Source organism: Bacteroides sp. 3_1_23, from assembly GCF_000162555.1.
GTDB classification, from domain to species: domain Bacteria; phylum Bacteroidota; class Bacteroidia; order Bacteroidales; family Bacteroidaceae; genus Bacteroides; species Bacteroides ovatus.
In genome coordinates, this window is the sequence record NZ_GG774955.1 from 918,833 (window position 1) to 963,566 (window position 44,734).

A 44,734-nucleotide genomic window follows, 5' to 3' on the forward strand; every position below is an offset into this window, starting at 1 on the left:
AAGCCCCTTTGCCAGCCGTATGTAGAAAGACCGTCAATGAGCCAACAGCTTCAGAGATACCATCTTGTTGCAGATTATCGTAGCCAAGACTGAATCTGAAATCATGGAATAATCCCCTATTTGTAGGAGCATTTTCTTTTTTTGATGTATATTTGTACGTTGTAGATATGACTTGTTGCATTGTAACTCTTAATGATGTGGTGTCTTTAAAGTTACTAAAAAGCAAACATATCTACAACTTTTAATAGGATTAAGAAAGAAGAAGACAGTTGAAATAAAAAAGAGATTACCACCAAATTTGACGAAGAACCAAAAAAAGTATATTAAGCCTGTTATTGGCATGTTTCCTGCAAATCAATCTGGCTTTTGCACAGAATGTAATGAAGGGTGTCGTTAGCGATGCCAATGGTCCTCTTGTCGGAGTGGTGATCCACGATAAAGACAATGCAAAAGGTACTACCTCCGATATGTCGGGAAAGTATGCGCTCAATGGCGCTGAATCAGGCCATACAATAGAATTCCGTTATCTTGGTTATGTGACCGAGACTGTGGTGTGGGATGGTAAGAGTGTAGTAAATATAAAACTTAAAGAGGATGCTGTACAACTTGAAGAGACAGTTGTTATCGGCTATGGATCTGTAAAAAAGAAAGATCTTACAGGTGCGGTCGGTGTAATCAACAGTTCGCTTATCGAGAAACAGAGCACGTCTCAACTTTCACAATCTTTGCAAGGACTGATTCCGGGACTGACGGTTACCCGTTCGAGCAGTATGCCGGGAGCGAGTGCTACGGTTCAGGTGCGTGGTGTGACAACAATGTCTGATTCGAGTCCGCTTATCCTTGTCGATGGTATGATGGTCAGTAGCCTCGACAATATAGCAAGCGAAGACGTACAGCAGATTACTGTACTTAAAGATGCAGCTTCTGCATCCATCTATGGTGCCCGTGCTGCTGCCGGTGTTATCTTGATAACGACTAAGGAGGCAACCGAGGGACAGCTTTCGATCGGTTATAACGGAGAGATTTCGTTGTCTTCTCCTACCGAATTTCCGAAATTCCTGACAGACCCTTATCACTACATGACAATGTACAATGAATGGTCGTGGAACGATGCCGGTAATCCTGCGGGAGGCGAATTTGCCAACTATTCACAGGACTACATCGACAACTATGCTACCAACAACAGATATGATCCCATTCAATATCCTATCTATGATTGGAAAGACGCTATTCTTTCGAATACCGCTATGCGCCATAAGCACAACTTGACCATGACGTATGGCAACAAGGTAATCAAGAGCCACACTTCCGCTACCTACGAAAATGCCGACGCTATCTATAAAGGTTCAAACCACGAAAGAATCTCTATCCGTTCGCGTAATAATCTCAAGATTAGTGATAAGCTCTCCGGTTCTATCGATTTCTCGGTACGTTATGCCACGAAAAATGACCCGACTTCCGGTAGTCCGATTCGTGCAGCTTATATGTATCCTTCCATTTATTTGGGACTTTATCCGGATGGCCGTGTTGGTCCCGGTAAAGACGGCAGTCTTAGCAATACGCTTGCCGCCTTATTGGAAGGCGGAGAGAAGAAGACCGTATCCAACACAATGACCGGTAAATTCTCGTTGAGCTATAAGCCCATAAAAGATTTGACCCTTACTGCCAATCTGACTCCTACCGTCGGAACTGTTTCGATCAAGGAGATGAAGAAAGCCATACCTGTTTACGATGCATACGAAACCGATGTTATGCTGGGATATGTTTCTGGATATACTTCCAATTCGCTAAGTGAAGAACGCCGTAACATCAAATCATTGGAGAAACAATTCATCGCTACATACGACAAGACCTTCAGCAAGGTACATAACTTCAATGCCATGGTCGGTTATGAAGATTATAGTTATACGTATGAAACGATGTCGGGATCGACCAACGATATGTCTTTGTCTTCTTTCCCTTATCTTGATTTGGCGAACAAGAATGCCCTTGCCGTAGCCGGTAATTCTTATCAGAATGCATACCGTTCATTTTTTGGCCGTGTCATGTATAATTACGACAGCCGTTACTACCTCCAGCTCAATGCTCGTGAAGACGGATCTTCACGTTTTCACAAGGATCACCGTTGGGGATTCTTCCCGTCCGCATCGGTGGGTTGGGTCATCTCTAACGAGAAGTTCATGCAAAACATAACCCCGATAAACTATCTGAAGTTCCGTGCCTCTATCGGTACGCTCGGTAACGAGCGGATTGGAAATTATCCTTATCAGACATACATTTCGTTCAATAATGCCATTATGTATGACAGTGCAGGTTCTACGCCCCAATCTTCGATGTCTGCCGCTCAACAGGATTATGCGTATGAGAATATCCATTGGGAGAAAACACAGAGCTGGGATATAGGTGTGGATGCCGCTTTCTTTAACAATCGTCTTGACTTTAGCGCAGACTATTATTATAAGAAGACAACAGATATGCTCTTGTCAGTGGCAATCCCGTCGTTTACAGGTTATTCGGCACCTGACAGGAATGTAGGTAAAATGCATACCCGCGGTTGGGAAGTGAAACTCGGCTGGTCTGACCGTATCGGAGATGTAAATTATGCGGTAAGTTTTAATATCTCTGATTACAAGTCTATAATAGATAATCTTAATGGCAAGCAGCAGTTTAACAGCGATGGTACCATTATTACTGAAGGTGCAGAATATAACTCCTGGTACGGATATAAGACTGCAGGTTTGTTCCAGACCGCAGAGGAAGTCAGTGAAAGCGCTCTGCTTTCGGCTTCTACCAAACCGGGTGATGTGAAATATGTAGATGTCAGCGGTCCGGACGGCACTCCTGACGGAATTATCAATGAGACATACGACCGCGTAGTGCTTGGCAGCTCATTGCCACACTATCTATATGGAGGTTCTATTAGTTTGGGCTGGAAAGGTCTCTCTTTCTCCCTACTCTTCAATGGTGTCGGGAAACAACTTTCACGCCTCACCGAGAGTATGATTCGCCCCATGCAGGGACAATGGCTTCCGGCTCCGTCAGTCCTTCTGAACGACAATGGCAGCCGTAATTATTGGAGTGTATATAACACTGCAGAGCAGAACGCGGCAGCCAGCTATCCCCGTTTGAGCCATCAGGGCGGTGAATACAACAACTACAAAATGTCGGATTACTGGCTCAAGAGTAGTGCCTATATGCGTATAAAGAATATCAACGTTGGCTATACAGTTCCTAAAAAAATCGTCTCTAAAGTCGGAATCAAGGGACTTCGGGTGTACGTCAATATCGATGATCCATACTGCTTTGATAGTTATCTTTCGGGATGGGACCCTGAAGCAGGCGCTTCTACCTATATCACACGCACTTATACGTTTGGAGTGGATATCAAATTCTAATGGAGTATGAAAAAATTACATAATATGAAAAAAATACATGTATTGATTTGCATGATAGCTCTTCTATCTGTAACTTCTTGTGTGAACCTCGATCTGAATCCTCCTTCAGCCGCATCCAGTGAAAACTGGTTCTCGTCACCGGAGGAAGTTCGAATCTCGTTGAACGATTTTTATCGCAGTACTTTCTTTGTTATAGAAGAAGGTTGGACGCTGGACCGTAATACGGATGACTGGGCGCAACGAACCAACATTTATACCATTGCGGCAGGTTCACTGAATGCGTCTTCTACAAGTAATCCTAACATCAAGACTGTTTGGAGTTACACGTATAAGAACATTAGTCGTGCCAACCGGATTTTGGAGGCACTCGACAAACTTGAAGGCAAATATTCCACCACTGAACTGAATACGCTTCGTGCCGAAGCCCGTTTTTTCAGAGCGTTTGCTTATTCACGTTTGATTACTCTTTGGGGAGATGTTCCTTTCTACGTGACTTCGATTACTCCGGAGGAAGCATTTGAGATGGGGCGTACCGACAAAGCTGTCGTTCTGAAACAGATTTATGAAGATTATGACTATGCCGCAGAAAATTTGCCGGCCGCAAATAATAATAGCGGCGCCACCCGTGTGGACAAAGGAACGGCTTATGCTTACAAGGCTCGTACCGCTCTCTATCAGCACGACTATGGGACTGCCGCAAAGGCTGCGCAAGACTGTATGGATCTGGAAGTATATGACTTGGCCCCTGATTATGGAGAACTTTTCCGCGACAAGACAAGAGGAAGCAAAGAAGTTATCTTCTCTGTTGCTCACTCAAGCGATCTTGAGTTGGATGAAAACGGTAAACCTACCACACAGGCTATCGGTTCCTTTATTGCCCGTTCGGCAGGCGGTACACATAATGCACAACCTTCGTGGGAACTTCTTGCTGTCTACGAAATGACGAATGGCAAGACGATTGATGAACCGGGCAGCGGTTTTGATCCTCACGATCCATTTGCCAACCGTGATCCCCGTTGCCTGGAAACATTTGCTGCTCCCGGCAGCCGTATCTATGGTATTGAGTGGAACCCTGCGCCAAACGCACTCGAAGTAATGGACTATACGCAAAATCGTATGATTACAAACAAAGATTCCAAAGGCGGTTCGGATGCTTCCAACTGTGCTTACAATGGTTGTTGCCTGCGCAAAGGCGCGCAAGAATCATGGCGTACTACTTTGTATAACGACAACCCCGTTATTCTCATGCGTTATGCCGATGTTTTGTTGATGTATGCCGAAGCTAAGATTGAACTGGGGGAGATTGACGCTACTGTCCTTGCTTGCATCAACGATGTCCGTGCCCGTGCTTATGGCACCACCCGTACACAAACCAACGACTATCCGTCCATCACGACAACCGATCAGACGGCATTGCGCAAAGTGCTCCGCCGTGAGCGTCGTGTGGAGTTTGCATGGGAAAATCTGCGCTATTTCGACTTGCTTCGTTGGCATCAGTTTGAGAATGCTTTCGGACACAATATGTACGGATTTACCCGTACAGCCAACAGGGCAAAGGAATACTTTGCGGCAGGCAACTGGTTTTGGCCGGAGACTCCGACATTTGACAAAGACGGATTTCCTTCTTTTGAAGCGATGGCCGACGGAACCTATATCGTCCAGCATGGTGAACGTAAGTATGATGAGAAGATTTATTTATGGCCATTGCCAAGTGATGATGTATTGATAATGAATGGCAAACTTGTTCAAAATCCAGGGTACTAACTTTATTAAATAAATGATATTATGAGCATTGGAGAAATTTTATTGCGCAGTCGCTATCAACCATTGAAAAGGGTGTTGAGCTATGATGTATTCAACACCGGCTTTAACGGCTGGATGACATTGATGCCTAACTTTACGGAATATCCCGATTTTGATGTTCCCAAGACATTGGTCAATAAAGACCAGTGGCCACCGGTCATGCTTAGTTCCGCTACTTTCAGGTATCCGGGCACTCACGGAGCTATGTCCGGCACTTACTCTCTTAAACTTTCGACAAGACCTGTTGCCGCTCCTTATACGGAGATTCCGGCGGAAGGTTGTCTGGGACATGCCATTAAGCGGCTTTCGTTCTCTCGTCCGGGCTGCAAATATTTGCAGATAGAATGTTGGTTTACATACACGGCGGAACAGGATGTGGTGGATGGCGGTGACCGTCCGCAACCGGGTTTACATGAGAGTTCCATCCGCGATTTTGGTATGGGATTCGATGTACAGGAGGGTGGAAAACGTTACCATGTAGGAATTCGTTATCTCAATGCAGTAGATGGCAAATTAATGCAGAAGTGGCAGTATGAACATTCCAATGAAGACATAACCGACCGCGATTGGGCTTATGGACTTGACGGAGACTGGTGTAAGAGGGGAGTCGATCCCTGGTGGTTCGGCCGCCGTTATCCTAATGGCGACCACGATGGATTCAAGGATTTGAAAGATGGTCATCAGAAACTCATTTACAATGAGACCGACTGTAAACTCAATTGGCAATACATGCGTCTGAAACTTGACACAGAGCTTCGTGAATATGTAGAGTTCCAATGTCAGGACAGAATTTGGGATATGCGTGGCATTGCAGCTGATACCGTTGACGGATATGGACGCATCGACAATCTTATCAATCCTCTTTTCTGGGTGGGTACTGATACCAATCGTCGTGTATTCTTTTATATAGATTCTGTTGTTGTTTCACAAGAATAAAAGGAGGAATGTAATATATGAAAATGTTTAATGATTCCCATCTTGAGGTAAAGAAGTTCTTTAAAGGTACTTTCTTCACTCATCCTTACGAGGCTGGTTGGGCAGATGAGGCTATATTCTTTGTTATGGTTGAGAAAATAGAAGGAGATCCCGTATTCGAAGGTCGTGTACAACTATCGCAAGACGGTATACATTGGGCTGACGACGGTAGTGAGCCTGTAATCTTCAAAGGACTTGGCCAACATATTATAAAGGTAAATTCAAATTTTGGTAATTATATTCGTCTTGCCGTCAGCATTGAAGGCGGAGAGATGTTTTTAAATCTTCATATAGCATGCAAAGGTTAATATTTATATTTAGTCTGTTCATCCTTGCGATTGTAGGATGCAGCTCCAATGAGTCTCACTCATTTTTGATTCGTCCGGATGGAGGTGGGGAAGATGCTGCCACTGAAATAGAGGTAGGTAAAACGATTCCTGCCTGGCAGGAGGGTGTGATGGATATTCATTTCATCAATACGACTACCGGTGAAAGCATGTTTGTAATATTCCCGGATGGTACGCAAATGCTTATTGATGCCGCAAGTTCGAGTGTTACAACCAACTCTAATAGTAATACGACCAATACCGGTATCCGTAGTCGTTGGGATCCGACTCTGACTTCTACCCGTGGTTCGCAGATTATAACTGATTACATTCGTAAGTGTATGGTATGGACAGGTAACAGTACGATTGATTATGCCGTACTTACCCACTTCCATAATGACCACTTCGGCGGTTATACTTCTTCCTTGCCAAAATCAGCTAATTCCAATACTTATTCGTTGATAGGTTTTGCCGAGATTTTCGACAATTTCAAGATTGGTACGCTTCTTGATCGTGGCTATCCCGATTATAACTATCCGTTCGACATGGCGACAATGGCAGACAATGCTCCAAGTTGTAATAACTATATCAATGCAGTGAAATGGCATGTCGCCAATCAAAAGTTCGATGCTGCGATATTCAAAGCAGGGGCGAATAATCAGATCGTTCAGAAGTATAATCCTGCAAAGTATCCTACTGCAAAGGTGCAAAACGTGGCAGTGAATGGAGAGATCTGGACAGGTTCGGGCACTACCACAAAGAAGACATTCCCTGAACTCTCGGAGATTACATACGAAAACAGTAAGAACATTACCTCCAGTGACAATTGTCCGCCGGAGAATATAACCAGTTGTGTGATGAAAGTTTCGTATGGCAACTTTGATTTCTTTGCCGGTGGTGACCTTCAGTATAACGGACGTTCGAGTCATGCGTGGAAAGATGCCGAACTGCCCTGTGCAAAAGCAGTAGGTCAGGTGGAACTCTTGAAAGCTAACCATCACGGTGTAACCAACACCAATCAAGTAGATGCTCTGAAAGCACTCAATCCACAAACGATTGTTGTCAATTCGTGGGTAGATTGTCATCCCCGTACCGATATACTGAATTCGATGGAGACAACACTCCCTGCGTGTGACATGTTTATCACTAACTTCTGGCAAGGCGATCGCCCCAGCGGAGTAGACGACCGGGTTACGGCGGAAGAGGCTGCGAGAGTAAAGGGATATGATGGACATATTGTAGTTCGTGTGACCGATGGGGGAAACAAATATAGAGTTGTGACAATCACAGATTCTGACGGGGCAATGACTGTTAAGACTATTTCCGGTCCATATACAAGCAGATAATGAATACAAAATATTATGATGTAATAGTAGCAGGTGCAGGTCCTGCCGGGATATGTGCGGCTGTAGCCGCCGCCCGGCAAGGAGCACGTGTTGCTCTTATCGAAAGATACGGAGTCATCGGAGGTAACCTGACCGCCGGGTATGTCGGCCCTATTCTCGGTAGTGTAAGCAAGAACACGATTGACTGTACCGGTGATGCCATAGTATCTTTTCTTGCCGGTGCAAAAATAGAAAAAGGACGTGCTGACGGACTCATGCAGCCTGTAACCCTTGAATACACTATTGACGGCGTAGATGAATCGAAAGGAATTATCTGTATTGGAGATGTAGACAATGTCCAATTGAATGGCGAGTGTTTTCTTGATTGGTGTAAAAAGAAAGCCGATGAGGGCAAACTTCCCCGGATGCTTGCTGCCGTGCGTTTGCATCCATCGGTCAGACCGGGTTGCCGTCAGGTAAATACGACACAAGTCAATAGGGTGGATATAACTTCGGTAAGCTCTATTTTCACCGCCGATCTTGAACTTAGGCAACAGATACGCCTCCTGACTCAATTCTTGAAAGAAAATTTGCCGGGTTACGAAAATTGTAGAGTGATCGGAAGCGGTACAACAACCGGAGTGCGCGAAAGCCGCAGGGTGATGGGCGACTATGTGATCGATGCCGATGAAATGGCAGAAGGCTGCCGTTTTGCCGATGTGGTGGTACATAAAGCATTGTTCATTGTCGATATACATAATCCTGACGGAGCCGGACAGGCGGAACCGACCATACAATATTGCAAACCATACGATTTGCCGTATCGTTGTTTTCTCCCGTTGGGCTTGGAAGGGCTTTTGGTGGCGGGACGGTGCATATCGGGTACTCACAGAGCTCACGCTTCCTATCGTGTCATGAGTATTTGCATGGCGATGGGAGAGGCTGTTGGCATTGCCGCTGCCATGAGTGCGTCGCAGCATTGTACTCCGCGGGCTCTCGATGTAGGAGAGTTGCAGAAACGGCTTGAGTCGTTAGGCATAGAGCTGTTCGATTAACGTAGAACATAATCATACTTTAAATTTATAGAGCATACTTATGAAAAAGATCTATTTGTCTGTCGTGTGCTTACTGATCTCTATTCCCCTTATCGCCCAGTTGTATGTAGAGCCGGAGAAAGAGGTAGAGTGCTCTGTCTTCCTGGCAAAGGAAGGACGGGGGCGGGCACAGCAAGGACTTGAAATATGGGATGATTACATATTCTCGTGCGAGGATGGAGGACACGTGAATATCTATGATTTCAAAAGTGCCGATCCGAAACCTGTGGCAGGCTTTGAGTTGGCGTCCTCCCATCCGGACAACCATGTAAATAATGTATGCTTTGGCGTCGAGACAAAACGCGGAGCATCGTTTCCTCTCTTGTATATCACAAACGGGAAGGTAGGAAGCGAGTTGGAATGGTTGTGTTTTGTGGAGAGCATCACCCGTCGTGGAAAACGTTTTAGCAGCGAAATCGCACAGACAATTGAACTCGATGGCTCGAAGTGGGCGGAGAAAGGGTATGTCTCCATCTTTGGAGCGCCAAGCTGGCTGGTCGATCGGGAACGGGGCTTTATATGGATATTCTCGGCGCGTAAACGTACTGTGGCGAAGGTGACAAAGCATGCATGGGAAAACCAGTATGTCGCCACCAAATTCCGCATACCATCGTTGAGTGAGGGTGCAAAGGTGCGCCTCGACGAAAATGACATTCTCGATCAGGTGGTGTTCCCCTATGAGGTATGGTTCACACAAGCGGGCTGTATGCATGATGGTAAAATCTATTTTTGCTTCGGAGTTGGGAAACAGGATGACAGCCGTCCTTCCTGCATCCGGGTGTACGATACGGATAGGCGGACAATTACTGCCCGGTACAATGTGCAGGAACAGGTTATTTACGAACCGGAAGATATTGTGGTTAAAGACGGGGTTATGTATGTCAATACCAATACGAATGCGAAAAAGACGTCTGATCTTCCTTGCATATTCAAACTCTCTCTTCCGAAAGAAAAGCCGGTGCCCGAAAATCCTCTCGACGAGATACGCAGGGATCCGGAACGTGCGGGCGGCGTGTATTATGTGACCGATCTTTCACATCCGGTTACGCCGGCGCCCAAAGGATATACGCCTTTCTATATAAACGGCTATTTCCGGCACGGAGCGCGTCAGATAGACGATGAGGTGACTTATCCTACCATATACGGCGTATTGGAGAAAGCTCATGCCACAAACAATCTTACCGATTTTGGGAAAGCCCTGTACGAACGTCTTGAACCGTTCAAGAAAAATGTGTTTTACAAAGAAGGCGATCTGACACAAATCGGTTATCGTCAGACAAGGGAGATAGGCGGGAGGATGGTACAAAACTATCCGGAAGTATTTGAAGGCCATCCCTATTTGAAGACTAACGCAACGAATGTGCTTCGGGTGGCGGCCACCATGCAATCTGTAAATTCGGGTATTTTGTCGCTACGTCCCGGGCTTGAGTGGGCGGAGATAGACAATTCCCGTTCGTTCCTTACCACACTGAATCCATACGGTAACGTATGTCCCGACAGAAGTCCGCTTGATAAATATATACTTGGTAAGGAAAACAGTTGGTATAAAAAATATCGTTCATATATAGATGAAAAGTTGGATGTGGATGCTTTTTTTACAAGGCTGTTTATAGATGTTACACAAGTAGAAAGTGAGTATGACAAGTACGACCTGATCCATCGTTTCTGGTTAATGGCATCGCTGATGCAATGCCTCGACCGCCAAGTGCCTATATGGGATATTTTTACAGAAGAGGAAATATTGGCTTGGGCAGAAATCGAGAACTATAAGTATTTTGCGCAGAAAGGTCCTGAACCGGTATCTCACGGGCGTAGTTGGGGACTTGCATCCCGCACGTTACGCCATTTGTTAGACGAATCTGCTGAAGATCTGGTTCGTAAGCGTCATGGTATCAATCTCAACTTCGGACACGATGGCGTTCTGATGGCTATCTTGACAAATCTGCAAGCCGGAACGTGGGCGCGGGAGGCTAGTAATTCCAAAGAAGCGTTGCAGAGTTGGAAGTATTGGGATATTCCGATGGGGGCGAACCTTCAGATGATCTTTTACCAATCAAAAGACAATCCGGACGTTTTAGTTAAGTTTATGCTGAATGAAAAAGACCTCCGGTTGCCGTTGGAAGTGGTTGAAGCATCTTATTACAAATGGAATGAGGTTTATAAATTCTATATAGAACATTGCGACAAGGTGGAAAAATCACTTGCCGAAACATTGAAATTATCGTATGAAGACTTTTAATTATAATCGTGCTGAAATAAAGGCCGGAATAGTACATTTCGGTGTTGGAAACTTCCATCGTGCACATCTCGAAGCTTACACAAATTTATTACTTGAAGATCCGTCACAAAGATGCTGGGGGGTATTCGGAGCCATGATTATGCCTACGGACGGGGTCTTGTTCAACGCCCTCAAGAAAGACGACGGCATATATCAGTTGACGACATGCAGCCCTTCCGGCGAACAGGATAGTATGCTGATTGGTTCGCTTGTAGAACTGGCATGGGGGGAAATAGACAGTGAGCCTATCATCGCTAAAATAGCATCGGAGGAGATAAAAATCATCTCTCTCACCATTACCGAAGGGGGATATAAGGTTGATTTTAACCAATCGCGCAGTGTGTTCTGGTATGTAGCCGAAGGACTTAAACGCCGGATGGAGAAAGATTTGCCGATTACGATTCTTTCGTGTGACAACATGCAGATGAACGGCAATGTCGCCAAATGTGCGTTTATGTCATACTTCGAAGCGAAATATCCCGAGGTGGCAGCGTGGGCGAAAAAGAAAGTGACGTTCCCGAATTCGATGGTGGATCGAATCACTCCCGTAACAAAACCGGGTAAGGTTACAGATGTGTGTTGTGAAGACTTTATACAATGGGTGATTGAAGATAATTTCATTGCAGGCCGTCCTGTATGGGAGAAGGTGGGAGTTACATTCACCCATGATGTGACCCCGTATGAAATCATGAAATTAAGTCTTCTCAATGCGTCACATACTCTTCTTTCTTATCCTGCCTATATGGAAGGATTCAGGAAGGTCGATGCTGTAATGGCAGACGAGAGGTATCGTGCGATGATAAAGCTGTTTATGAACAGGGACGTTACTCCTTATGTTCCGGTTCCCGAGGGCGTTGACCTTGAAGCGTATAAAGACCAGCTTATCGAACGATTTTCAAACAAGGCGATCAGCGATCAGGTATCACGGCTTTGCGGCGATGGTATTGCTAAGTTTGCGGTTTATGTGGTACCCATACTCAAACAGATGTTGCAGGATGGAAAGGATATTTCGATAGAGGCTTTCCTGATAGCTGTTTATTGCAAATACCTGATAGGTGCGCGCACCGAGTCCGGTGAAAATATAGCTATCTCCGAACCTCACATCACCCCGGCGGACAGGAAGTTGATTTCGGGAGGATCGCCGGCCGAGTTCTTGAAAATATCACCTTTTGTGTCATTGGGACTGGACAAATATCCTGTGTTTATGGAAAAGTATGAGCAGTTTTATGCTATGCAGGTAGCGGAAGGGTTGAAGGTCTTATTACAGTAAACAACTAAAAAATACAAGGCAATGAAGAAGTTTTTCATAACGGTTGTTCTGTCGCTTTCGTGCGTATTGTCGGTTTCGGCACAAAAACAGACGGAGGCGTCAACGCTTAACCTGATAGGTAAGCCGTTTGAATCGACTCCCAATCCGTATCATAGAGTCGATACATTGGTTTATAAAGGTTTTAACAGGACGGAGAACCGACAACTCCGTTGCTCTGCCGGTATGGCTGTGTTGTTTAAAACGAACACGCGTAATATACAGATTACGACAAAGTGGGGATATGTATATTCGAGCCATTCAACCATGCCGATCTCTTATAAAGGATATGATCTTTATATCAAAAATGCAAACGGTCAATGGCAGTATGCGGCAAGCGGTTCATTGAAAGCGTATAAGGGCGAGAAAACCGAGACATTCACGCTCATTGAGAATATGGATGGTACGATGCACGAATGTATGATGTATATGCCGATGTATTCGGAGGTCATTTCTTGTAAGATAGGGATAGATGACGATGCTGTTATCGAACCGTTGAAGTCCGATTTTCGTCACAGGATAGCGGTATATGGCTCTTCGTTTACGCAGGGAGTGAGCACGGATCGATCCGGTATGAGTTATCCCATGCAATTTATGCGTAATACGGGTCTTCAAGTCGTGTCGCTCGCAACAAGCGGACGTTGTCTGATGCAGCCTTACATGCTCGACGTTCTTGCGGAAGTCAAGGCTGATGCCTTTATATTCGATACTTTTTCAAATCCTGACGCAGAACTGATAAGAGAGCGCCTGATGCCGTTTATCGATCGGCTTATAGCGGCACATCCGGCTACTCCGTTGATATTTCAGCGTACTATCTATCGTGAACGACGTTCATTCGATACAGTTCTTGATGCGAAAGAACGGGCTAAGGCGGCAACCGTAGAGGAGTTGTTTGCGAAAATCCTCACGACCCCGAAATATAAAGACGTTTATCTGATTACGCCTGATGCTTCCGATGCCCATGAGACATCGGTCGACGGAACTCATCCAAGTAGTTATGGATATGCACTTTGGGCGAAGTCAATAGAGACTCCGGTAATAGAAATTTTAAGTAAATATGGTATAAAATGAGACAAGCGGTATTAGTAGAACCAAAACATATTGAATTTCGTGAAGTTGAGGCGCCTAAGGCGTCGGACCTGAAAGAACATCAGGTGCTTCTGAATATTAAGAGAATTGGTATTTGTGGAAGTGAGATACATTCTTATCACGGATGTCATCCGGCAACTTTCTATCCGGTAGTTCAGGGGCATGAATATTCGGCAGTGGTGGTTGCTACGGGGGCGGCGGTTACGATCTGTAAGGCGGGTGACGTTGTCACCGCACGTCCGCAACTCGCGTGTGGGAAGTGCAAGCCTTGTCAGCGGGGAGAGTATAATATTTGTGAAGAGCTAAGAGTGCAAGCTTTTCAGGCAAATGGAGCTGCGCAAGACTTTTTTGTGGTTGATGATGACAGGGTTGCGTTGTTGCCTGAAGGTATGTCACTTGATTATGGGGCTATGATAGAACCGGTGGCAGTAGCTGCGCATGCAACCATGCGTGGCGGGGACTTGAAAGGTAAGAATGTGGTTGTATCGGGTGCCGGAACAATCGGTAACCTCGTGGCGCAGTTCGCTAAGGCAAGAGGAGCCAAACGGGTTCTTATTACCGATGTGAGTGATTTCAGACTTGAAATCGCTCGTAAATGTGGTATAGTAGATACGCTCAATGTAGCTAAGACGCCGCTCAAAGAAGGAGCGAAGAGGCTTTTCGGGGATGAAGATTTTCAAGCTGCGTTTGAGGTTGCCGGAGTTGAGTCGAGTATTCGTTCGCTTATGGAGTGTATCGAAAAAGGGAGTACCATCGTTGTAGTGGCGGTATTTGGCAAGGATCCGTCGCTTGATATGTTCTATTTGGGAGAGCACGAACTGAAGGTGAACGGAACGATGATGTATCGCCATGAAGATTATCTTACGGCTATCGATCAGGTATGTTCGGGAGCCATCCGTCTCGAACCGCTTATTTCGAATCATTTTCCGTTCGAACAGTATGACAAGGCATATAAATTTATAGACGAGAATAGTGCAACATCCATGAAAATAATTATTAAACTATAAAACCATGAAAATAATAGGTATAGGAGAAGTTGTTTGGGATTGCTTCCCGGAAGGTAAGAGACTTGGCGGAGCGCCTATCAATTTCTGTTTTTTTGCGAAGGAATTGGGAGCAGAATCATATCCCGTTACGGCAATAGGTGGCGACGAACTCGGTGATGAAACATTTACGGTGCTTAAAGAGACCGGACTTGATTTAGGATATATTTCCCGTAATATTTTGCCGACAGGTAAAGTGCTTGTGTCGTTGAATGAGGCCGGTGTACCGCAATATGAGATTGTTGAGAATGTTGCTTGGGATGCTATCGAGTGTAGTCCTGCGACCATGAAACTTGTCAGCGATGCAGATGCTGTTTGTTGGGGCTCTTTGGCACAACGAAGTGAAAAGTCACGTGCTGCAATCTTGAGACTCATAGATGCCGTGCCGGATACCTCTTTGAAGGTGTTTGATATTAATATCAGGCAACATTTTTATTCGACAGACTTGATTGTGGAATCCTTGCAAAAAGCAAATGTGCTCAAATTGAATGAAGACGAATTGCCGTTATTGATTTCTCTTCTTTCCCTTTCTACTGATTTTGTGGAAGCTATCGCAGAACTCATTGCTCGTTTCTCGCTCAAATATGTTATATTCACACAGGGGGCAGTACGTAGTGGCATATATGATGCAAGTGGGGAAATTTCATCCATAGATACACCTAAAGTCGAGGTGGCTGATACTGTAGGTGCAGGCGACTCGTTTACTGCTACCTTTGTTGTGAACATACTTAGAGGGGTGTCGGTTGCTGAATCACACCGCAAAGCGGTAGATGTATCGGCATATACTTGTACACAAAGGGGGGCTATTAATCCGTTGCCGGATAGTAAAAAGTAATATTGGGTACTCCACATAAGGAAGTTTCGTACTTGGTTTGAATGATTCTTCAAACCAAGCGTGATGAATATGTCTTGTTTTTATTAAATGCGGTTTAATCTCATTAATTAACCGCAAAATTTGCGGCTTATCATACCTCTTTTAACCGCATTTTTATAGATAACTCCAATTTAATAGTTATTTTTGCAGAAATAACTGATGGTATGTTTATCCATGAAATAGAAAATTGGAGTTCATTCAGATGGAACGCTGAAAGATTGTCAGATGCGATAGCCCTGACAAACAGGGCTATCGGATATCTTGTTGGAAGGTTAAGTACAATTGGATTTGATAGTCAGATGATCGCTACGGTGGAAGCTGTGACGCATGATGTTGTTGCATCTTCAGAAATTGAAGGAGTAACTTTGAATACAGCAGAGGTACGTTCTTCCGTTGCCCGAAAATTAGGTGTGACTGTACCCGATGTGAAAGAACCGACGCATTATATTGATGGAATGGTCGAGATGATGCTTGATGCTATAATGAATTACGAAACTCCGTTAACACATGATAGATTATTCGGATGGCATTCCGCACTTTTCCCAACAGGTAAAAGTGGCTTTTCTGATATTTTAGTGGGAAGTTATCGTACTGAAGCTATGGAGGTTGTTTCCGGTACATTTGGGCGGGAAAGAATACATTATCGTGCTCCCGGGCCGGAACGTGTATATGACGAAATGGATAAATTTCTTTTATGGTTGAATGCCCCCAATATAGCTCCGTCATTATTAAAGTCTGCAATTGCTCATTTCTGGTTTGTATGTATCCATCCGTTTGACGATGGGAATGGTCGTATTGCGAGAGCTATATCAGATATGGTATTATCCCAGACAGATCGCAGTAAATTGCGATTCTTTAGTATGTCTATGCAGATTAATAAGGAAAAGAAGGCTTATTATCGTATGCTGGAACAGGCTCAACGTGGAAATGGTGATATTACAGAATGGTTAGAATGGTATCTGGCTTGTCTTAAACGGGCTATTGATGAATCCAATGGCTTGTTAAGCGGCATATTGAATAAAGCGATTTTTTGGAAAACTCATTCGGGGGGCATTATAACTGAAAGACAACGAATGATCCTCAATATATATCTGAATGGCTATGAAGGAAAACTTACTGCAAAAAATTGGAGCAAGTTGGCCGAAGTTTCATTAGATACAGCTACCAGGGATGTGAAGGATTTAGTGGCAAAGGGAATTCTTTCGCCTATACAGGGGCGTGTCAGGGATGTATCATACACATTAAATTATGTAGAATCAGATACCCGAGTAGCTGACTTTACTGATTCTGTACTGATAAATCGTGATGGAAATGATTATATATCTTCTATGTATAAGAAGCAAAAAACTGTAGAGGAAAGAATTTCTCCATTGGATAAAATGCGTTTTGAACAAAAGGAGATGTCAATCGACGATTTGGTATATAAGTATTTTGCATATCTCATTGGATAATAATTTGTGAAATAAAGAAACCCATGTTGAAAATATTAGTAACCTACGCCGTACAAGGCGAATTTGTAGAACTTAAATGGCCGGATATAGAACCTTACTACGTTCGTACAGGTATTGGTAAAGTTAAATCAGCCTTTCATTTGGCAGAGGCAATCCGTCAGGTACAACCGGACTTGGTGCTCAATATCGGAAGTGCTGGAACAGTCAATCATCAGGTAGGAGATATTTTTGTATGTCGCAAGTTCATAGACCGTGATATGCAGAAAATGAAAGAGTTCGGATTGGAGTGTGAGATCGATTCATCAGCTCTGCTCGAAGAAAAAGGTTATTGCACGCATTGGACGGAACATGGAATCTGCAATACAGGAGATGGCTTCCTTACCGAGTTGACTCACGTTAGCGGAGATGTTGTAGATATGGAAGCATACGCACAAGCATTTGTCTGCCGTTCAAAAGAAATACTGTTTATTTCTGTGAAATACGTGACTGACATAATTGGCCAAAACTCCGTGAAACATTGGGAAGATAAACTTGCCGATGCACGGCAGGGACTATCGTATTACCTTAATGTCTTGAAAGAAAGAATATGATAAGTGACTCCTGCGGCTATCAATCCCAGGAGAATCTTTACCCATATAAAAGGAATCAGGAAGAAAATGCAATAAAGCATCGTTCCCCACATTAATACGAGAGAAATTATTTTGGCACGGAGAGGAATCGCCTTGTTTTCGCGGAAATTGCGGATATAAGGACCGAAGTGCCGATGGTTGAGCAGCCAGTTATATAATCGGGGCGACCCTTTGAAATAAAGGGCAGCGGTGAGCAATAGAAAAGGGGTAGTGGGCAGTAGCGGCAGAAAGATGCCGAGAATGCCGAGCGCAAGGGAAATACTACCTAAAACAATATATAGAGTTTTCATGCGGCAAAGATAGTGCAAAAAAAGGGAAAAATAACACTCTTTGCTGGATGAAAACTCTATTTTATATTACCTTTGCCGTTGCATCGAGGTGACATTAGATGCGTGTAACTATTAAAATACATACACTCATGTTTACAGTAATCAAACGCATGGAGATCTCGGCTTCTCATAAGCTGGTACTCCCGTATCGCAGTAAATGCGCCAGTTTACACGGTCACAACTGGATTATCACCGTCTATTGCCGTTCCGCGCGGCTCAACTCCGAAGGAATGGTGGTAGATTTCACCCGCATCAAAGAAGTGGTCACGGAGAAACTCGACCATCAAAATCTGAACGAAGTACTCCCATTTAATCCCACAGCGGAGAATATCGCCCGGTGGGTATGCAAACAGATTCCTCAATGCTATAAAGTAGAAGTGCAGGAATCGGAAGGAAACATAGTCATCTACGAGAAAGATTCCGGCAGCACAGAAGGACAAGAATAGCAAACCAAACAAATTTTGATGATGAGAAAGATTAATGAAATCTTTTACAGCTTGCAGGGCGAAGGCTACCATACCGGAACTCCGGCCATCTTCGTCCGTTTTTCCGGCTGCAACCTGAAATGTGACTTTTGCGACACACAACACGAAGAAGGAAAAATGATGACCGACGATGAAATAATCGCCGAAGTGAAAAAATATCCTGCCGTCACCGTTGTCCTTACGGGCGGCGAACCTTCCTTATGGGTAGACGATGAATTGATCGACCGTTTGCACCAAGCAGGCAAATATGTGACCATCGAAACCAACGGTACACGCCCCCTGCCGGTAGCTATCGACTGGGTGACCTGCTCCCCCAAACAAGGGGTGAAACTTGCCATCGACCGGATGGATGAAGTGAAAGTGGTCTATGAAGGACAAGATATAAGTATTTTTGAACTCCTTCCGGCCGAACATTTTTTCCTCCAGCCTTGTTCTTGTAATAACACTGCTTCAACAGTGGACTGTGTAATGCGACATCCCAAATGGAGACTCAGCCTGCAAACACACAAATTAATCGACATCCGTTGAACAAAATAGACGGGTGATGCGGAAGAAGCTTAAATTATTACAAAATATAGTATGAAAGTAGGTTTGTTTATTCCTTGTTATATCAATGCTATTTACCCCAATGTGGGAGTGGCATCGTATAAACTATTGAAAAGTTTGGGAGTAGACGTCGATTATCCGTTGGATCAGACTTGTTGCGGACAACCGATGGCAAATGCCGGTTTTGAAGATGAATCTATGAAATTGGCACTCCGTTTTGACGATCTGTTCCGTGAATACGATTACATCGTCGGCCCTTCCGCCAGTTGTGTGGCATTTGTGAAAGAGAATCATCCGGGCATTCTGGAGAAAGAAGGACATGTTTGTCAGAGTGCGGGAAAGATTTATGATATTTGTGAGTTCATTCACGATGTCTTGAAACCTTCCAAAATTCCTGCACGCTTTCCTCATAAAGTCAGTATTCACAATAGCTGTCATGGGGTGCGCGAACTGTTGATTTCCGCTCCCACCGAACTGAATATCCCTTATTACAATAAATTGCGTGACCTGCTCAATCTGGTAGAAGGCATCGAAGTATTCGAGCCCAGCCATATTGACGAGTGTTGCGGCTTTGGCGGAATGTTTGCGGTGGAAGAGCAGGCAGTCTCCGTCTGCATGGGGCGTGATAAGGTAAAAGATCATATCGCTACCGGAGCCGAGTATATTGTCGGAGCGGACAGTTCCTGCCTGATGCACATGCAAGGTGTCATCAAACGGGAGCATCTGCCTATTCAGATTATCCATATTGTAGAAATTCTAGCGTCGCAATCATGAGTACAAAACATTCAAAGGCTGCCGAAAAGTTCTTGCAGGACAGCAAGATGGCAGCATGGCATAACGAAACCCTTTGGATGGTCCGTGCCAAAAGGGACAAGATGAGCAAGGAAGTTCCCGAATGGGAAGAGTTGCGCAACAAGGCTTGCGAGTTGAAACTATACTCCAACAGCCACCTCGAAGAACTTCTGCTGGAGTTTGAGAAGAATGCTACCGCCAACGGCGCCATCGTACATTGGGCAAAAGATGCCGATGAATACTGCGCCATCGTCTACGAGATACTGAATGAGCATAACGTCCACCATTTCATCAAGAGCAAATCCATGCTCGCCGAAGAGTGTGGCTTGAATCCTTTCCTGATGGAGCGTGGCATCGATGTCGTAGAGTCCGATTTGGGCGAACGCATCCTGCAATTGATGCATCTCGAACCGAGCCACATCGTACTGCCCGCCATTCACATCAAACGGGAACAGGTAGGCGAACTATTCGAAAAGGAGATGGGCACGGAAAAGGGAAACTTTGATCCTACCTACCTGACTCATGCCGCACGTAAGAACCTGCGTCATCTCTTCCTCAATGCCGAAGCCGCCATGACAGGCGCCAACTTTGCCGTCGCTTCAACCGGTGACATTGTGGTCTGTACCAATGAAGGAAATGCCGATATGGGTACTTCCTACCCGAAACTGAACATTGCCGCTTTCGGTATGGAAAAGATCGTCCCGGATCTGGACGCATTGGGTGTGTTCACCCGATTACTCGCCCGTTCGGCCACCGGACAACCGGTGACAACATATACCTCTCATTACCGCCGTCCCCGTGAAGGCGGTGAATATCATATTATCATCGTAGACAACGGCCGGAGTGCCTTACTGTCCAAGCCCGATCATATCAAGACATTGAACTGTATTCGTTGCGGTGCGTGCATGAATACCTGCCCGGTGTACCGCCGGAGTGGAGGTTACTCTTATACATACTTCATCCCCGGACCTATTGGCATCAACTTGGGTATGGCCCATGCTCCGGAGAAGTATTATGATAATCTTTCAGCCTGTTCTCTGTGTATGTCCTGTTCCGATGTCTGTCCGGTGAAAGTAGATTTGGCAGAACAGATTTACAAATGGCGTCAGGATTTGGACGGATTGGGGAAAGCCAATACGGGAAAGAAGATCATGTCCGGCGGTATGAAGTTCCTGATGGAGCGTCCGGCATTGTTCAACGCAGCCTTGTGGGCAGCCCCGGTGGTAAATGGCCTGCCCCGTTTCATGAAATACAACGATCTCGACGATTGGGGAAAGGGGCGTGAACTGCCGGAATTTGCCAGCGAGTCGTTCAATGAAATGTGGAAGAAAAACAAAGTACAAGGAAAGGAGGAATCCAAATGAGCAGCAGAGAAGATATATTAGCCAGCATCCGCCAGCATACGCAGACCCGTTATGATAAACCGGATATTGCGGATATGAAACGATTGTCATATCCTGATAAGATAGAACAGTTCTGTGCAATCAGCCGTGCAGTGGGTGGTACAGCAGTTGTATTGGGTGAAGGGGAAGATGTGAATACAGTCATAAGACGGACTTACCCGGATGCTATGCGCATTGCTTCCGTATTGCCGGATATTTCCTGTGCTACGTTCAATCCCGATAATTTGGATGATCCGAAAGAGTTGGACGGCACAGATGTTGCCGTAGTGAAAGGAGAAATCGGAGTAGCCGAAAACGGAGCCATCTGGATACCGCAGACGGTAAAATATAAAGCGATCTATTTTATCTCGGAGAAGTTGGTCATTCTGCTCGACCGGAATAAAATTGTAGATACCATGTATGACGCCTACCGCGAACTGGACGGACAGGAATATCAGTTCGGAACGTTCATCTCCGGTCCGTCAAAGACTGCTGATATTGAGCAGGCTTTAGTGATGGGAGCGCATGGGGCACGGGACGTGTTAGTGATATTAACCTAATGTTTCCGTGTTGATTATTCTAAAATAAATTTGGTTTCAAAACAATGGAGTTTTATATTTGTTAGTACAAACGAAATGGAGACTCCGTTGACGCTGTAAAAACAGAGGCTCTATTGATAAGAAATAGAGCCTTTGTTTCATATAAACAGAGCTTCCGTTTGATGTAAATAGAGGCTCTGTTTGGATAAAGTCCGGCTTCCATCGGATGTAATAGAGTCTTTGGGAGAATATAGTCGAATCTCCTTTGATGTAAATAGGATATCTGTTTCTGTTTGTCCATAGTAGATAAATGAATTTGTAGGATAAAAGTAGTAAAACGTTTAATTATAAATTATATGTATGCCAATAAAGTAAAGAAAATAGCCGCCGTCCATGACCTTTCGGGAATGGGGCGCGTATCTCTGACCGTCGTCATTCCTATTCTTTCATCCATGGGTTTTCAGGTCTGTCCGCTTCCTACGGCTGTATTATCCAATCATACGCAATATCCCGGTTTCTCCTTCCTCGACCTGACGGACGAAATGCCGAAGATTATTGCCCAATGGAAGAAACTGGAGGTAGAGTTCGACGCTATCTATACCGGATACTTGGGTTCTCCGAGACAAATTCAGATTGTTTCTGATTTTATCAGGGATTTTCGCCGACCGGACAGTTTGATCGTTGCCGATCCGGTGTTGGGAGATAACGGACGGTTGTACACCAACTTTGATGGAGAGATGATAAAAGAGATGCGCCACCTGATTACTAAAGCAGATGTGATTACCCCCAATCTGACGGAACTGTTTTATTTGTTGGATAAACCCTATAAAGCAGATAACACGGATGAAGAGCTGAAAGAATATCTTCGTCTTTTGTCCGACAAAGGTCCGCAAGTGGTTATCATCACCAGTGTTCCTGTACATGATGAGCCTCATAAAACGTCTGTCTATGCTTATAACCGTCAGGGAAACCGCTACTGGAAAGTGACCTGCCCTTATCTGCCTGCACATTATCCCGGCACGGGAGATACTTTCACCAGTGTCATCACCGGCTCTTTGATGCAGGGAGACAGTCTGCCGATGGCGTTGGACCGTGCCACACAGTTTATCCTGCAAGGTATTCGTGCCACTTTCGGGTATGAATATGACAACCGCGAGGGTATCCTGTTGGAGAAAGTGCTTCATAATTTGGATATGCCAATACAGATGGCTAGTTATGAATTAATATAAAAGATAAAGAGTCTCCACAGCTAAGAAAAAAAGTCACACTGTAAAGATAAAGAATAAGGGCTGACTAAAAAGGACGGAATTGGTATAACCATCCCATCTGCGCATGTACGTAAGTAGGGATGAAAAACAATTTCCCAGTCTTTTTAGTCAGTCCTTTTTAACGTTTACAAGCTTTTGTGTTTCAAATATTTCCATTAATTTTACCGGCATTTAGAAAATGGAATAATTATATCTAACTAATGACTCAAACACTGAAAACATCCGAACGTCTGGGAGTAGTGGATGCTCTGCGCGGATTTGCCCTTTTGGCAATTGTATTATTACATAATCTGGAGCATTATAATCTGTTCTTAGTACCGGAGAATGTGCCTGCATGGTTACAGACAATTGATAAATATGCATGGGACATCCTGTTTTTCCTGTTTGCGGGAAAGGCGTATGCTACTTTCTCTTTGTTGTTTGGTTTTAGTTTTTACATTCAGTTTCACAATGCAGAGAAACGTGGTATAGACTTCCGCGGACGATTTGCCTGGCGGATGTGTTTGCTTTTCCTGTTTGCGCAGTTGCATGCCCTGTTCTATAACGGGGATATTCTTTTACTCTATGCGGTAGTGGGTTTTGCATTGATACCCGTGTGTAAGTTAAAGGACAAAACGGTCTTTTGGATTGCCCTGATTCTGCTTCTTCAGCCTTATGAGTGGGGACGTGCCATTTATGCGATGATAAATCCCGACTACGTAGTAGCAACCGGTCATTTTATGCCTTATGCTATGCGTGCACAGGAGGCAACTGCCAATGGTAACTTCTTCGAAGTACTCTGTTCCAACATCTCCGACGGACAATTATACAGCAATATCTGGCAAGTGGAAAATGGTCGTTTGTTTCAGACGGCTGCCCTGTTCATGTTCGGAATGTTACTGGGGCGCCGGAAATATTTAATAAAGAGCGAAGAATCCGTACGCTTTTGGAAGAAGATGTTGAAAGGTGCTGTCCTTGCATTCATTCCTCTCTATTGCCTCAAAACCTTTGTGCCGGACTTGCTCACCAATCCGTCCGTACAAATTCCTTATAAGATTGCCGTTCCGTCTTATGCCAATTTTGCGTTTATGATTATCCTAGTTTCTATCTTCACCTTGCTTTGGTTTAAGAAAGAAAAAGGATATGGCTGGCAAAGTCTGTTGATTCCTTACGGGCGTATGAGCCTGACAAACTACATCTCTCAATCTATCATGGGAGTTATTATCTATTATGGATTCGGATTAGCCATGTACAAATACGCCGGAGCAACGGCAAGCCTGCTTATCGCACTGCTTATCTTCACTGTTCAGCTGATATTCAGCCGTTGGTGGCTTGCCCGTCATAAACAGGGACCACTCGAATTCTTATGGCGTAAGGGTACTTGGATTTAGTGACTTCCCACTATTCGAATTTGACAGTTACTTCTGCAAGTTTGTTGCCGTAAATCCAGTCCGGTCCCTCCTGGATCAGGCGGATTGCTTCCTTATCAGCAGACTCGCAAAGGCTCTCTTTTACTTTGATGTAGAAGGGACGCCCTTCTTTATTAACAAGGAAAGTTAATACAACTTTTCCTTTCACTTGTGCGCACTTTTCATCCGCCGGACGAACGAGATTCTCCTTCAGGTATTTCTGATAGCTACGTTTACCGATGACAGGTTGTGGAGTGATCTCTTTCTCTGCCTGTTCCTCAACCTTCACAACACTTCCGAGGGTTGTTGACTTCTTATTTTTCTTAGCGCCATATCCCACTACCACCACTTCATTGAGTGTCTGTTTGTTTTCGTTCATGGCAATGAGCATCGTCCGGCTGGTATCTACCCGGATTTCTACCGGATCATATCCGATATATTCCGCTGTCAATCGTTTCTTATCATCCTTTTTGACTAACGAAAATTCTCCATTCATATTTGTGATGGTTCCGATATTCGTTCCTTTATATGTCACACTGGCTCCGATAAGCGGTTCCCCTTTTTTGTCGGTCACTATTCCTTTAATCATGTTATTTTGGGGAAGGATAGTCGCTACCTTAGCCATCTTCATTTTCTTATCTGATTCAGATTCGAAAGTATCTATCGTTGCTACTACTTCTTGCAATGCAGCAGTCTCTTCCGAGACTTCTTCCATCATCGGCACAGCTGCCACAGGCGCACCTTGTGGTTGCGAAGTCGTTTGGATTTTGGCAATCATATCTTTCTTATCCGCTTGTCTCGCAGTAATTTCGGAAATAGGAGTGGAATCCGTTTTTACCTTTGTAGTAGCTAATGCGATTTCCTTTTGCGGAGTTGCGGGAACTGTTGGAGTGGCAGGAATTGCCGGAGTTGGTGGAGCTGCGGGTTCAGCCAACTTTGTGGAAACACTCTCTTCCGCAATGAACACTTCATCTGTCATGCTCTTTTTCAGGAACAGGAAATAACTGCTGATACCGAATCCGATAATCAGACACGCAGCGATGCTCCAGGTGATAGCATAAGTGTTCTTTTTCTTTGCCGAATGAGCAGAAACCTGCATCCGCAGTTTCTCGATCCGTTGTTCGTGATTTCCCTCCACCTGGTTGTATCCATCCATAGCATCGGCCAGGAAAGGGTCTTGCATCGACTCTTTTTCCAGCCGGTGTGCCTCTTTTCCTTTGCGGAGTCCTCGTATGTAGTCCAATAGTTTCATAGGGCTTGTTTCTTAATACAAATTTTTAAGTTTCGCTTTCCGTTTTGGATATAGCTTTTCACATTGTTCAGAGTAAATCCGGTCTGTTCCACAATGTCGGCATACGACATTTCCTCTAAAAAGAAACGCGTAATGCTGGTCCGTTGTTCTTCGGGCAACTTTTCGAGACAGTGATGTAATGCCTTTAGTTGTTCCTCTGAACTTTCCTCCTCACTTAATAGATGCAGAAATTCGTCGGATTCCATAACATTAACGGTATAATCTAACGTAATTTCTTTATTTTCCTTTCGTAAAAGTTGCAAGCAATGATTCTTTGCCACCCGGTAGAGCCATGGCTTGAACACTTTTATCTCATAATTTCCCAGTTTAGGCAATAAATCTTCAAACAACTGCATGACCGCCTCCTGTGCCCGGTCTTCATCATGCAGGTATTTCAGGCAAAGTCCGTATAGTAACGGGATATATCGGTTATATAATTCGCCGAAATATTCCGTATCGCCGGACTTCGTGTAATGTATTAGTAATTCCTCGTCCGATAGTTTTGATATTTTTCTTTTGAAAAACAACATCTATTCCTCTTCTTCGTCAATAATGACTTGATATTTTTCTTTCATTTCTTCAAAATCGCCTGTAATCTGATCTAATATTTCATGTGTATCCGTACTCTTTACCAATGCGGGCATACCGTAATAGATAGATGCCTTATATGGCAACAGTATCATTTTTCCTTTGGGCAGAGAACGTCCCATACCGGTCATGAATACGGGAATATATTTCACTTCAGGCCGCAGAGACAGGATGCGTGCTATGCCGGATTTAATTTTTCCCATCTGTTCCGGCTTTCCTCTGGTTCCTTCCGGAAAAAGAATCAGTGAATATCCGGCGTCGATGGCTTCAAGCATCTTACGGATCGGATCATGTTCCGAATCTTTTTCTCCTTTTCTTCTGATTAGCAGTGTGTTGATGAAAAAGTTGCTGATGGAAGCCTGAAAGCGGGTTTTCCCGAAATAATCTTCTGCTGCTACGGGTTTGACTTTCCATAAAAGTCCTCCGGGCAGGGAAGATAACAAGCTTAGGGTGTCCAGATGGCTGTTGTGGTTGGCAAGGATGATGAATTGCTTTTCCTTTTTGAGGAACTGGCAATCGGTGAACTGAACTCCTACAACCAATTTCAGGAACCATTGGAATACACCTTTATATATAATCTGCATGGCAGCAGCTTGCATGAATCTTTTTTCCATTCTCTCCGTTTAATATGCAATGTAATAAACTAAATGAAAAAATACAGGAGCTGTGTAGGCCAGAGAATCTATCCGGTCGAATACTCCTCCATGACCGGGAATACTGTTCCCCATGTCCTTAATTCCTTTATCTCTCTTGATGGCGGAGATGACTACGTCTCCCGAGAATCCGGCAATCGCAACGAGAGCACTTACCAGGATAACGTTGGGAGCGGAGAGGGGAGTCAGGAAACCGAGGAAGTAACCAATGACGGTAGTACTGATTACACCGCCCAGAAATCCTTCCCACGTTTTGTTCGGACTTACTTTCGGGAGTATCTTATGTCGTCCGAGAAGTTTGCCCCAGATAAATTGCATAACATCGTTGATTTCCGTAAGGAATACAAGGAATAATAGCAGACCTCGTCCTCCTGCATTGAATCCCGGAAGTTCAGGAAGCGACAGGAGATAAGCGAGGTGACTGATACCGAATACTGAAAGCATCAGAATCCACTGCAACAGAGCCATCGACTTGGTAATTCCGTGGGTGTCTCCCTTTAAAACAAGTCGTAAGGGCAATACGAGAAACATAACTACCGGAATGAAGATGATGAATGCTCCATACCAGGCAAGGTAAGCAAGGTAATATTGAATGGGAATGGCCAATATCCCCCAAAACAATGCTCCGCGATCTGCCTCTCTGAATCCCAACACCGAATACAGTTCTCTGAAAGCGATGAAAGAGAGAAAGGCAAGGAAGAAGTAAGAAATGTTATAGCTGATAAATACAGCGCCGATAAACATGCCCGCCATGATCCACCATGAACGCGTGCGGGCGGAGAGTTCGCTGATATTTGTTTTTGGAGAGATCTTCTTTACGAGAAAAAGAATAAGGCTTGCCGTAACAAGCAGTCCGATGATGAGCGAAATGACGATAATCAATTCATCGCTTAGCGTAGGAAATATGATATCCAGTAGTTCTTTCATTTTATTTCATTGTTTGTTGTGTGTGACATGAGGTACAGACGGTGTATCAGTGTTGCGACAAGGCCGACGTTGATTATTATCAGAGCTATGAGACATACCATCCGGTCGTATCCTGCGTGAATGGTGCAGGTGGCTACTACAAAGGCAAGCGTGAGCAATGCCATGCGGTGTTGCTTGGCCATCGGACCGTTAAAGAAATGCTGGTGCGTTTTGTAGGCTCCTATCCAGCGGAAATAAGCTGTCATAACGGCAAGAAGGGCCGCTAGCCATCCCAGTTCAATACCGAATCCACCTGCTATATATCCGATGGGAATGATGAACAAAGCATCAGCAAAGCGGTCGGGCATATCATTGTAGAGATCTCCGTTGGCACTTTTCTTCCCTCCTTCAATAGCTACCATCCCATCGAACAGGTTGCAGAGTAACCGCGACTGCATGCAAACGATGAACAGAATGTAGGCTACATACTTGTTAAAACCGGGATCAATGACTGTGCCGATCAACAGAAGGCACCCCACCATAGCGAAGAATACGCTCATCATGGAAATTTGATTGGGAGTGACACCCCAACGAGTTAGTTTGCGGGCAATAATAGTAGCCCAGGCCGTGTTTCGTGAGGCTATTTCCCGCCTTCCGTCGACTTCGTTTTTCATATTTATAATATGTTTATGATCGGCAAATATACACATCATCTTAAGAGTTGCAAAGGAATGAGTGAGAATTTTGAAATGACTCTTTTTTCTGCCGGATAAAAAAAAGTTCAGGCAATTTATGGAATCTGTGTGAAATGTGCATCTCTATAATAAAAGCGAACTAATAGTAACATTTTAAAATAAGAAGTTATGAAAACAAATCAATTCAGAGCGATGATGCTCGTACTGCTAATGGCGGTTATTTCTTTAGGTAGGATGAATGCGCAAGTTATTACTGTGTCGGGTACGGTGACGGATGCAAAGGATGGAAATCCGCTTGTAGGTTGTTCGGTACAGATCAAGGGTACTTCGAAGGGTGCAATAACGAATATGAAGGGCCAGTACACCATTCAGGCCAAGAAGGGGGAGACGTTGTTGTTCCAGTATATCGGGTATAAGCAAGAGAGAAGGGTGGTGAAATCGGCTACGCTGGATGTGAAGATGAAAGCTGATGATGTGGTATTGGAAGAATGTGTAGTGGTAGGATACGGGCATGAGCTAAAGGCTACTAAATCGGTGTCTGCTGCTTATATGGCGGTATGTCCGACACCGGGAATCATGTATGATGCTGTAAATGCGGAAGAATACGGGCAGATTCAGGAGAATGGATTTAAGAGTGTGTCGGATGCTCCGCTTTCTACTTTCTCTATTGATGTAGATGCTGCTTCTTATAGTAATATGCGTCGTTTTATCAATAAAGGTGAATTGCCTCCTGTAGATGCTATCCGTACGGAAGAATTAGTGAACTACTTTTCCTATGATTATCCGAAACCGACAGGAAGTGATCCTGTGAAAATCACGATGGAAGCCGGAGCATGTCCCTGGAATGCGGATCACCGTCTTGTGCGTATCGGCTTGAAAGCTAGAGAAATTCCGACGGATAATTTGCCTGCATCTAACCTGGTGTTTCTGATTGACGTCTCCGGCTCTATGTGGGGAGCCAACCGGTTGGATTTGGTGAAATCATCTCTCAAATTGTTGGTAAACAACTTACGGGATAAAGATAAAGTAGCTATCGTGACTTATGCAGGCAGTGCCGGTGTGAAACTGGAGGCCACTCCGGGTAGTGACAAACAGAAGATTCGTGAAGCGATAGATGAATTGACGGCAGGTGGTTCTACGGCAGGTGGTGCGGGTATCCTGTTGGCGTATAAAATAGCCAAGAAGAATTTTATCTCTAATGGTAACAACCGTATCATACTTTGCTCCGACGGTGATTTTAATGTGGGTGTTTCTTCCGCCGAAGGATTGGAACAATTGATTGAAAAAGAACGTAAGAGTGGAGTGTTCCTTACCGTATTAGGTTATGGCATGGGTAATTATAAAGATAAGAAGATTCAGGTGTTGGCAGAAAAGGGAAACGGTAATCATGCTTATATAGATAACTTGCAGGAAGCCAATCGTGTTTTAGTAGGCGAATTCGGCGCTACATTGCATACAGTGGCGAAAGACGTCAAACTGCAAGTGGAATTTAATCCTTCCCAAGTGCAGGCGTATCGTTTGATTGGTTACGAAAGCCGTCTGTTGAAAGACGAAGACTTTAATAATGATGCTAAAGATGCCGGAGATATGGGTGCGGGACATACGGTAACTGCTTTTTACGAAGTGATTCCTACAGGTATAAAGAATGAATATGTGGGTAAAATAGACGATCTGAAATATCAGAAGAAAGAGAAAGTGACAGTGAAACCGACAGGCTCTAATGATCTCCTGACTGTGAAACTGCGTTATAAAGCTCCGGATAAAGATGTCAGCAAGAAAATGGAACTTCCTTTCGTTGATAATAAAGGTAATAATGTTTCTTCTGATTTCCGCTTTGCTTCTGCAGTGGCTATGTTCGGACAGTTGCTTCGGGACTCTGACTTCAAAGGAAATGCCAGTTACGATAAAGTGATTAATCTGGCCAAACAGGGACTGAATAATGATGATAAAGGATATAGAAGAGAATTCATCCGTTTGGTTGAGGCTGCCAAAGGATTGGAAAGAACGAATAAGAACTAGGAAATCGGGCGGGAGTCATTGTGAGTGTACGCTATATGACTATGCGTAAGATTCGCAGATATGAATGAACGTAGAATTCCAGATGGATAATCGTAGAAAATGATAGTGACGGTATATGTTCGGGATAGTGACGCTATACAACAGCGATAGCGTCACTATCATTTATTTCGTCCGAATTTCGTCCGACCTGAAACGAAAAATAGCCGTAAACTTATCGTTTACAGCTATTTAACTCTGCACGGGAGGAGAGGCTCGAACTCCCGACACCCGGTTTTGGAGACCGGTGCTCTACCAACTGAGCTACTCCCGTGTTTGCGGCTGCAAAGGTAGTAGAAACTTCTGAATCTCCAAACATTCGGGTAAATAAGTTTTGAATTATTTTAATTTTTCCCACTCATCGGGCTTAAAACCGACTAGAACGAAGCTGTCTGTCACTACCAATGGGCGTTTCACCAATTTACCGTTGGTTGCCAATAGTGCTATCTGTTCTTCCTCACTCATTGCAGGTAGCTTCTCGCTTAGTTTCAGCTCTTTATATACTAATCCGCTCGTGTTGAAGAATTTCTTCACCGGCAGACCGCTGCGCGGAATCCATGCCTTTAATTCTTCCACCGTAGGATTTTCTTCTACGATTAAGCGGTTGGTAAACTCAATGTTATTTTCTGTTAACCATTTCTTGGCTTTTTGGCATGTGCTGCATGCCGGGTACTGCAAAAATAATGTTGCCATATTCATTTATAATTTAATACTTGATATTTAATACTTAATATTTAATACTTAATACTTAATACTTAATACTTAATACTTAATACTTGAACTTCACTTCAATATCTGTAAATCCTGAAACATAATCCGGTAAGCGGCCGCTTTCTTGTCCAATGCTAATGGATACGCCCTTGATGATGAGGGCATCCGGTAAAGCCGCATGGCACGTCCTTCGAAAACAAATTCGGAGTAATCACCTACTTTGGGTTCTTCTATGTCGAATTGCTGTCGGAGAGTGTCCGTTGCTTTTTGGCCCGTAGTGACGATTGCTTTGCATTCGGGAAGCTGCCGCAGTAATGCTGCAACATCGGTGGCTTCCACTACTTCAAGAAACTTGTCCGATGCATTATCCTGCAACCGGCGAATGGATGAAGCAGTATCAAATAGGGCAATCCCCTTTTCGTTTAAAAAGTCTATGATTTGCTCGCGGCAGAACGATTTTAGTGTCGAATTCAGAAAGTGATTCTTATCATTAAAGAATAAGATTCCATATATACGCCACATGTCGTTGTTTAGGTTCGGGTAGTAAAACTCCATAGACCAACGTTTTTTCTGTGGCGGAAAACTTCCCAGCATAAGTAATTTTGATTTCGCTGGGAGAAACGGTTCTAACGGATGTATTTCGATTTCCATAATTTCTTTCATTTTAATTTCGTACAAAAATAGTGATAATGTTTATTTCCTTCAAAATCAATGAGAAAAAATGCTAGATTTAAAATAATTAGTTATTTTTGCGGCGTGATGAACAAACAATATTTTATTATATCATTGAAAAAAGAAGTTTTTGTGAGTTGCTTCTTAATAGGCCTGTTTTTTCTGGAGGGAGGAAATTGTTATGCTTCGGAGCAACAAGTGTTAAGAGGGACGATAGAAGTTCCTTCTGATCATAATACCGTGAGAGGGCGTGTAATTGATATCTATGGTGAACCACTGATCGGTGCTACAATACGCGAAAAGGGGGGAGCCAATGGTACTGTGACCGATATTGATGGAAAATTCTTTTTGTCTGTGCCGGATAGTGCTGTCTTACAAGTTTCTTTTGTGGGTTATAAGACTGTAGAAGTCAATGTGGCAGGTCGGAATGTGCTTGAAATACGTCTTCAGGAAGATGCGGTGATGCTTGAACATGTCATCGTAACGGCCTTGGGACTTGAAAAGGATGAAGCTACATTGGCCTATTCTGTGCAAAAAATCAAGGGAGAAGAACTGAACCGTGTCAAAGAAGTAAATATGATTGCTGCCCTGGCAGGAAAAGCTGCCGGTGTGCAAATCAACAAAAACTCTTCCGGTATGGGCGGTTCCGCAAAAGTCAGTCTCCGGGGAATCCGTTCGGTATCCGGTGATAATCAACCGCTTTATGTAATAGATGGAGTGCCGATGTCGAACACCTCTTCCGAACAGGCTTATTCGGCTATTGGTGGTACGGCGAATGCAGGGAATCGTGATGGAGGAGACGGAATCTCTAATCTGAATCCGGAAGATGTAGAAAGCATCAGTATTCTGAAAGGTGCTCCTGCTGCCGCTTTATATGGTAGCATGGCTGCTAACGGAGTGATTCTTATTACGACTAAAAAAGGCAACTCTGTCGGACAAAGGAATATTAATTTCTCTACAGGACTCACTTTCGAGAAAGCATTCAGTATGCCTAAAATGCAGAATCGTTATGGTGTCAGTGATGTGGTAGACAGTTGGGGAGAGAAAGAGAATCTGATGGCTTATGATAATCTGGATGATTTTTTCCGTACCGGATTGACATCGATGACTTCCGTATCTATCAGTTATGGAAATGAAAACCTGCAAACTTATTTCTCCTATGCCAATACTACCGGAAAGGGGATTATCGACAAGAATAAACTGAAAAAGCATAATATAAACTTGCGTGAGACGGCTACCATGTTCGACAAACGTCTGAAACTGGACGGTAGTGTGAATGTGATGAAACAGACCGTCGAGAATAAGCCGGTGTCGGGAGGTTTCTATATGAATCCGTTGGTAGGGCTCTATCGTTTTCCTCGTGGGGAGGATTTGTCTTATTATAAAGATCATTTTGAAACCTATGACGAAGAACGGAAACTGGGTGTGCAGAATTGGCATACGTTTACCGAAGACTTCGAACAGAATCCATACTGGATAACGAACCGCATACAAAGTAAAGAAACACGTACACGCATTACCCTTTCTCTTTCAGCAAACTTTAAGGTAAATGATTGGCTGACGATTCAAGCCCGTGGAAACATGGATTATTGGGCGGACAAGTTACGCCAGAAATTCTATGCGTCTACTGCCACCGCCCTGTGTGGAGCGAACGGACGATATATCGAGATGGATTATCAGGAAACCCAGATGTATGGTGATGTCATGGCGATGGTGAAGAAAACCTGGGGGGATTTTACACTGGATGCGGCGATTGGTGGTAGTATAAATGATAAAGTCGTTAATTCTACCCGATATGATTCGAAAAATGCATCTTTGAAGTTTGCTAATGTGTTTAATATTGCCAATATCGTCATGAACAGTTCTGCCAGTATTGACCAGCGAATAGATCAACGCCGTCAGTTGCAATCTATATTCGGTACGGCACAGATCGGTTATAAGGAAAAATTGTTTCTTGATTTGACGGCCCGTAATGACTGGGCGTCAACCTTGTCTTATACCAGCCATGAAAAATCCGGATTCGCTTATCCTTCTGTAGGGCTTTCCATGCTACTTGATAAATGGGTGAAGTTACCCGAATGGGTTTCTTTCGCAAAATTGCGTGGCGCTTATAGTAAAGTAGGGAATGATATTCCTCCATTTATCACTAATCCCTCTTCGCAGATCAATGCCGGTGGCGAGATACAGGCGAATGACGCCGCACCTTTCAAGGAAATGGAGCCGGAAATGACTCATGCCATCGAATTTGGAACTGAATGGCGATTCTTTCAACACCGTTTAGGGGTTAATCTGACTTATTATCGTACCAATACTTATAATCAATTCTTCAAACTTCCCGCACTTGCAGGTGATAAGTATGCTTACCGATATGTAAATGCCGGAAATATCCAGAATCGGGGATGGGAATTGACACTGAATGGAACTCCCGTATTAACTCCTGATTTCAACTGGAAAACTTCTGTAAACTTCTCTACCAATAAGAATAAGATAGTGAAGTTGCACGAAGATCTGAAAGAAATGATTTACGGGCCTACCAGTTTTTCTTCCAGCTATGCCATGAAACTTATTAAAGGCGGTTCTATCGGTGATATATATGGTAAGGCTTTTGTGCGCGATGATGCAGGCAATATCGTTTACGAAACAGAGGGTGATAATAAAGGACTTCCATTGGTGGAGGGCGATGGGAATACGGTGAAAGTAGGAAATGCCAACCCTGTCTTTATGATGGGATGGGATCATACATTCTCTTACAAAGGCTTCACCCTTTATTTTCTGCTTGATTGGCGCTACGGAGGCGAAGTCCTTTCGCAGACACAGGCGGAAATGGATCTTTATGGAGTATCTGAAATAACGGCCGATGCGCGTGATAGGGGATATGTAATGCTCGACGGTCAGCGTATAGACAATGTGAAAGGATTCTATAAAATAGTAGGCGGGCGTGCCGGGGTGACGGAATATTATATGTATGATGCTACGAATTTACGGTTGCGTGAAGTATCATTGAGCTATAATTTCTCCAAGAAGTGGATACAGAAAACGAAGGTACTGAAAGATGTTCAGCTTTCGTTTGTAGCTCGCAATCTATGTTTCTTGTATAAGAAAGCTCCTTTTGATCCGGATTTGGTACTTTCTACCGGAAATGATAATCAAGGAATTGAAGTGTTCGGAATGCCTACGACCCGTAGTTTGGGCTTTACTCTGAAATGTGAATTTTAAAGGCAGGAGAGAGAAATGAAGAGAAAATATGTATATCTATATTTGTTGGGTTTATTGCTGTTCTCTGTAGCTTGTACCGGTAATTTCCGTGATTACAATACCGATTTGTCCGGTATCACGGATGATGACTTGATTATTGATGACAATGGCTATGGAATCCGTTTGGGAATTATTCAGCAAGGTATTTATTTTAATTACGACTACGGAAAAGGAAAGAACTGGCCTTTCCAACTGATACAGAATCTGAACGCGGACATGTTCAGTGGGTATATGCATGACGGCAAACCTCTGAACGGGGGCTCGCATAATTCCGATTATAATATGCAGGACGGCTGGAATAGCGCTATGTGGACACACATGTATTCTTATATTTTCCCACAGATATATCAGTCGGAGAATGCTACCCGGAATACACATCCTGCTCTGTTCGGGATAACGAAAATATTAAAGGTGGAAGCGATGCATCGTGTGACGGATTATTATGGTCCTATCATTTATAAGAATTTTGCTAATGCCGAAAAACATTACCGTCCGGATAAACAGGAGGATGTCTATTATGAGTTTTTCAATGAACTCGATTCTGCTGTAGTTGCTCTCACCAACTATATAGATGAGAAACCGGAATCCAATGGATTTGCACGTTTTGATATTTTGTTGGACGGGAAATATCCTTCCTAGGTAAAGTTTGCCAATTCCCTGCGTCTGCGTCTGGCAATGCGCCTTGCTTCTGTTGCTCCAGATAAAGCGCATGCTGAAATACAGAAAATAAAGGAAAATGGTTACGGCTTCTTTGAAGCGGAAACAGGAGGAGTGTTTGTTTCTACCAAATCCGGGTATACCAATCCATTGGGAGAACTTAACCGTGTCTGGAATGAAACTTACATGAGTGCTAACATGGAATCAATTTTGACCGGATATAACGATCCCCGTTTGGAAATTTATTTTGAACCCTGTACGGATGAGGCTCTTAAAGGACAGTATCGTGGAATTCGCCAGGGAACCTGCTTTGCTCATAGTCATTATTCGGGATTGTCAAAGCTGTTTGTCAAGCAGGATACTGATACACCTCTGATGACTGCTTCGGAAGTCTGGTTTCTGCGTGCCGAAGCCGCTTTGCGCGGATGGACGGATGAAGATGAAGAAGCTTGTTACCGAAACGGTGTAACTACCTCTTTTCATCAATGGGGAATTTATGGGGTGGAGGATTACCTGAAAAGTGAGCTGACAGCTTCCGACTTTATAGATACTTATGATGAAGAAAATAATATAGAAGCGCGTTGTAAAGTCACTCCCAAATGGAATCCGCAGGATGATAAGGAGACAAAACTGGAGAAGATTATCACGCAGAAATGGATTGCCATGTTCCCGGAAGGTTGCGAAGCCTGGACCGAACAAAGACGGACGGGATATCCCCGTTTATTTCCCGTTCGATTCAATCATAGTAGGAGCGGATGCATCGACACGGAGATCATGGTGCGCCGTCTTAATTTCCCAGGTACATTGCAGACAGAAGACTCGGAGCAATATTCTGCTCTTGTCGAGGCTTTAGGCGGAGATGACCATGGAGGTACAAGACTCTGGTGGGATACGGGAAATAATAACCTGGAATAAAAAAAGACAGAAGTAATGTGTTTATATGTGTAGCTTTAACTATTTTTGCATCTTCATTTAAACACATTTACTTATGAAACAAATTATCTCTGCTCTTTTCCTCTGTATGTTGCTCTCTGCCGTACCGGGATTGCAGGCGCAAAACATTCAGCTGCATTATGATTTCGGACGTTCTTTGTACGATAAAGATTTGCAAGGTCGCCCGCTGTTCACCTCCACTGTGGAGAAGTTTCAGCCTGATACTTGGGGAAGCACTTATTTCTTTGTCGATATGGATTACACTTCCGAAGGTGTCGCTTCCGCTTATTGGGAAATAGCGCGTGAACTGAAATTCTGGAAAGGTCCTTTTTCTGCACATCTTGAATATAACGGTGGATTATCGAAAGGCATGTCTTATAAAAATGCTTATCTGGCAGGAGCTACCTACACTTTTAATAATGCTTCCTTTTCCAAAGGCTTTACGCTGACTGCTATGTATAAGTATATTCAGAAACACCAATCGCCCAACAACTTCCAGCTGACAGGTACGTGGTACGTGAATTTCTGCCGCAATCTGCTCACTTTCTCCGGCTTTGCCGACTGGTGGCGCGAAGAAACCAACTATGGAAAGACTATCTTTCTCTCCGAACCACAATTCTGGGTAAACCTAAACAAAATCAAAGGAGTAAATAAAAATTTCAATCTTAGTGTTGGCTCCGAAGTCGAATTGAGTAATAACTTCGGCGGTCGTGATGGCTTTTATGTTATCCCGACACTCGCTCTGAAATGGACGCTGAACTAAAAAACGGATTATAAGAAATAGAATTAAAAAAAGTCGGACTAAAAGAAGCTGGACTTCAGAATAATCTCTGTTTATCCCTCTGCGAAACTTAAAAAAATATATAGAAACCCTGTTAAATGAAAACTGATTTAATCTACGGCGTAGAAGACCGTCCCCCTTTTAAAGACGCCTTGTTTGCGGCTTTACAACATCTTTTGGCTATTTTCGTAGCGATCATTACACCTCCGCTTATCATCGCAAGTGCCTTGAAACTTGATGTAGAAAAGACAAGCTTTCTGGTTTCCATGTCTCTTTTTGCTTCGGGAGTATCTACCTTTATACAATGCCGCCGCTTTGGTGTGATAGGAGCAAGACTGCTCTGCATCCAGGGAACCAGTTTTTCTTTTATCGGCCCTATCATTGCCACAGGAATGGTAGGCGGATTACCGTTAATTTTCGGTTCCTGTATGGCTGCTGCGCCTATCGAAATGATTGTCAGCCGCACATTCAAATATCTGCGTAATATTATCACTCCGCTGGTTTCCGGTATTGTCGTGCTGCTTATCGGATTGAGTCTGATAAAGGTAGGTATCGTATCTTGCGGAGGCGGATATGCAGCTATGGATAATGGTACGTTTGCTACGTGGGAAAACCTGTCTATTGCAGCACTGGTACTTCTTAGCGTCTTGTTTTTCAACCGTTGCGGGAACAAATACCTGCGTATGAGTTCCATTGTACTCGGACTTTGCCTTGGCTATGGTTTGGCATTTGCTCTGGGAAAAGTGGATATGAGTGCGTTGAATGTGGAAATGCTGATGAGTTTTAATATTCCCCAGCCTTTTAAATATGGTGTTGATTTCAATGTGTCTTCTTTTATAGCCATTGGTCTGGTTTACTTGATAACTGCCATTGAAGCAACAGGTGATGTAACTGCCAACTCTATGATTTCCGGACTTCCCATTGAAGGAGATTCCTATTTGAAACGGGTTTCCGGTGGAGTAATGGCAGATGGATTCAACTCCTTTCTCGCCGGTGTATTCAACTCTTTTCCAAACTCCATCTTTGCACAAAACAACGGTATTATCCAACTGACCGGAGTAGCCAGCCGTTATGTTGGTTATTATATCGCAGCAATGCTCGTCCTTTTGGGTTTATTTCCCATCGTAGGTGCCGTATTTTCCTTAATGCCCGATCCTGTACTGGGCGGTGCAACCTTACTAATGTTCGGCACAGTAGCAGCGGCGGGAATCCGTATTGTCTCCTCACAAGAAATAGGCCGTAAAGAAACTTTGGTATTAGCAGTCAGCCTCTCCTTAGGCTTAGGGGTAGAACTAATGCCGGACGTATTACAACAAGCCCCGGAAGCAATTCGAAGTATCTTCTCTTCAGGGATTACCACCGGAGGCCTAACTGCAATTATTGCAAATATAGTAATACGGGTAAAAGAGTAGGAAACAAGTAGTAGAAACAAGTATTAAGTAATAAGTATTACCGAAGCCGCTGGTTTATACTTGATAGGCGTTGATTAATACTTGTTAGTTGATGCTTGTCGATTAATACTTAATACCTAATTCTTAATACTTAAATTACTCATTTTATCTGTTGTGCGGAAGGGGAAATCAGGATACTCGTAAAGACTGAAACGAGGTTCGGTTTCTCCTTTCGTATAATTCCAGATAGAAGCATAGTCTTCCGGATCTTCTCCCATCTTGGCTAACTGGCGCAGGTAAGCAGCTAGCGATTTATTCTCTACAATATAAATCTGCCCCATCTGATCGATAATCGGGCTATGATGACGAGTACCGTCATGTTCGAAGCGTAGAATTCGTTTTCCTTCTTCAGTTAGTCCCACCAATTGGAAAGTCATGCTTTTACCGATAGCCGGTAAATTCAATACGCTGCGATCAGTGGCAAGGAAAGGTAAATGATGCTTTCTCATGAAGCGTCTTAATTGCTTGGCAACATCCTCTTTAGGCTCCTCTTCTGTTCCTACTTTCGTCTCTAATATCTTATATAACTCCTCCGCCTGTTCCGGTGTCATACGGCCATAAATCTTTTCCTCCTGTTGTTCCTGCATTGAACGACTGTTGGGTGCAAATACCGCATAATTCTCATTGAATCCCTTAACCGAGAAAGTGTAATAACATACCACCCCCAACGAATTGAGCACCTGACGAAGCCGGGTCGTATGCCCTCTACGTGAAGCAGCCACCGTATATACCAACTGATTCGTAATAATCCATCCCGCAGAAAGAATCTTCCGGATCGCTTCTTTAGCTTCAGGAGTAACCTCCAGCGGTGTCTGGAAATGAGTCTGTATAATAAACTGTTTCACACCGATAGCCGATGCTTTCTCCTTGAATTCCCGCAGAACATCAACCAGCCCGTCGTTGATACGCATCGGCAAATAAGCCAACAGACGTGACCCCAACCGTACCCGTTGCAATTCCGCATATTTCTCTCCATCCTTGCGTTCAAGATTCGCCCTTTGTTTGCGTGCCGCCATCCGATACACCGCATCCAGAATATTCTGAAGCGTTTTATTTTGACTCATCAGCGCATCGCCTCCTGTAATAAGAATATCCCGCAATTGCGTATCCTCTTCAAAATAAGCCATTAACCGACGCAACTTACGATCCCATGATTCCTTCGGGCGTAAAGACTCAAATTCGAAATTCAACCGCTCGCTCTGAAAATCATACATACGCTGACAGGAAGCACAAAGTCCTCCGCAAGCCCGTCCCATAGTGTCAGGAATGAGAATAGCCACCTCCGGATACCGCCGATGAATGTTATGCCCGTCCGGCAAAAGCCATCCCGCAGCATTAGGCTTCCCGGCTTCTACAATATCCTCTTTCTCCCACGCGCGAATATTTCCATACGTCTCCACCAAACGTGGAGAATACAGAATATAACTCCGAATAGCCTCGTCATTATACCCATATCCCGTTACATTAAGCAACGATAAATAATAAGGAGTTGCAAAGAACGGCATACCCTTCTTCCGGGCACGATAAAGCAAATACATAGTCTCTGACGAAAGTGAATTTCCCAGGAATCGATTCAACTCGCCCGGACTTTTTATAGCCATTGCCAAATGAAAACGGAAATCGTTCCACCACTCACTTACCAACCTGTATTTTTCTTCATAACTCATTCCCTCCTCAAAGTGAAAACGCACCGAAGGTTTCGACTTCCTGTTCTCAATCTTCTGAATCAGCAAGTGCAACATCCGCTCCTTATTCTCATCCCGCACTTCACGTACCTCTTCATCCAATCCCGTTTCCCACCGGTCATTCCTGCTTTTGATACGCTGTGGCGATGGTAAAGGCACAACCTCTCCCTTCAACCGTTTAAACATCTGGAAAATTTCAATAAACAAATCCGTCGGTATCTCCATATTTTCCAACGTTCCCGTCAGAAACTCATAAAGCAACCGAATCGTCTGTACTGACATATCCTGTCCAGTAGACAGTTCATGGACATTCTGTCCATCATAATCGAGTAAGAGTCGAATTTGCTCCCTCGCCTCCTCCGCAGCCTCATTTTCTATCCTGCAAATTTCCAAAAAACGCAGCATCCCAGCCTTGAACTCTTCCACAGAAGAGCTCTTATCAGCTATCTCCACCACTTCCGGAATTTCTTGATTATAGATTTGTTTCAACTGTGAAAAAGTAAGCGCAAGCATTTTCTTTTGTTTCATAAGCAATCTCTCTATTTTTTAATAATTATAATATACTACCACACCGCATAGTCCCCCTCCGGCCTCGTCTGCACGGCGTCAAGCGAAGGTTTTATTACCGGCGTTAAGAAGGGCAGACTGTTTGAGCGAAGCGAGTTTCTACCCTTTAGACGGGAATGAAACCGGAGTAGCCGGGCAGGCGCAGCCTTGATTTTTTCTTTTGTATCAAGACAAAAGAAAAAAGTACATAAAGATAACAAAAAAAGCGGAGGTACAAAACCCCCGCTTTTTCTATCCTATTAATCTTTACGATTTTCTAACATTTAAAGCGACTTATTTTTTCGTTTCCGTGTCGTCGTTCTTCCGTTTCGGCTCCTTCTTGGCAAGAAGAACAATATTATACACATAATCCGTCATCCACTGTTCAGAGTATCCCAAACGCTCTTTGTACTGGCGAACAGTCGCAGCCGTTTTATGCACATCATCAGCCTTCCACACTGTCTTGGTACAAACATCGTGTACCGTTTTCTGTGTCATACCATACAAAGCCTTCTTAAAGATCGACGGCATACGAAACTTCCACTGCATCAGATTTCCCATCAACATCATCAGATCATTGGAAAATCCCTGATACATGAACAAATAAGATTGAATATCATTTTGAGTGCGGCAGTTACGTTTCACGGAAGAGTCGATTTCCTTAAAGAAGTTCTCGTTCAACCCATAATCCTGCATCAGCATTTTGCGCGCAGCAGATTTTTCGGCCAATCCCAGTTTACCGTTTTGAGTAGGAACTTTAAACAAACGTTTGAAGTTAGCTACGTCCGGCAAGAAGCGGATATTAGTGATACCGAGGTTTGTGGCGATAACTGACTGGAAATACACCCGTGTCAGTGATATGAAATCTTCTACATTGCCGACTTTCGTTTCATCGGATTTTTTCTTGAATAAACCAAATAAGCCCATTGTTATCTCTACAATTTTATTATTTACAATTTACTATTTGAGCGTGTGGAAGGTATATAACATAACTACCATCTGTCAATTTGCGTGCAAAGGTACAAAAACAGTTGGTTTTCACCAACATTCCAAGTCCTTTTCGATGTCCGGCATTGTCTCTTTCTTAAAAACAGGGCTTTGGATGCCAGCTTTCTTTTGCGCGCGGTAATCATTTAGCAGACGGATAGCATATTTTCCGAGGAAAAGGATAGCGATCAGATTACAGATAGCCATTAACGCCATCGTGACATCTGCCAGGCTCCATACCATATCCAATGTGGCAAGTGAACCGAAGAGTACCATACCACCCACCAATATCCTGTAACCATGAAGTACCCATTTCCGGTGAGTGATAAAACGGATATTAGCCTCACCATAATAATAATTCCCCAGAATACTGCTGAAAGCAAAAAAGAAAAGAGCTACGGCAACGAAGATACTGCCCGAAGAACCTATTTCGTTTGTCAACGCCTGTTGAGTCAGCTGCACTCCATTAGCCGAACCATCCAGAGGAGCCCCACTAAAGAGGATGATAAAAGCCGTACAGGTACATATCAATAATGTATCTGTAAATACCGCCAAAGTCTGTATCAACCCTTGTTTTACGGGATGGCTGACATGAGCCGTGGCAGCCGCATTCGGGGCCGAACCCATACCGGCCTCATTGCTGAAAAGTCCTCTCTTGATGCCCTGCATTAATGCCATACCAACTCCTCCTGCCAATGCCTGCTCCCAACCGAAAGCATGGCTGACAATCAGTGCGATAACACCCGGTAAATGAGTGATATTGAGTGCAACAATAACCAGTGCCAGCCCTACATATCCCAAAGCCATAACAGGCACGATAATACTACTGACGCGGGCAATGCGTTGAATACCTCCAAAGATGATAAGCAATGTCAGCAAAGTCAGCACACCTCCCAATATAATATGATTGAACCCAAAAGCATGCTCTGCCGCAGCACAGATCGTATTACTCTGTACAGAATTGAAAGCAAACCCGAAAGTAATGCTTATTAATACGGCAAAAAGCATTCCCATCCACGGTTGTTTCAACCCTTTCTTCATATAATAAGCAGGTCCTCCGATGAACGAATCCTTTCCGCGTATTTTGTATAATTGTCCCAAAGTAGACTCTATGAAAGCACTCGAAGCCCCTAACAGTGCGATGACCCACATCCAGAAAATAGCCCCGGGACCTCCGATGGCAATGGCAGTAGCCACTCCCGCAAGATTCCCCGTACCCACACGGCTGGCGATAGAAATAGCGAATGCCTGAAAAGAAGATACATGTTTCTCTCCCTGTTTTCCTTTGCCGGCGGATTCGCTTAACAGCACGATCATTTCCCGGATCATGCGAAATTGTACAAAGCGTGTCCGTATGCTGAACCAGACAGCACATCCTAATAACATAATAATTAGAATATACGTCCAAAGTATGTCATTAATCTCGTTGATAAAAGTCATAGTTAAGTATTAAGTATAAAGCATTGTTTGTGGTTATTCGTCTTTTATTCGGAAGTAAAATTTATGATTTTCGAATACAGGTTCCACAATATCATAACGAACAAATTTGGCGAGCAGATGTTCAGCGGCACGTCGTGAAAGTCCGGTTTGTCGACAGTAACGGTTGAGTGAGAGTAAAGTTCCGTGCTCCAGTTGATCGAGCAGGAGCTGTTCACGTTCGGTGTAGCGGATGAGTTCTCCACGGGGGCTATCGCTCTGTTGCCATACACGGAGATGTATGGGAGTTGCCAGAATATTTTCGTCCTTGATGCGGAGATAGGCTAGGGGCTTTCCGGTTTCGTCCTTGGCGTAAACCGGTTTATGTGGAGTTTCTTCGATGGTTGCCACTAACACTTGTCGTCCTTCCACTATGTATGTTTGCAGAGAATATTCCACTTCCGGCACGCAATAAAGTTGTGCGGCGGCTTCAATCATATATTTTTCTTCTTCGGAGCGTACTCCTGCGATTTTACCATTGTCTTTAACGCCAATAAGTAATCGTCCTCCGTCCGTGTTGGCAAAGGCCGAAAGTGTTTTGGCTATTTTGCGTGCGTCGGAAATTTCGAATTTAAAGTCTTGTTGCTGGTGCTCTCCTTCAGCAATCAGTGCATGTATATAATCGGTATCTGTAAGCAGTTTCATGGCTACAAAGGTAGGTAAAAAAGGTGAAAAGCCCCTTTTTTAGATATTTTTCGAAGATTATTTCAAAAAAAATATTGATTTTATGCTTTTATTTCGGGAAACAGTGTATTTTTGCGGCACATTATTAACGAAAAAAATAAAAGGATTATGAAAGAATTGGTAGAAAAGGTAGCAGCTCTTTATGCTGACTTCTCAAAAGATGCTAACGCACAGATCGAAAACGGTAACAAAGCAGCAGGAACTCGCGCTCGTAAAGCTTCTTTGGAAATCGAAAAAGCAATGAAAGAATTCCGTAAAGCATCTTTGGAAGCTTCTAAAAAAATAATTTAGAAGACTACTAGGATATTGAAAAAGAGGGCATATCGTGAAGCGATATGCCCTCTTTTTGTTTTAATGTGGAATGACTTTTTATTGTTTTAGTACGGATAGT

37 protein-coding genes, 1 tRNA gene and 2 pseudogenes are annotated in these 44,734 nt (G+C 43.9%); 26 read left to right on the forward strand and 14 right to left on the reverse strand.

Annotation, left to right across the window (positions count from 1 at the left end; translation table 11 throughout):
- Positions 1-181: pseudogene (locus HMPREF9010_RS26640) on the reverse strand (ISL3 family transposase); the annotation flags it as partial.
- Between the two features lie 154 nt (positions 182-335).
- Here HMPREF9010_RS26640 and HMPREF9010_RS03310 point away from each other — a divergent pair.
- The 13 genes from HMPREF9010_RS03310 (at position 336) to HMPREF9010_RS03250 (ending at position 17,549) form a co-directional block, all read left to right on the forward strand.
- The gene (locus HMPREF9010_RS03310; protein WP_008651150.1) at positions 336-3,395 is read left to right on the forward strand and encodes a SusC/RagA family TonB-linked outer membrane protein; all 3,060 of its coding nucleotides are present in this window, start codon (positions 336-338) and stop codon (positions 3,393-3,395) included.
- A 24-nt stretch (positions 3,396-3,419) separates the two neighbouring features.
- Positions 3,420-5,159, forward strand: coding sequence for a RagB/SusD family nutrient uptake outer membrane protein (locus tag HMPREF9010_RS03305; RefSeq protein WP_004313404.1), 1,740 nt, complete (start codon positions 3,420-3,422; stop codon positions 5,157-5,159).
- 21 nt (positions 5,160-5,180) lie between these two features.
- Entirely contained in the window at positions 5,181-6,134 is a 954-nt protein-coding gene (locus HMPREF9010_RS03300) for a DUF6772 family protein (protein ID WP_008651152.1), read from the forward strand.
- Between the two features lie 17 nt (positions 6,135-6,151).
- Positions 6,152-6,481, forward strand: a complete 330-nt coding sequence (locus HMPREF9010_RS03295; RefSeq protein WP_004304776.1) for a hypothetical protein — start codon at positions 6,152-6,154, stop codon at positions 6,479-6,481.
- Positions 6,469-7,845 (forward strand): ComEC/Rec2 family competence protein, encoded by a 1,377-nt coding sequence (locus HMPREF9010_RS03290; RefSeq protein WP_022199511.1) that lies wholly within the window; start codon positions 6,469-6,471, stop codon positions 7,843-7,845. Before HMPREF9010_RS03295 ends, HMPREF9010_RS03290 begins: the two co-directional genes overlap by 13 nt.
- On the forward strand, positions 7,845-8,879 hold the full coding sequence (locus HMPREF9010_RS03285; RefSeq protein WP_008651156.1) for an FAD-dependent oxidoreductase: 1,035 nt from the start codon (positions 7,845-7,847) through the stop codon (positions 8,877-8,879). Before HMPREF9010_RS03290 ends, HMPREF9010_RS03285 begins: the two co-directional genes overlap by 1 nt.
- Before the next feature lie 40 nt (positions 8,880-8,919).
- Positions 8,920-11,157 carry a histidine phosphatase family protein gene (locus HMPREF9010_RS03280; RefSeq protein WP_008651157.1) on the forward strand — a complete coding sequence of 746 codons (2,238 nt, stop codon included), beginning with the start codon at positions 8,920-8,922 and terminating at the stop codon, positions 11,155-11,157.
- A complete protein-coding gene (locus tag HMPREF9010_RS03275) occupies positions 11,144-12,466 on the forward strand; it encodes a mannitol dehydrogenase family protein (protein WP_008651158.1) in 1,323 nt (440 codons plus the stop codon). The genes HMPREF9010_RS03280 and HMPREF9010_RS03275 overlap by 14 nt, the downstream gene beginning before the upstream one ends.
- 21 nt (positions 12,467-12,487) lie before the next feature.
- A complete protein-coding gene (locus HMPREF9010_RS03270) occupies positions 12,488-13,573 on the forward strand; it encodes an SGNH/GDSL hydrolase family protein (protein ID WP_008651160.1) in 1,086 nt (361 codons plus the stop codon).
- Entirely contained in the window at positions 13,570-14,598 is a 1,029-nt protein-coding gene (locus HMPREF9010_RS03265) for a zinc-dependent alcohol dehydrogenase (protein WP_008651161.1), read from the forward strand. Before HMPREF9010_RS03270 ends, HMPREF9010_RS03265 begins: the two co-directional genes overlap by 4 nt.
- 4 nt (positions 14,599-14,602) lie before the next feature.
- A complete protein-coding gene (locus HMPREF9010_RS03260; RefSeq protein ID WP_008651163.1) occupies positions 14,603-15,469 on the forward strand; it encodes a carbohydrate kinase family protein in 867 nt (288 codons plus the stop codon).
- A gap of 203 nt (positions 15,470-15,672) precedes the next feature.
- Positions 15,673-16,959: a Fic family protein gene (locus HMPREF9010_RS03255; protein ID WP_008651164.1), complete on the forward strand. Its 1,287-nt coding sequence runs from the start codon at positions 15,673-15,675 to the stop codon at positions 16,957-16,959.
- 23 nt (positions 16,960-16,982) lie between these two features.
- Positions 16,983-17,549, forward strand: coding sequence for an MTA/SAH nucleosidase (locus tag HMPREF9010_RS03250; RefSeq protein ID WP_008651165.1), 567 nt, complete (start codon positions 16,983-16,985; stop codon positions 17,547-17,549).
- Here HMPREF9010_RS03250 and HMPREF9010_RS03245 read toward each other — a convergent pair.
- Positions 17,519-17,878 (reverse strand): YbaN family protein, encoded by a 360-nt coding sequence (locus tag HMPREF9010_RS03245; protein ID WP_008651167.1) that lies wholly within the window; start codon positions 17,876-17,878, stop codon positions 17,519-17,521. The genes HMPREF9010_RS03250 and HMPREF9010_RS03245 overlap by 31 nt on opposite strands.
- 128 nt (positions 17,879-18,006) lie before the next feature.
- Here HMPREF9010_RS03245 and HMPREF9010_RS03240 point away from each other — a divergent pair, with 128 nt between their 5' ends.
- The 7 genes from HMPREF9010_RS03240 (at position 18,007) to HMPREF9010_RS03210 (ending at position 24,299) form a co-directional block, all read left to right on the forward strand.
- Positions 18,007-18,363 (forward strand): 6-pyruvoyl trahydropterin synthase family protein, encoded by a 357-nt coding sequence (locus tag HMPREF9010_RS03240; protein ID WP_032852905.1) that lies wholly within the window; start codon positions 18,007-18,009, stop codon positions 18,361-18,363.
- A gap of 21 nt (positions 18,364-18,384) precedes the next feature.
- Positions 18,385-18,930 carry a 7-carboxy-7-deazaguanine synthase QueE gene (locus tag HMPREF9010_RS03235; RefSeq protein WP_032852954.1) on the forward strand — a complete coding sequence of 182 codons (546 nt, stop codon included), beginning with the start codon at positions 18,385-18,387 and terminating at the stop codon, positions 18,928-18,930.
- Between the two features lie 51 nt (positions 18,931-18,981).
- Positions 18,982-19,722, forward strand: a complete 741-nt coding sequence (locus tag HMPREF9010_RS03230; RefSeq protein ID WP_008651172.1) for a (Fe-S)-binding protein — start codon at positions 18,982-18,984, stop codon at positions 19,720-19,722.
- Entirely contained in the window at positions 19,719-21,104 is a 1,386-nt protein-coding gene (locus HMPREF9010_RS03225; protein WP_004304790.1) for a lactate utilization protein B, read from the forward strand. Before HMPREF9010_RS03230 ends, HMPREF9010_RS03225 begins: the two co-directional genes overlap by 4 nt.
- Positions 21,101-21,682, forward strand: coding sequence for a lactate utilization protein C (locus tag HMPREF9010_RS03220; RefSeq protein WP_008021058.1), 582 nt, complete (start codon positions 21,101-21,103; stop codon positions 21,680-21,682). Before HMPREF9010_RS03225 ends, HMPREF9010_RS03220 begins: the two co-directional genes overlap by 4 nt.
- A 335-nt stretch (positions 21,683-22,017) precedes the next feature.
- Positions 22,018-22,890 carry a pyridoxamine kinase gene (locus tag HMPREF9010_RS03215; RefSeq protein WP_004304792.1) on the forward strand — a complete coding sequence of 291 codons (873 nt, stop codon included), beginning with the start codon at positions 22,018-22,020 and terminating at the stop codon, positions 22,888-22,890.
- A 239-nt stretch (positions 22,891-23,129) separates the two neighbouring features.
- Positions 23,130-24,299 (forward strand): DUF418 domain-containing protein, encoded by a 1,170-nt coding sequence (locus HMPREF9010_RS03210; protein ID WP_008651178.1) that lies wholly within the window; start codon positions 23,130-23,132, stop codon positions 24,297-24,299.
- A gap of 10 nt (positions 24,300-24,309) precedes the next feature.
- Here HMPREF9010_RS03210 and HMPREF9010_RS03205 read toward each other — a convergent pair whose 3' ends face one another.
- The 5 genes from HMPREF9010_RS03205 to HMPREF9010_RS03185 are packed head-to-tail and all read right to left on the reverse strand — an operon-like array spanning position 24,310 to position 28,429.
- On the reverse strand, positions 24,310-25,569 hold the full coding sequence (locus HMPREF9010_RS03205) for a carboxypeptidase-like regulatory domain-containing protein (protein ID WP_008651180.1): 1,260 nt from the start codon (positions 25,567-25,569) through the stop codon (positions 24,310-24,312).
- Complete coding sequence (locus HMPREF9010_RS03200; protein ID WP_004301947.1) at positions 25,566-26,138, reverse strand: RNA polymerase sigma factor; 573 nt, start codon at positions 26,136-26,138, stop codon at positions 25,566-25,568. Before HMPREF9010_RS03200 ends, HMPREF9010_RS03205 begins: the two co-directional genes overlap by 4 nt.
- A complete protein-coding gene (locus HMPREF9010_RS03195) occupies positions 26,139-26,795 on the reverse strand; it encodes a lysophospholipid acyltransferase family protein (RefSeq protein ID WP_032852906.1) in 657 nt (218 codons plus the stop codon).
- 24 nt (positions 26,796-26,819) lie between these two features.
- The gene (locus tag HMPREF9010_RS03190; protein WP_004301949.1) at positions 26,820-27,776 is read right to left on the reverse strand and encodes a phosphatidate cytidylyltransferase; all 957 of its coding nucleotides are present in this window, start codon (positions 27,774-27,776) and stop codon (positions 26,820-26,822) included.
- On the reverse strand, positions 27,773-28,429 hold the full coding sequence (locus HMPREF9010_RS03185; protein WP_004308290.1) for a CDP-alcohol phosphatidyltransferase family protein: 657 nt from the start codon (positions 28,427-28,429) through the stop codon (positions 27,773-27,775). Before HMPREF9010_RS03185 ends, HMPREF9010_RS03190 begins: the two co-directional genes overlap by 4 nt.
- A gap of 189 nt (positions 28,430-28,618) precedes the next feature.
- Between HMPREF9010_RS03185 and HMPREF9010_RS03180 the strand changes: the two genes are divergently transcribed.
- The gene (locus HMPREF9010_RS03180) at positions 28,619-30,469 is read left to right on the forward strand and encodes a vWA domain-containing protein (RefSeq protein ID WP_008651192.1); all 1,851 of its coding nucleotides are present in this window, start codon (positions 28,619-28,621) and stop codon (positions 30,467-30,469) included.
- Between the two features lie 237 nt (positions 30,470-30,706).
- Here HMPREF9010_RS03180 and HMPREF9010_RS03175 read toward each other — a convergent pair.
- From HMPREF9010_RS03175 to HMPREF9010_RS03165, 3 genes are all read right to left on the reverse strand, one after another.
- Positions 30,707-30,779 (reverse strand) — tRNA-Trp (locus HMPREF9010_RS03175).
- A 65-nt stretch (positions 30,780-30,844) separates the two neighbouring features.
- On the reverse strand, positions 30,845-31,198 hold the full coding sequence (locus tag HMPREF9010_RS03170) for an arsenate reductase family protein (protein WP_004308288.1): 354 nt from the start codon (positions 31,196-31,198) through the stop codon (positions 30,845-30,847).
- A gap of 90 nt (positions 31,199-31,288) precedes the next feature.
- Positions 31,289-31,867: a uracil-DNA glycosylase family protein gene (locus tag HMPREF9010_RS03165; protein WP_032852955.1), complete on the reverse strand. Its 579-nt coding sequence runs from the start codon at positions 31,865-31,867 to the stop codon at positions 31,289-31,291.
- 108 nt (positions 31,868-31,975) lie between these two features.
- Here HMPREF9010_RS03165 and HMPREF9010_RS03160 point away from each other — a divergent pair, with 108 nt between their 5' ends.
- The 4 genes and pseudogenes from HMPREF9010_RS03160 (at position 31,976) to HMPREF9010_RS03145 (ending at position 38,926) form a co-directional block, all read left to right on the forward strand.
- On the forward strand, positions 31,976-35,104 hold the full coding sequence (locus HMPREF9010_RS03160; RefSeq protein ID WP_032852907.1) for a SusC/RagA family TonB-linked outer membrane protein: 3,129 nt from the start codon (positions 31,976-31,978) through the stop codon (positions 35,102-35,104).
- A 15-nt stretch (positions 35,105-35,119) separates the two neighbouring features.
- Positions 35,120-36,715: pseudogene (locus HMPREF9010_RS03155) on the forward strand (SusD/RagB family nutrient-binding outer membrane lipoprotein).
- 73 nt (positions 36,716-36,788) lie between these two features.
- Entirely contained in the window at positions 36,789-37,496 is a 708-nt protein-coding gene (locus HMPREF9010_RS03150; RefSeq protein WP_008651196.1) for a DUF5020 family protein, read from the forward strand.
- Positions 37,497-37,612: 116 nt separating this feature from the next.
- Positions 37,613-38,926, forward strand: a complete 1,314-nt coding sequence (locus HMPREF9010_RS03145) for a nucleobase:cation symporter-2 family protein (RefSeq protein WP_004304803.1) — start codon at positions 37,613-37,615, stop codon at positions 38,924-38,926.
- A 116-nt stretch (positions 38,927-39,042) separates the two neighbouring features.
- Here the strand turns inward: HMPREF9010_RS03145 and HMPREF9010_RS03140 are convergent, their stop codons facing one another.
- From HMPREF9010_RS03140 to HMPREF9010_RS03125, 4 genes are all read right to left on the reverse strand, one after another.
- A complete protein-coding gene (locus tag HMPREF9010_RS03140; RefSeq protein WP_032852909.1) occupies positions 39,043-41,178 on the reverse strand; it encodes a KamA family radical SAM protein in 2,136 nt (711 codons plus the stop codon).
- 312 nt (positions 41,179-41,490) lie between these two features.
- Positions 41,491-42,123 carry a hypothetical protein gene (locus HMPREF9010_RS03135; RefSeq protein WP_004301962.1) on the reverse strand — a complete coding sequence of 211 codons (633 nt, stop codon included), beginning with the start codon at positions 42,121-42,123 and terminating at the stop codon, positions 41,491-41,493.
- A gap of 111 nt (positions 42,124-42,234) precedes the next feature.
- Positions 42,235-43,623, reverse strand: coding sequence for an alanine/glycine:cation symporter family protein (locus tag HMPREF9010_RS03130; RefSeq protein WP_004325091.1), 1,389 nt, complete (start codon positions 43,621-43,623; stop codon positions 42,235-42,237).
- A 33-nt stretch (positions 43,624-43,656) separates the two neighbouring features.
- Positions 43,657-44,304, reverse strand: coding sequence for a helix-turn-helix domain-containing protein (locus tag HMPREF9010_RS03125; RefSeq protein WP_004308278.1), 648 nt, complete (start codon positions 44,302-44,304; stop codon positions 43,657-43,659).
- Positions 44,305-44,451: 147 nt separating this feature from the next.
- Here HMPREF9010_RS03125 and HMPREF9010_RS03120 point away from each other — a divergent pair, with 147 nt between their 5' ends.
- Positions 44,452-44,634: a histone H1 gene (locus tag HMPREF9010_RS03120; protein WP_008651212.1), complete on the forward strand. Its 183-nt coding sequence runs from the start codon at positions 44,452-44,454 to the stop codon at positions 44,632-44,634.
- Positions 44,635-44,734 lie beyond the last annotated feature (100 nt).

Bases quoted from the DNA above. Each gene is read 5' to 3' on its own strand.
- HMPREF9010_RS03125 (WP_004308278.1), bottom strand. From the start codon at position 44,304: ATGAAACTGCTTACAGATACCGATTATATACATGCACTGATTGCTGAA.
- HMPREF9010_RS03165 (WP_032852955.1), bottom strand. From the start codon at position 31,867: ATGGAAATCGAAATACATCCGTTAGAACCGTTTCTCCCAGCGAAATCA.
- HMPREF9010_RS03200 (WP_004301947.1), bottom strand. From the start codon at position 26,138: ATGTTGTTTTTCAAAAGAAAAATATCAAAACTATCGGACGAGGAATTA.
- HMPREF9010_RS03130 (WP_004325091.1), bottom strand. From the start codon at position 43,623: ATGACTTTTATCAACGAGATTAATGACATACTTTGGACGTATATTCTA.
- HMPREF9010_RS03180 (WP_008651192.1), top strand. From the start codon at position 28,619: ATGAAAACAAATCAATTCAGAGCGATGATGCTCGTACTGCTAATGGCG.
- HMPREF9010_RS03260 (WP_008651163.1), top strand. From the start codon at position 14,603: ATGAAAATAATAGGTATAGGAGAAGTTGTTTGGGATTGCTTCCCGGAA.
- HMPREF9010_RS03140 (WP_032852909.1), bottom strand. From the start codon at position 41,178: ATGAAACAAAAGAAAATGCTTGCGCTTACTTTTTCACAGTTGAAACAA.
- HMPREF9010_RS03145 (WP_004304803.1), top strand. From the start codon at position 37,613: ATGAAAACTGATTTAATCTACGGCGTAGAAGACCGTCCCCCTTTTAAA.
- HMPREF9010_RS03215 (WP_004304792.1), top strand. From the start codon at position 22,018: ATGTATGCCAATAAAGTAAAGAAAATAGCCGCCGTCCATGACCTTTCG.
- HMPREF9010_RS03290 (WP_022199511.1), top strand. From the start codon at position 6,469: ATGCAAAGGTTAATATTTATATTTAGTCTGTTCATCCTTGCGATTGTA.
- HMPREF9010_RS03265 (WP_008651161.1), top strand. From the start codon at position 13,570: ATGAGACAAGCGGTATTAGTAGAACCAAAACATATTGAATTTCGTGAA.
- HMPREF9010_RS03210 (WP_008651178.1), top strand. From the start codon at position 23,130: ATGACTCAAACACTGAAAACATCCGAACGTCTGGGAGTAGTGGATGCT.
- HMPREF9010_RS03150 (WP_008651196.1), top strand. From the start codon at position 36,789: ATGAAACAAATTATCTCTGCTCTTTTCCTCTGTATGTTGCTCTCTGCC.
- HMPREF9010_RS03120 (WP_008651212.1), top strand. From the start codon at position 44,452: ATGAAAGAATTGGTAGAAAAGGTAGCAGCTCTTTATGCTGACTTCTCA.
- HMPREF9010_RS03275 (WP_008651158.1), top strand. From the start codon at position 11,144: ATGAAGACTTTTAATTATAATCGTGCTGAAATAAAGGCCGGAATAGTA.
- HMPREF9010_RS03280 (WP_008651157.1), top strand. From the start codon at position 8,920: ATGAAAAAGATCTATTTGTCTGTCGTGTGCTTACTGATCTCTATTCCC.
- HMPREF9010_RS03255 (WP_008651164.1), top strand. From the start codon at position 15,673: ATGTTTATCCATGAAATAGAAAATTGGAGTTCATTCAGATGGAACGCT.
- HMPREF9010_RS03285 (WP_008651156.1), top strand. From the start codon at position 7,845: ATGAATACAAAATATTATGATGTAATAGTAGCAGGTGCAGGTCCTGCC.
- HMPREF9010_RS03300 (WP_008651152.1), top strand. From the start codon at position 5,181: ATGAGCATTGGAGAAATTTTATTGCGCAGTCGCTATCAACCATTGAAA.
- HMPREF9010_RS03225 (WP_004304790.1), top strand. From the start codon at position 19,719: ATGAGTACAAAACATTCAAAGGCTGCCGAAAAGTTCTTGCAGGACAGC.
- HMPREF9010_RS03230 (WP_008651172.1), top strand. From the start codon at position 18,982: ATGAAAGTAGGTTTGTTTATTCCTTGTTATATCAATGCTATTTACCCC.
- HMPREF9010_RS03185 (WP_004308290.1), bottom strand. From the start codon at position 28,429: ATGAAAAACGAAGTCGACGGAAGGCGGGAAATAGCCTCACGAAACACG.
- HMPREF9010_RS03250 (WP_008651165.1), top strand. From the start codon at position 16,983: ATGTTGAAAATATTAGTAACCTACGCCGTACAAGGCGAATTTGTAGAA.
- HMPREF9010_RS03205 (WP_008651180.1), bottom strand. From the start codon at position 25,569: ATGAAACTATTGGACTACATACGAGGACTCCGCAAAGGAAAAGAGGCA.
- HMPREF9010_RS03240 (WP_032852905.1), top strand. From the start codon at position 18,007: ATGTTTACAGTAATCAAACGCATGGAGATCTCGGCTTCTCATAAGCTG.
- HMPREF9010_RS03235 (WP_032852954.1), top strand. From the start codon at position 18,385: ATGAGAAAGATTAATGAAATCTTTTACAGCTTGCAGGGCGAAGGCTAC.
- HMPREF9010_RS03170 (WP_004308288.1), bottom strand. From the start codon at position 31,198: ATGGCAACATTATTTTTGCAGTACCCGGCATGCAGCACATGCCAAAAA.
- HMPREF9010_RS03160 (WP_032852907.1), top strand. From the start codon at position 31,976: ATGAACAAACAATATTTTATTATATCATTGAAAAAAGAAGTTTTTGTG.
- HMPREF9010_RS03295 (WP_004304776.1), top strand. From the start codon at position 6,152: ATGAAAATGTTTAATGATTCCCATCTTGAGGTAAAGAAGTTCTTTAAA.
- HMPREF9010_RS03305 (WP_004313404.1), top strand. From the start codon at position 3,420: ATGAAAAAAATACATGTATTGATTTGCATGATAGCTCTTCTATCTGTA.
- HMPREF9010_RS03270 (WP_008651160.1), top strand. From the start codon at position 12,488: ATGAAGAAGTTTTTCATAACGGTTGTTCTGTCGCTTTCGTGCGTATTG.
- HMPREF9010_RS03190 (WP_004301949.1), bottom strand. From the start codon at position 27,776: ATGAAAGAACTACTGGATATCATATTTCCTACGCTAAGCGATGAATTG.
- HMPREF9010_RS03195 (WP_032852906.1), bottom strand. From the start codon at position 26,795: ATGCAAGCTGCTGCCATGCAGATTATATATAAAGGTGTATTCCAATGG.
- HMPREF9010_RS03245 (WP_008651167.1), bottom strand. From the start codon at position 17,878: ATGAAAACTCTATATATTGTTTTAGGTAGTATTTCCCTTGCGCTCGGC.
- HMPREF9010_RS03135 (WP_004301962.1), bottom strand. From the start codon at position 42,123: ATGGGCTTATTTGGTTTATTCAAGAAAAAATCCGATGAAACGAAAGTC.
- HMPREF9010_RS03220 (WP_008021058.1), top strand. From the start codon at position 21,101: ATGAGCAGCAGAGAAGATATATTAGCCAGCATCCGCCAGCATACGCAG.